At 71.7% G+C, this 57,671-nt stretch carries 50 protein-coding genes and 1 riboswitch (1 of these 51 only partly in view); of the genes, 35 read left to right on the forward strand and 15 right to left on the reverse strand.

The genetic code is table 11. The features are described 5' to 3' along the window. The first annotated feature begins 72 nt into the window (after positions 1-72). The 3 genes from ACWC91_RS11410 (at position 73) to ACWC91_RS11420 (ending at position 5,311) form a co-directional block, all read left to right on the forward strand. Complete coding sequence (locus ACWC91_RS11410; protein ID WP_225074345.1) at positions 73-1,293, forward strand: sensor histidine kinase; 1,221 nt, start codon at positions 73-75, stop codon at positions 1,291-1,293. Next, positions 1,290-1,973, forward strand: coding sequence for a response regulator (locus ACWC91_RS11415; RefSeq protein WP_141361590.1), 684 nt, complete (start codon positions 1,290-1,292; stop codon positions 1,971-1,973). Before ACWC91_RS11410 ends, ACWC91_RS11415 begins: the two co-directional genes overlap by 4 nt. A gap of 212 nt (positions 1,974-2,185) precedes the next feature. Then, positions 2,186-5,311, forward strand: coding sequence for an efflux RND transporter permease subunit (locus tag ACWC91_RS11420; protein WP_450640111.1), 3,126 nt, complete (start codon positions 2,186-2,188; stop codon positions 5,309-5,311). Between the two features lie 87 nt (positions 5,312-5,398). On the opposite strand, the gene nadA is transcribed toward ACWC91_RS11420, so the two are convergent. Next, positions 5,399-6,583, reverse strand: a complete 1,185-nt coding sequence (nadA, locus tag ACWC91_RS11425; protein WP_225074343.1) for a quinolinate synthase NadA — start codon at positions 6,581-6,583, stop codon at positions 5,399-5,401. A 403-nt stretch (positions 6,584-6,986) separates the two neighbouring features. Here nadA and ACWC91_RS11430 point away from each other — a divergent pair, with 403 nt between their 5' ends. Beyond that, the gene (locus ACWC91_RS11430) at positions 6,987-7,343 is read left to right on the forward strand and encodes a HesB/IscA family protein (RefSeq protein WP_006135694.1); all 357 of its coding nucleotides are present in this window, start codon (positions 6,987-6,989) and stop codon (positions 7,341-7,343) included. 98 nt (positions 7,344-7,441) lie between these two features. Here the strand turns inward: ACWC91_RS11430 and ACWC91_RS11435 are convergent, their stop codons facing one another. Continuing rightward, on the reverse strand, positions 7,442-9,652 hold the full coding sequence (locus tag ACWC91_RS11435; protein WP_450640109.1) for a hypothetical protein: 2,211 nt from the start codon (positions 9,650-9,652) through the stop codon (positions 7,442-7,444). Positions 9,653-10,119: 467 nt separating this feature from the next. Between ACWC91_RS11435 and ACWC91_RS11440 the strand changes: the two genes are divergently transcribed. Further along, positions 10,120-11,094 carry a carbohydrate kinase family protein gene (locus ACWC91_RS11440; RefSeq protein WP_141361600.1) on the forward strand — a complete coding sequence of 325 codons (975 nt, stop codon included), beginning with the start codon at positions 10,120-10,122 and terminating at the stop codon, positions 11,092-11,094. A gap of 65 nt (positions 11,095-11,159) precedes the next feature. Here the strand turns inward: ACWC91_RS11440 and ACWC91_RS11445 are convergent, their stop codons facing one another. Then, positions 11,160-12,542: a cysteine desulfurase/sulfurtransferase TusA family protein gene (locus ACWC91_RS11445; RefSeq protein ID WP_225074342.1), complete on the reverse strand. Its 1,383-nt coding sequence runs from the start codon at positions 12,540-12,542 to the stop codon at positions 11,160-11,162. A 342-nt stretch (positions 12,543-12,884) separates the two neighbouring features. Between ACWC91_RS11445 and ctaC the strand changes: the two genes are divergently transcribed. The 4 genes from ctaC to ACWC91_RS11465 all read left to right on the forward strand — a co-directional run bounded on the left by ctaC (position 12,885) and on the right by ACWC91_RS11465 (position 17,383). Beyond that, positions 12,885-13,847 carry an aa3-type cytochrome oxidase subunit II gene (ctaC, locus tag ACWC91_RS11450; protein ID WP_225074341.1) on the forward strand — a complete coding sequence of 321 codons (963 nt, stop codon included), beginning with the start codon at positions 12,885-12,887 and terminating at the stop codon, positions 13,845-13,847. Next, a complete protein-coding gene (ctaD, locus tag ACWC91_RS11455) occupies positions 13,844-15,580 on the forward strand; it encodes an aa3-type cytochrome oxidase subunit I (RefSeq protein WP_225074340.1) in 1,737 nt (578 codons plus the stop codon). Before ctaC ends, ctaD begins: the two co-directional genes overlap by 4 nt. After that, positions 15,577-15,975: a cytochrome c oxidase subunit 4 gene (locus tag ACWC91_RS11460; RefSeq protein ID WP_141361606.1), complete on the forward strand. Its 399-nt coding sequence runs from the start codon at positions 15,577-15,579 to the stop codon at positions 15,973-15,975. Before ctaD ends, ACWC91_RS11460 begins: the two co-directional genes overlap by 4 nt. A gap of 151 nt (positions 15,976-16,126) precedes the next feature. After that, positions 16,127-17,383 (forward strand): L,D-transpeptidase, encoded by a 1,257-nt coding sequence (locus ACWC91_RS11465; RefSeq protein WP_225074339.1) that lies wholly within the window; start codon positions 16,127-16,129, stop codon positions 17,381-17,383. Between the two features lie 87 nt (positions 17,384-17,470). Here the strand turns inward: ACWC91_RS11465 and ACWC91_RS11470 are convergent, their stop codons facing one another. After that, a complete protein-coding gene (locus tag ACWC91_RS11470) occupies positions 17,471-17,872 on the reverse strand; it encodes a response regulator (protein ID WP_225074338.1) in 402 nt (133 codons plus the stop codon). Between the two features lie 211 nt (positions 17,873-18,083). On the opposite strand from ACWC91_RS11470, the gene ctaE reads away from it, so the two are divergent. The 6 genes from ctaE (at position 18,084) to ACWC91_RS11500 (ending at position 25,213) form a co-directional block, all read left to right on the forward strand. Further along, on the forward strand, positions 18,084-18,695 hold the full coding sequence (gene ctaE / locus ACWC91_RS11475; protein WP_100572299.1) for an aa3-type cytochrome oxidase subunit III: 612 nt from the start codon (positions 18,084-18,086) through the stop codon (positions 18,693-18,695). A gap of 62 nt (positions 18,696-18,757) precedes the next feature. After that, positions 18,758-19,567 (forward strand): cytochrome bc1 complex diheme cytochrome c subunit, encoded by an 810-nt coding sequence (gene qcrC / locus ACWC91_RS11480; protein WP_225074337.1) that lies wholly within the window; start codon positions 18,758-18,760, stop codon positions 19,565-19,567. Next, entirely contained in the window at positions 19,564-20,631 is a 1,068-nt protein-coding gene (gene qcrA, locus ACWC91_RS11485) for a cytochrome bc1 complex Rieske iron-sulfur subunit (protein ID WP_225074336.1), read from the forward strand. The genes qcrC and qcrA overlap by 4 nt, the downstream gene beginning before the upstream one ends. Then, entirely contained in the window at positions 20,628-22,265 is a 1,638-nt protein-coding gene (qcrB, locus tag ACWC91_RS11490; RefSeq protein WP_225074335.1) for a cytochrome bc1 complex cytochrome b subunit, read from the forward strand. Before qcrA ends, qcrB begins: the two co-directional genes overlap by 4 nt. Before the next feature lie 146 nt (positions 22,266-22,411). Continuing rightward, entirely contained in the window at positions 22,412-23,476 is a 1,065-nt protein-coding gene (gene trpD / locus ACWC91_RS11495) for an anthranilate phosphoribosyltransferase (RefSeq protein WP_450640106.1), read from the forward strand. 85 nt (positions 23,477-23,561) lie between these two features. Continuing rightward, a riboswitch (SAM riboswitch) is annotated at positions 23,562-23,678 on the forward strand. A 164-nt stretch (positions 23,679-23,842) separates the two neighbouring features. Beyond that, positions 23,843-25,213: an aminotransferase class V-fold PLP-dependent enzyme gene (locus ACWC91_RS11500; protein ID WP_225074333.1), complete on the forward strand. Its 1,371-nt coding sequence runs from the start codon at positions 23,843-23,845 to the stop codon at positions 25,211-25,213. A 26-nt stretch (positions 25,214-25,239) separates the two neighbouring features. Here ACWC91_RS11500 and ACWC91_RS11505 read toward each other — a convergent pair whose 3' ends face one another. Both ACWC91_RS11505 and ACWC91_RS11510 read right to left on the reverse strand, forming a co-directional pair. Further along, a complete protein-coding gene (locus ACWC91_RS11505; RefSeq protein ID WP_100572304.1) occupies positions 25,240-25,521 on the reverse strand; it encodes an Lrp/AsnC family transcriptional regulator in 282 nt (93 codons plus the stop codon). Further along, a complete protein-coding gene (locus tag ACWC91_RS11510; RefSeq protein ID WP_225074332.1) occupies positions 25,518-26,270 on the reverse strand; it encodes a rhomboid family intramembrane serine protease in 753 nt (250 codons plus the stop codon). The genes ACWC91_RS11505 and ACWC91_RS11510 overlap by 4 nt, the downstream gene beginning before the upstream one ends. 154 nt (positions 26,271-26,424) lie before the next feature. Here ACWC91_RS11510 and ACWC91_RS11515 point away from each other — a divergent pair, with 154 nt between their 5' ends. The 5 genes from ACWC91_RS11515 (at position 26,425) to ACWC91_RS11535 (ending at position 31,843) form a co-directional block, all read left to right on the forward strand. Then, positions 26,425-26,664, forward strand: a complete 240-nt coding sequence (locus ACWC91_RS11515) for a hypothetical protein (protein WP_100572306.1) — start codon at positions 26,425-26,427, stop codon at positions 26,662-26,664. 66 nt (positions 26,665-26,730) lie between these two features. Next, complete coding sequence (locus tag ACWC91_RS11520) at positions 26,731-28,080, forward strand: NYN domain-containing protein (protein WP_225074331.1); 1,350 nt, start codon at positions 26,731-26,733, stop codon at positions 28,078-28,080. Between the two features lie 238 nt (positions 28,081-28,318). Then, complete coding sequence (locus ACWC91_RS11525; RefSeq protein WP_225074330.1) at positions 28,319-29,353, forward strand: C40 family peptidase; 1,035 nt, start codon at positions 28,319-28,321, stop codon at positions 29,351-29,353. 244 nt (positions 29,354-29,597) lie between these two features. Then, positions 29,598-30,620: an NlpC/P60 family protein gene (locus ACWC91_RS11530; RefSeq protein WP_450640103.1), complete on the forward strand. Its 1,023-nt coding sequence runs from the start codon at positions 29,598-29,600 to the stop codon at positions 30,618-30,620. Between the two features lie 32 nt (positions 30,621-30,652). After that, positions 30,653-31,843 carry a hypothetical protein gene (locus ACWC91_RS11535; protein ID WP_450640102.1) on the forward strand — a complete coding sequence of 397 codons (1,191 nt, stop codon included), beginning with the start codon at positions 30,653-30,655 and terminating at the stop codon, positions 31,841-31,843. Here ACWC91_RS11535 and ACWC91_RS11540 read toward each other — a convergent pair. Continuing rightward, positions 31,831-33,081: a glycosyltransferase 87 family protein gene (locus ACWC91_RS11540; protein WP_450640101.1), complete on the reverse strand. Its 1,251-nt coding sequence runs from the start codon at positions 33,079-33,081 to the stop codon at positions 31,831-31,833. The genes ACWC91_RS11535 and ACWC91_RS11540 overlap by 13 nt on opposite strands. 181 nt (positions 33,082-33,262) lie before the next feature. Between ACWC91_RS11540 and ACWC91_RS11545 the strand changes: the two genes are divergently transcribed. Further along, positions 33,263-34,405 (forward strand): glycosyltransferase family 4 protein, encoded by a 1,143-nt coding sequence (locus ACWC91_RS11545; RefSeq protein WP_225074326.1) that lies wholly within the window; start codon positions 33,263-33,265, stop codon positions 34,403-34,405. Between the two features lie 12 nt (positions 34,406-34,417). On the opposite strand, the gene ACWC91_RS11550 is transcribed toward ACWC91_RS11545, so the two are convergent. After that, entirely contained in the window at positions 34,418-36,214 is a 1,797-nt protein-coding gene (locus ACWC91_RS11550; protein ID WP_450640099.1) for an AMP-dependent synthetase/ligase, read from the reverse strand. A 241-nt stretch (positions 36,215-36,455) separates the two neighbouring features. Between ACWC91_RS11550 and ACWC91_RS11555 the strand changes: the two genes are divergently transcribed. From ACWC91_RS11555 to ACWC91_RS11580, 6 genes are all read left to right on the forward strand, one after another. Beyond that, positions 36,456-37,253: a metallophosphoesterase family protein gene (locus tag ACWC91_RS11555; RefSeq protein WP_225074324.1), complete on the forward strand. Its 798-nt coding sequence runs from the start codon at positions 36,456-36,458 to the stop codon at positions 37,251-37,253. 145 nt (positions 37,254-37,398) lie between these two features. After that, positions 37,399-37,842, forward strand: a complete 444-nt coding sequence (locus ACWC91_RS11560) for an SRPBCC family protein (RefSeq protein ID WP_225074323.1) — start codon at positions 37,399-37,401, stop codon at positions 37,840-37,842. Between the two features lie 162 nt (positions 37,843-38,004). Beyond that, on the forward strand, positions 38,005-39,174 hold the full coding sequence (locus tag ACWC91_RS11565; RefSeq protein WP_450640097.1) for an ArsA family ATPase: 1,170 nt from the start codon (positions 38,005-38,007) through the stop codon (positions 39,172-39,174). Between the two features lie 57 nt (positions 39,175-39,231). Continuing rightward, the gene (locus ACWC91_RS11570; protein WP_450640096.1) at positions 39,232-39,813 is read left to right on the forward strand and encodes a DUF5304 domain-containing protein; all 582 of its coding nucleotides are present in this window, start codon (positions 39,232-39,234) and stop codon (positions 39,811-39,813) included. Positions 39,814-39,914: 101 nt separating this feature from the next. After that, on the forward strand, positions 39,915-40,868 hold the full coding sequence (locus ACWC91_RS11575; protein ID WP_225074320.1) for an ROK family glucokinase: 954 nt from the start codon (positions 39,915-39,917) through the stop codon (positions 40,866-40,868). Positions 40,869-40,955: 87 nt separating this feature from the next. Beyond that, positions 40,956-41,714, forward strand: coding sequence for an endonuclease/exonuclease/phosphatase family protein (locus ACWC91_RS11580; protein WP_374113879.1), 759 nt, complete (start codon positions 40,956-40,958; stop codon positions 41,712-41,714). A 63-nt stretch (positions 41,715-41,777) separates the two neighbouring features. On the opposite strand, the gene ACWC91_RS11585 is transcribed toward ACWC91_RS11580, so the two are convergent. Together ACWC91_RS11585 and ACWC91_RS11590 are read right to left on the reverse strand one after the other, a co-directional pair. Beyond that, a complete protein-coding gene (locus tag ACWC91_RS11585; RefSeq protein ID WP_450640093.1) occupies positions 41,778-42,539 on the reverse strand; it encodes a hypothetical protein in 762 nt (253 codons plus the stop codon). Next, positions 42,532-43,311: an alpha/beta hydrolase gene (locus ACWC91_RS11590; protein WP_225074317.1), complete on the reverse strand. Its 780-nt coding sequence runs from the start codon at positions 43,309-43,311 to the stop codon at positions 42,532-42,534. Before ACWC91_RS11590 ends, ACWC91_RS11585 begins: the two co-directional genes overlap by 8 nt. A gap of 146 nt (positions 43,312-43,457) precedes the next feature. Here ACWC91_RS11590 and ACWC91_RS11595 point away from each other — a divergent pair, with 146 nt between their 5' ends. From ACWC91_RS11595 to ACWC91_RS11610, 4 genes are all read left to right on the forward strand, one after another. Further along, a complete protein-coding gene (locus tag ACWC91_RS11595; RefSeq protein WP_225074468.1) occupies positions 43,458-44,252 on the forward strand; it encodes a lysophospholipid acyltransferase family protein in 795 nt (264 codons plus the stop codon). Positions 44,253-44,274: 22 nt separating this feature from the next. Continuing rightward, entirely contained in the window at positions 44,275-45,564 is a 1,290-nt protein-coding gene (macS, locus tag ACWC91_RS11600) for a MacS family sensor histidine kinase (protein WP_450640091.1), read from the forward strand. Then, positions 45,561-46,238: a response regulator gene (locus ACWC91_RS11605; protein WP_376501890.1), complete on the forward strand. Its 678-nt coding sequence runs from the start codon at positions 45,561-45,563 to the stop codon at positions 46,236-46,238. Before macS ends, ACWC91_RS11605 begins: the two co-directional genes overlap by 4 nt. A gap of 154 nt (positions 46,239-46,392) precedes the next feature. Continuing rightward, positions 46,393-47,421, forward strand: a complete 1,029-nt coding sequence (locus ACWC91_RS11610; RefSeq protein WP_376501892.1) for a 6-phosphofructokinase — start codon at positions 46,393-46,395, stop codon at positions 47,419-47,421. Between the two features lie 79 nt (positions 47,422-47,500). Here ACWC91_RS11610 and ACWC91_RS11615 read toward each other — a convergent pair whose 3' ends face one another. After that, the gene (locus ACWC91_RS11615) at positions 47,501-49,423 is read right to left on the reverse strand and encodes an anthranilate synthase family protein (protein ID WP_450725883.1); all 1,923 of its coding nucleotides are present in this window, start codon (positions 49,421-49,423) and stop codon (positions 47,501-47,503) included. A 467-nt stretch (positions 49,424-49,890) separates the two neighbouring features. Here ACWC91_RS11615 and ACWC91_RS11620 point away from each other — a divergent pair, with 467 nt between their 5' ends. The 3 genes from ACWC91_RS11620 (at position 49,891) to ACWC91_RS11630 (ending at position 52,932) form a co-directional block, all read left to right on the forward strand. Beyond that, positions 49,891-51,057, forward strand: coding sequence for a glycoside hydrolase domain-containing protein (locus ACWC91_RS11620; protein WP_450643754.1), 1,167 nt, complete (start codon positions 49,891-49,893; stop codon positions 51,055-51,057). 96 nt (positions 51,058-51,153) lie between these two features. Then, positions 51,154-52,506, forward strand: a complete 1,353-nt coding sequence (locus tag ACWC91_RS11625) for a class II 3-deoxy-7-phosphoheptulonate synthase (protein ID WP_225074311.1) — start codon at positions 51,154-51,156, stop codon at positions 52,504-52,506. Positions 52,507-52,671: 165 nt separating this feature from the next. Beyond that, positions 52,672-52,932 (forward strand): (2Fe-2S)-binding protein, encoded by a 261-nt coding sequence (locus ACWC91_RS11630; RefSeq protein ID WP_374113877.1) that lies wholly within the window; start codon positions 52,672-52,674, stop codon positions 52,930-52,932. Between the two features lie 24 nt (positions 52,933-52,956). Here the strand turns inward: ACWC91_RS11630 and bfr are convergent, their stop codons facing one another. Beyond that, positions 52,957-53,475, reverse strand: a complete 519-nt coding sequence (gene bfr / locus ACWC91_RS11635; RefSeq protein WP_225074309.1) for a bacterioferritin — start codon at positions 53,473-53,475, stop codon at positions 52,957-52,959. A gap of 154 nt (positions 53,476-53,629) precedes the next feature. Between bfr and ACWC91_RS11640 the strand changes: the two genes are divergently transcribed. Then, entirely contained in the window at positions 53,630-54,286 is a 657-nt protein-coding gene (locus ACWC91_RS11640) for a sulfite oxidase-like oxidoreductase (protein ID WP_225074308.1), read from the forward strand. Positions 54,287-54,328: 42 nt separating this feature from the next. Here the strand turns inward: ACWC91_RS11640 and ACWC91_RS11645 are convergent, their stop codons facing one another. From ACWC91_RS11645 to ACWC91_RS11655, 3 genes are all read right to left on the reverse strand, one after another. After that, on the reverse strand, positions 54,329-55,219 hold the full coding sequence (locus ACWC91_RS11645; protein ID WP_225074307.1) for a deoxyribonuclease IV: 891 nt from the start codon (positions 55,217-55,219) through the stop codon (positions 54,329-54,331). A 48-nt stretch (positions 55,220-55,267) separates the two neighbouring features. Beyond that, positions 55,268-57,220 (reverse strand): Stk1 family PASTA domain-containing Ser/Thr kinase, encoded by a 1,953-nt coding sequence (gene pknB, locus ACWC91_RS11650; RefSeq protein WP_225074306.1) that lies wholly within the window; start codon positions 57,218-57,220, stop codon positions 55,268-55,270. Positions 57,221-57,328: 108 nt separating this feature from the next. Further along, a protein-coding gene (locus ACWC91_RS11655; RefSeq protein ID WP_225074305.1) for a thiazole synthase crosses the window boundary here: on the reverse strand, positions 57,329-57,671 show its final stretch. 452 nt of this gene lie beyond the right edge of the window; 343 of the gene's 795 nt are visible here — the last part of the coding sequence; the start codon falls outside the window, past its right edge; its stop codon occupies positions 57,329-57,331.

Here is a 57,671-nt window from a genome sequence, read left to right on the forward strand (position 1 = left end):
GACGGGAGCCGTCCCAGGGCCCGCACCCGCCGCCGTCCCCCCGCGGCGCGCGACCCCGTACCGTAGTCAGGCGTGACCACCCTCGACCGCGCCCGATGCCGGCTGAAGGCGCACCCCCTCGCACTGGACGCGGCCCTCGCGGCCGGCGTCCTCGTGTGCATGGTGGTCGGCTCCTTCGTGGGCCCGCGCGGCGACCACGTCGTCAGCTGGGGGGTACGCCGGCCCGAGCTGCTCAGCCTGGTCCTCATGGTCCTCGGCGCCGCCGCCCTCGTCTTCCGCCGCCGCGCCCCCCGCACCGTCCTCGCCGTCACCGGCACCATGTCCGTCATCGAGTTCGTCATCGGGGACCCCCGCGCCCCCGTCGCCATGTCCGCCGTGGTCGCCCTCTTCGCCGTCGCGGCCGCCACCGACCGCCTCACCACCTTGCGCCTGGGCCTGACCACCATGACCGTGCTGACCGGCGCCGCCATGCTCGCCGGGCCGATGCCCTGGTACGCGCAGGAGAACCTGGCGATCTTCGCCTGGACCGGCATGGCCGCCGCCGGCGGCGACGCCGTCCGCAGCCGCCGCGCCTTCGTGCACGCCATCAGGGAACGCGCCGAGCGCGCCGAGCGCACCCGTGAGGAGGAGGCCCGCCGTCGCGTCGCCGAGGAGCGCCTGCGCATCGCCCGCGACCTGCACGACGTCGTCGCCCACCACATCGCCCTGGTCAACGTGCAGGCCGGGGTGGCCGCCCACGTCATGGACAAGCGGCCCGACCAGGCCAAGGAGGCCCTCGGCCACGTCCGGGAGGCCAGCCGCTCCGCGCTCGACGAACTGAGGGCCACCGTGGGCCTGCTCCGGCAGTCCGGCGACCCGGAGGCCCCCACGGAACCGGCCCCCGGCCTGGACCGCCTCGACGACCTCGCCGGCACCTTCCGCAGCGCCGGACTGCACGTCGAGGTCGCCCGCGCCGACCACGGCACCACCCTGCCGGCGGCCGTGGACCTGGCCGCGTTCCGGGTCATCCAGGAGGCCCTCACCAATGTGCAGAAACACGCGGGCACCCAGGCGAAGGCCGAGGTCAGCGTCGTACGCGTAGGACCGCACATCGAGATCACGGTCCTGGACGACGGGGCCGGCGAGGCCGTGGGACCGCAGGCGGGCGGCGGACACGGGCTGCTGGGCATGCGCGAGCGGGTCACCGCCCTGGCCGGCGCCCTCACCACCGGCCCCCGCTACGGCGGCGGCTTCCGCGTCCATGCGATCCTGCCGGTCGAGACCCGTACGCGTGCCCCGGGGGACCCCGCATGACGATCCGTGTCCTGCTCGCCGACGACCAGGCGCTGCTGCGCAGTGCCTTCCGGGTGCTCGTCGACTCCGAGCCCGACATGGAGGTGGTGGGGGAGGCGTCCGACGGTGCGGAGGCGGTACGGCTCGCCAAGGAGCAGCGGGCCGACGTGGTGCTGATGGACATCCGCATGCCCGGCACCGACGGCCTCGCGGCCACCCGCATGATCAGCTCCGACCCCTCCCTCGCCCAGGTGCACGTGGTCATCCTCACCACCTTCGAGGTGGACGACTACGTGGTGCGCTCGCTGCGCGCGGGCGCCAGCGGCTTCCTCGGCAAGGGCAGCGAACCCGAGGAACTGCTGAGCGCCATCCGGATCGCGGCGCAGGGCGACGCGCTGCTGTCCCCGGTGGCCACCAAGGGTCTGATCGCCCGCTTCCTCGCGCAGGGCGGCGCGTCGGACGACGGCCGCGACCAGGCCCGGCCCACCCGGCTGGACGCGCTGACCGTGCGGGAGCGCGAGGTGCTCGTCCAGGTCGCCGGCGGATACTCCAACGACGAGATCGCCGAGCGCCTGGAGGTCAGCCCGCTGACCGTGAAGACCCATGTCAACCGGGCCATGGCCAAGCTCGGCGCCCGCGACCGGGCCCAACTCGTCGTCATCGCCTACGAGTCCGGACTGGTGCGTCCCAGGCCGCAGTGAGCGGCCTGTACCGGCCGCACCCGGCCCGGCACGGCCGGTACGTCCACGGGTGGAGCGCGGTGCACACGCGCGTACTGCGCAGGGAGTAGGAGCCCCCGGCGGAAATGGACCAGGGGGCTACGGATCGCCGTCCGCGCATGCCCGAAGGTGTAGGGGTGGCGCCCCCTGCGCGCCCGTGCCGCCCGCCGCTCACAGAATAGAGACCCTGACCCATGTCCTGGCTGTCCAGATTCAGCCTCGCGCAACGGGCCCTGATCGGGCTGATGTCGATCATCGCGCTCGTCTTCGGGGCGATCGCGATACCCCAGCTCAAGCAGCAGCTGCTGCCCAGCATCGAGCTTCCCGTGGTGTCCGTGCTGGCGCCCTACCAGGGCGCGTCCCCGGACGTCGTGGAGAAGCAGGTCGTCGAGCCGCTCGAGAACAGCCTCAAGGCCGTCGACGGCATCACCGGCGTCACCTCCACGGCCAGCGAGGGCAACGCCGTGATCATGGCGTCCTTCGACTACGGCAACAACACCAAGCAGCTCGTCGCCGACGTCCAGCAGGCCGTCAACCGGGCCCGCGCCCAGCTCCCGAGCGACGTCGACCCGCAGGTGGTGGCCGGCTCCACCGACGACATGCCCACCGTCGTCCTCGCCGTCACCTCCGACAAGGACCAGCAGGCCCTGGCCGACCAGCTCGACAAGTCGGTCGTACCGGAACTGAAGAAGATCGACGGCGTCGGCCAGGTCTCCGTCGACGGCGTACGGGACCTCCAGGTCACCGTCACCCCCGACGACAAGAAGCTCGCCGCGGCCGGCCTCGGCTCCGCCGCTCTGAGCCAGGCGCTCCAGGCGGGCGGCGCCACCCTCCCGGCCGGTTCCTTCGACGAGGACGGCGCCAACCGCACCGTCCAGGTCGGCGGCGGCTTCACCTCGCTGAAGCAGATCCAGGACCTGATGGTCGCCGGCGAGGGCCCGGGTGCCGGTGCGGGCGCCGGCGCGAAGAAGCCGGTCCGGCTCGGCGACGTCGCCACCGTCAAGCAGGAGCCGGCCAAGGCCGACTCCATCACCCGCACCGACGGCAAGCCGAGCCTGTCCGTCGTCGTCACCATGGACCACGACGGCAGCGCGGTCGCCATCTCGAACGCCGTCGAGGACAAGCTGCCCGCCCTGCACGACGCCCTCGGCTCCGGGGCGAAGATCACCGTCGTCAGCGACCAGGGTCCGGCCGTGGCCAAGGCCATCGACGGCCTGACCACCGAGGGCGCGCTCGGCCTGCTCTTCGCGGTCCTGGTCATCCTGGCCTTCCTGGCCTCGGTCCGCTCCACGCTCGTGACGGCGGTGTCGATCCCGCTCTCCGTGGTCCTCGCGCTGATCGTGCTGTGGACCCGCGACCTGTCGCTGAACATGCTGACGCTGGGCGCGCTGACCATCGCCATCGGCCGGGTCGTCGACGACTCGATCGTGGTCCTGGAAAACATCAAGCGACACCTCGGGTACGGCGAGGAGCGCCGCGAGGCCATCCTCACCGCGGTGCGCGAGGTGGCCGGCGCGGTCACGTCCTCCACGCTCACCACGGTCGCCGTGTTCCTGCCGATCGGCCTGGTCGGCGGCATGGTGGGCGAGCTGTTCGGCCCGTTCAGCCTCACCGTCACCGCGGCCCTGCTGGCCTCGCTGCTGGTGTCGCTGACGGTCGTGCCGGTGCTGTCGTACTGGTTCCTGCGCGCGCCGAAGGGCACGCCCGCCCAGGCCGAGGAGGCCCGCCGCCGGGCCGAGGAGAAGGAGGCCGCCAGCCGCCTCCAGCGCCTCTACGTCCCCGTCCTGCGCTTCGCCACCCGGCGCCGCCTGACCAGTGTGCTGATCGCGGTCGTCGTCCTGTTCGTCACCTTCGGCATGACCCCGCTGCTGAAGACGAACTTCTTCGACTCCGGCGACCAGAAGGTCCTCAGCATCAAGCAGCAGCTGAAGCCGGGCACCAGCCTGGCGGCGACGGACGCCGCGGCCCGCAAGGTCGAGCGCGAGCTCGCCGGGGTCGACGGGGCCAAGGACTACCAGGTCACGATCGGCTCCTCCGGCTTCATGGCGGCCTTCGGCGGCGGTACGAACACCAACCAGGCCTCCTACCAGGTGATGATCGAGGACTCCGCGTCCGCCGACGACGTGCGCACCCGCATCGAGGACCGCCTGCACAAGCTGTCCGGCATCGGCACCACCACGATCGCGGCCGGCAGCGGCTTCGGCGACCAGGACCTGAAGGTGGTCGTCAAGGCGGGCGACTCCGACGCGCTGCGCCGGGCCTCCGAGCAGGTCCGCACGGCCGTCGCCGGGCTGCACGACGTCACCGACGTCACCAGCGACCTGTCGCAGAGCGTGCCGCGCATCTCGGTGCGGGCCAACTCCAAGGCGGCGGCGGCCGGGTTCACCGACCAGAGCCTCGGCATGGCCGTCGCCCAGGCGGTCAAGGGCACCACCGCGGCCAAGGCGATGCTGGACGACACCGAGCGCAACGTCGTCATCCGGTCGGCCAAGCCGGCGACGACCCTGGACGAGCTGAAGAACCTGCGGCTCGGCCCGGTGAAGCTCGGTGACGTCGCGACCGTCAAGCTGGTCGACGGGCCGGTGTCGATGACCCGGATCGACGGTCAGCGCGCCGCCACGATCACGGCCAAGCCGACCGGTGACAACACCGGCGCGGTCAGCACGGACCTCCAGTCCAAGATCAGCTCGCTGAAGCTGCCCGCGGGCGCGACGGCCGAGATCGGGGGCGTCACCTCCAACCAGAACGACGCCTTCAAGAACCTGGGCCTGGCCATGCTGGCGGCGATCGCGATCGTCTTCATGCTGCTGGTCGCGACCTTCCGCTCGCTGGCCCAGCCGCTGATCCTGCTGGTCTCCATCCCGTTCGCGGCCACCGGCGCGCTCGGGCTGCTGATCGCCACGGGCACGCCGATGGGCGTCCCCGCGATGATCGGCATGCTGATGCTGATCGGCATCGTGGTGACCAACGCGATCGTGCTGATCGACCTCGTCAACCAGTACCGCGAGCGCGGGTACGGGATCGTCGAGGCCGTGGTGGAAGGCGGCCGTCACCGGCTGCGTCCCATCCTCATGACGGCCCTGGCCACGATCTTCGCGCTGCTCCCGATGGCCCTGGGCGTCACCGGCGAGGGTGGTTTCATCGCCCAGCCGCTGGCCGTGGTCGTGATCGGCGGTCTGATCACCTCCACCCTGCTGACCCTGCTGCTGGTCCCGACGCTCTACGCCATGCTGGAGCTCCGCAAGGAGCGCCGTGCGAAGAAGCGTGAGGCGAAGCGGGCGGCAGGCGAGGAGAAGGTGCTGGAACCCGCCGGGGTGTAGGCACATCGTGTGAGCGAACGCGGAAGGCCCGGTCCACGCTCGTGGGCCGGGCCTTTCCGTACGAACCGTCCGTGCGGGCCGGAGCCGCTACGGCAGTGCCAGCATGCGCTCCAGGGCGAGCTTTGCGTGGCCCTCCGTCTCCTCGTCCACCTGGATGCGGTTGACCAGGTTGCCCTCGGCCAGGGACTCCAGGGCCCAGACCAGGTGGGGCAGGTCGATGCGGTTCATCGTGGAGCAGAAGCAGACCGTCTTGTCGAGGAAGACGATCTCCTTGTCCTCGGAGGCGTAACGGTTCGCCAGCCGGCGCACCAGGTTCAGCTCCGTGCCGATGGCCCACTTGGAGCCGGCCGGCGCGGCGTCGAGCTTGTTGATGATGTACTCGGTCGACCCGACGTAGTCCGCCGCGGCCACGACCTCGTGCCGGCACTCGGGGTGCACCAGCACGTTCACCTCGGGGATCCGCTCCCGGACGTCGTTCACCGAGTCCAGGCTGAAGCGGCCGTGCACCGAGCAGTGGCCCCGCCACAGGATCATCTTCGCCGCCCGCAGTTCCTCGGCGGTCAGTCCGCCGTTCGGCTTGTGCGGGTTGTAGACGACGCAGTCGTCCAGCGACATGCCCATGTCCCGTACGGCCGTGTTCCGGCCGAGGTGCTGGTCGGGCAGGAACAGGATCTTCTCGCCCTGCTGGAAGGCCCACTCCAGCGCCCGCTTGGCGTTCGACGACGTACAGATGGTGCCGCCGTGCTTGCCCGTGAAGGCCTTGATGTCGGCGGAGGAGTTCATGTACGACACCGGGACGACCTGGTCGGCGATCCCGGCCTCGGTGAGCACGTCCCAGCACTCGGCGACCTGCTCGGCGGTGGCCATGTCGGCCATGGAGCAGCCGGCCGCCAGGTCCGGCAGGACGACCTTCTGCTCGTCGGAGGTCAGGATGTCCGCGGACTCGGCCATGAAGTGCACACCGCAGAACACGATGTACTCGGCCTCCGGGCGCGCGGCCGCCTCCCGGGCCAGCTTGAAGGAGTCGCCCGTGACGTCGGCGAACTGGATGACCTCGTCGCGCTGGTAGTGGTGGCCGAGCACGAAGACCTTGCTGCCGAGCTTCTCCTTGGCCGCGCGGGCGCGCGCCACCAGGTCCGGGTCGGACGCGGCGGGCAGGTCACCGGGGCACTCGACGCCGCGCTCGCTCTTCGGGTCGGCCTCACGGCCGAGAAGCAGGAGGGCGAGCGGGGTCGGCTGGACGTCGAGGTCCTGGGTTTGGGCGGTGGTCACGACACGCACCCTTTCTACTTTTCGTCGAACTGACGCTATCTATCATAGCTGCTTCACGTCACTTTGACGATCGTCATAGTGTCCATGTGACGTGAATCCCGGCATCCGGGCTGTCCGCACGGGCCTGAACCCGGGTTGTCCGCACTGGCCCGAACCCGGCCTGCCCCCGGCCTGTCCGGCCGTGAACCCGGTCGGGCCCAGCGCCGGTCCGAGCGGGTCCCGCCCGCACCCCGGCGGCCCCCCGTCCACAGGCCGCTGTCCGCTTTCCCACCCGTGTGCGAGCATGAGGTGGACGAGCCTGGAGAAGAAGAGAAAAAGCACGCGCCCGGCCCGGAATGATTCCGTGGCCTTGCCGGTTGCACTCGTCGGCAAGCAGTCTCCGTACAACCCGGGAGAGATGTAGATGTCCGTATCGGACGAGACCACCACCGTCACCGACGGCATCATCCTGACCGACGCCGCCGCGTCCAAGGTCAAGGCCCTGCTCGACCAGGAAGGCCGTGACGATCTCGCCCTGCGCGTCGCCGTCCAGCCCGGCGGCTGCTCCGGCCTGCGCTACCAGCTCTTCTTCGACGAGCGTTCCCTCGACGGCGACGTGGAGAAGGACTTCGGCGGGGTCAAGGTCGTCACCGACCGCATGAGCGCCCCCTACCTGGGCGGCGCCACCATCGACTTCGTGGACACGATCGAGAAGCAGGGCTTCACGATCGACAACCCGAACGCGACCGGTTCCTGCGCCTGCGGCGACTCCTTCAGCTGATCCGGGCACGGTAGGACACAGAAGGCGGCGGCCCCTCCACGGGTCCGCCGCCTTCCTGTTCTTCCTGTTCCGCTCGTGCCCGCAGGTCCGCGCGGGCGTCAGCGGGCGAGCGAGGGCGACTCCGGCAGCCGTGCCCCCGGCCGCTCCAGGGGGATCTCCCGCCCGTCCGTGCCGACCACCTTCCGGTCGCCGAGCGGCCGGTCCAGGTGCACGGTGCGGTGGTACACCTTGGCGATCAGGATGCAGACCGTGTCAGGCTGCGTGGTCTCGGTCACCGTGACCGTCACCCGGCCGGAGTTCTCCCGCGCCGACGCCCGGTACTCGGCGCACACCCCGCCCTCGAAGCGGACGGTCAGCTCCTCGCCCTCGGTGCTGTAGCCGGTCACCTTCACGTCACGCGTGACCGGGGCGCCGTCCGAGCGCCTCGGCTCCGGACTCGACTGCCCGGACGGCGGCGCCGACGAGGTCAGGTACTCGGGGGCGACGGCCGGACACGTCACCGTGGTGCGGGCGCCCTGCCCGGCCGGCGCCTGTACCTCGAACAGCCAGGACGGGACGAGCATCCGCTGTCCCCCGGAGGAGTGCGCGGCCAGACCGAAGACCGCCTTGCCGATCGTGACGGCGTTCTCCGGGGCGGGGGCCTCCGTGGCGGTGGCGGAGCCCGACGTTCCGCACGGCGCCTCCAGACGGTCCTTGTGCGGTACGGGACTGGCGCAGCCGCCGATGCCCATGCGGTGATCGGCCCGCGGGGCGGTGTTCATCAGGTCCAGCGTCCTGCGCGCGCTCAGCACGGGGTAGGTGTCGCCCTTCACCGGCGCCTTCAGCTGACCGCTGCCGCCGATCACCTCGCCCTGCCGTCCGATGCTCAGGCCGGTCGTCCAGCCGTACGTGGGCAGCCCGCCGACCAGCGGATCGGCGTTGACGACCCGCTGGTCGCCCATGATCTGGGCCGCGTCCACCTTGGCGTCGTCCTGCCCCAGGGCCTTGAGCACCGGGGCCGCCGCCTTCAGCGCCGCCGCCGCGCTCACCGGATGCACGGGCGGGGCCGCCGGGTCGTGCCCGCACAGCGCGCCCTTGCAGTCGTCGGTGCCGGGCGCGTACCGGCTGAACGTCCAGGACCCCGGCGCGGTCCGCTCGACGCGCAGGACCGGCCCGGAACCGTCCTTCCCGGACCCGACCCGCCACGCCTGGGCGTCGGCCACGGGCGTCCCGTCGACGCCGAGTGCCTCGGCGAGCTTGGCCACCTCGTCCCGGGTGACCTCGCCCCGCGCCCGGTACACCGGCGCGGAGCCGGGCCCCTCGGGCAGTGGACCGGTGATCCGGTAGGCCGTGCCGTAGGGGTTGGGCTCACCGGGCGCGATTCCGTTCGTACCGCCGTCACCGGCTCCGGCGCCCGGGGCGGAGTAGCCGTCGAGGACCAGCGGGCGCGGGGTCCCGTGCCCACCGGGCACCGCCGCCCCGTCCGTACGTCCACCGGGATCCGCGGCGAGCACGACCCCGCCGCCACCCACCAGCAACACGGCGGCGGCAACGGAGGCGATCACCACGGGCGACCGTCCCAGGGCCCGCTTCCCGCCGGCCCGGCCACCATGCTCCGGGTCGCCGGTGACATCCGGCACCTCGGAAACTTGCTGATGCTCCGGGGCTTCGGGGATCTGCGGGGTCTCCGGGACTTCGGCCCCCTGCGGGACCTGCGGGACCTGCGGGGGCTTGGGAGCCTCCGGGACTTGCGGCGCATTGTCCGAGCTCACCGACCCCTGCGGGGCTCCCGCGGCAACCGGGAACTGTGGGGTCTCCGAGACCTTCGCGTCATCCGGGCCGTGGCCCTCCTCCGTGCCCTTCGGCGCCTGCGTGACCACGCCCCCGGTCCCGCTCGCCGACTCGGACCCGGCCTCGGCCTCATCTCCGGCCCTGGGACCAGCCCCGGCCTCGGCCCCGGACTTGGCCCCGCGTTCCGTCTCGGCCTCGGGCTGCGACTGGGCTTCGGGTTCGGACCCGGACCTGGCTGCGGGCTCGGACCCCCGTCCGGCCTCGGCCCCGGCCTGGGATCCGGACCGGACCTTGGGCTCGGGCTCGGCCCGGGGCCCGGAGTGCCCCCCGGGCTCGGCCCCGAGCCGGCCCTCCGGCTCGGACCGGGACCCGGACCCGGCCTCCGGTTGGACCCCGGCCCCGGGCTCGGACTGGGCCCCGGAGCCCGACCCGGAGGCTTCCGGCCCCGAAGCCTCCGGTTTCGAGGTCTTCCCCCGGTCCGGGGCTGCCTCGGCGGTGCCCGTGGACTCGTCGTCGTGGTCGGGTCGCTCGGTGTTCACCGCATCGCTCCTTCGGCTGCGCAAGTGCCGCTCCCGTGACCCTGACCGGACCCTGACAAAGATGCGGGCCGGTGGGTCGTATCCCGTATCCCCCGGGAGGGGGACAGCGATGGGACGTGACGGGGGAGCGCGCGGTTCCCTTCCGTACGCCGATCGGGTCCCGGTTTCTGCGCCGGTCGGGCCCCGGTCCGTACACCGCTCGGGTCCCGGGCCGTACGCCGACCGGATCCCGGACGGTGGAACGGTGACCCGGCGGGGTCCCGGGGGTTGAACGGTGGCCCGGTCGTCCCGGACGGTGGGACCGCGGCCCGGTCGTCCCGGACGGTGGGGACCGTGACCCGGTCGGGTGCCGTCCGGCGGGGGAGTTCCGGGCGCGGTTCCGGACCGGCGAGCGGCGGCGTGGGCGCCGGACGCGGGAGCGGGTAGCGTGAACTGTCAATCCCCCTGACTCCAGGAGCATCCACGCCGTGCGCATCGCAGTCACCGGCTCCATCGCCACCGACCACCTCATGACCTTCCCCGGCCGCTTCGCCGACCAGCTCGTCGCGGATCAGCTGCACACGGTCTCGCTCTCCTTCCTGGTCGACCAGCTGGACGTCCGGCGCGGCGGGGTCGGCGCCAACATCGCCTTCGGCATGGGCCAGCTCGGTACCAGGCCGGTCCTGGTGGGCGCAGCCGGACCGGACTTCGGCGAGTACCGGGCCTGGCTGGACCGGCACGGCGTCGACACCTCCTCGGTCCGTATCTCCGAGACCCTGCACACCGCCCGGTTCGTGTGCACCACCGACGCCGACCACAACCAGATCGGCTCCTTCTACACGGGCGCGATGAGCGAGGCCCGCCTCATCGAGCTCAAGACCGTCGCCGACCGCGTCGGCGGTCTCGACCTGGTCCTGATCGGGGCGGACGACCCGGAGGCGATGCTCCGGCACACCGAGGAGTGCCGCTCGCGGGCCATCCCGTTCGCCGCCGACTTCTCCCAGCAGATCGCCCGGATGAACGGCGACGAGATCCGGATACTGCTGGACGGGGCGACGTACCTGTTCTCCAACGAGTACGAGAAGGGCCTCATCGAGTCCAAGACCGGCTGGGACGACGCCGAGATCCTCTCCCGGGTCGGCCACCGCGTCACCACCCTCGGCTCGCGCGGCGTGCGCATCGAGCGGGCCGGCGCGGACCCGGTCGAGGTCGGCTGCCCGGACGAGGAACGCAAGGCCGACCCGACGGGCGTGGGCGACGCCTTCCGCGCCGGGTTCCTCTCCGGCCTCGCCTGGGGCGTCTCCCTGGAGCGTGCCGCCCAGGTCGGCTGCATGCTGGCCACGCTGGTGATCGAGACCGTGGGCACCCAGGAGTACCAGCTGCGCCGGGCCCACTTCATGGAGCGCTTCACCAAGGCCTACGGCGACGACGCGGCCCGCGAGGTCCGCGCCCACCTCGCCTGAGCCTGACGGAGCGTCGGGCGGGCCCCCGCGGAACCTGGAGGAACCGCAGAGGAACCCAGAGGAACCTAGGAGACCCGGCGGACGACGTAGGCCGAACCCTCGTCCGCCGGCTCCTCGCCCACGTACTCCTGCCCGCGCATCTCGCACCACGCCGGGATGTCCAGCCGCGCCGCCTCGTCGTCGGACAGGACGCGCACCGTGCCGCCGACCGGTACGTCCCCGAAGACCTTGGCCAGCTCGATCACCGGGATCGGGCAGCGCCTGCCGAGGGCGTCCACGACCAGCGCGTCCTCCCGCACGGCGGCCGGTGCCGTCCCGGCCGGCGCCCCGAGCTTCTCCCGTACCCCCGCCACCACGCCCGGCAGGACGGCCAGGAACCGCTCGACCTCCTCCTCCGGCGTCCCGGGCGGCAGCGACACCCGCACGTTGCCCTCGCTCAGCACGCCCATCGCGCGGAGGACATGGCTCGGCGTCAGCGTGCTGCTCGTGCAGGACGAACCGGAGGAGACGGAGAAGCCCTCACGGTCCAGCTCGTGCAGCAATGTCTCCCCGTCGACATAGAGACAGGAGAAGGTGACGACCCCCGGCAGCCGGCGGACCGGGTCGCCCACGACCTCCACGTCCGGCACCAGCCGCGGCACCCGCGCCCGGATCCGCTCCGTCAACTCCCGCAGCCGTACCGCCTCCTCGGCCGCCTCCGCCCGTACCGCCCGCAGCGCGGCCGCCGCCGCCACGATCGCCGGGATGTTCTCGAACCCGGCCGCCCGGCCCGACTCCCGCTCGTCGGCCGGCCCGCGTGGCGCGAACCGCACCCCCTTGCGCACGACGAGCAGCCCGGTCCCCGACGGCCCGCCCCACTTGTGGGCGCTCGCGGTCAGCAGCGACCAGTCGCCGCCGACCGGACCCCAGCCCAGCGACTGCGCCGCGTCCACCAGCAGCGGCACGCCCGCCGCCCGGCACACCGCGGCCACCTCGGCGACCGGCTGCTCGGTGCCCACCTCGTGGTTGGCCGACTGGAGACAGGCCAGCGCGGTGTCCTCGCGCAGCGCCGCCCGGTACGAGTCCACGGCCACCGTGCCCTGCCGGTCGACCGGCACCCGCGTGACCGACCCGCCGTCCGCCTCGTGCGCCTCGGCGGAATGGAGGACCGAAGAGTGTTCGACCTCTGACACGATCAGGTGGCGTCCGACGCGGCGGCGGCCCGCCAGCGCCCCCGCGATCCCGCTGTGCACCGCCCGCGTCCCGGACGAGGTGAACGTCAGCTCGTCGGCCCGGCACCCCACCGCCTCCGCGGCCGCCTCCCGGGCCGCGTCCAGCAGCAACCGGGCCCGCCGCCCCTCCCGGTAGAGACGAGCGGGGTCGCCCCACCCCTCGTCGAGGGCGGCCAGCAGAGCCTGCCGGGCGACGGGATGAAGGGGAGCACTGGAAGCAGCGTCGAAGTAGGCCACACGTCAACGCTAAGCGCTCCGAAGGGACACGGGACAGCGCCGAGGTGCGGCTTCGCCGCCCGGGCACGAGAGACCACAACCCGCCCGCAGCCACGACAAAGGGCGCATACATATCTCATCGGGCGCCCCGAACCCCCCTCACAAACCGGCCCACGAAGGGGTATCCCACCCCTTCGGGCTGACCCGCGGCGCGTATGGCACCCTCCCCGCGACCCGCCGGAAGGCGTCCAGTAGGGTTTGGTCCGCATAAACATCCAAACCCCTGCCCGACGCGGGGCCGCGACCGACCAGCGAGAAGGCCGCAGCCGAACAGCGCGGGCGAGACTCTCGGGAAGGCGCTACGTGAGTCCCAACGGCTCCGACCGCTCGCCGCGGCGCCCGATGCGGCGGAAGCTGCTGCAGGCACTGACTGCGGGCCTGGTCCTGGCGACCGCAACCGGTTGCACATACAAGGACTTTCCCCGGCTGGGTATGCCCACCCCGACCACGGAAGAGGCTCCCCGGATCCTCTCGCTGTGGCAGGGGTCCTGGGCGGCCGCGCTCGCCGTCGGCTGCCTGGTGTGGGGTCTGATCCTGTGGAGTGCTTTCTTCCACCGGCGCAGCCGCACCAAGGTAGAGGTTCCTCCGCAGACCCGGTACAACATGCCCATCGAGGCGCTGTACACGGTGGTCCCCCTCGTCATCGTCTCGGTGCTCTTCTACTTCACGGCCCGTGACGAGTCCAAGCTCCTGGACATCACCTCCAAGAAGCCGGACGTCACGGTGAACGTCGTCGGCTACCAGTGGAGCTGGGCCTTCAACTACATCGAGCCCGTCGCGGGTTCGTCGGGCGACGCGAAGACCGACAAGAACCTGAACGCGATTCCGGACCGGTTCAAGGCGGACTTCCCGGCGAACGCCGGCGGTGTCTACGACTACGGCATTCCGGGCACGCGGAACCCGCAGAACGGCAACCCCGGCCCCACCATGTGGCTGCCCAAGGGCAAGACCGTCCGCTTCATCCTCACCTCGCGCGACGTCATCCACTCGTTCTGGGTGCTGCCGTTCCTGATGAAGCAGGACGTCATCCCCGGCCACACCAACTCCTTCCAGGTGACCCCCACCATGGAGGGCACCTTCCGGGGCAAGTGCGCCGAGCTCTGCGGCCAGGACCACTCCCGGATGCTGTTCAACGTGAAGGTCGTCTCGCCCGAGCGCTACGAGCAGCACCTCAAGGACCTCGCCAAGAAGGGGCAGACCGGTTACGTTCCCGCAGGCATCGCGCAGACGAGCCACGAGAAGAACCGGGAGACGAACAAGCTGTGAGCATCCTCAACGAACCTCAGGGTGCCGCGGCAGCTGAGGACTCTTACGAGAGCGAGCTGCCGGTCCGGCGCAAGCAACCGGGCAGTCTCGCGGTGAAGTGGCTGACGACCACCGACCACAAGACGATCGGAACGCTGTACCTGGCGACGTCGTTCGCGTTCTTCTGCATCGGCGGCGTGATGGCGCTCCTCATGCGCGCCGAGCTGGCCCGTCCGGGCCTGCAGATCATGTCGAACGAGCAGTTCAACCAGGCGTTCACGATGCACGGCACGATCATGCTGCTGATGTTCGCGACGCCGCTGTTCGCGGGCTTCACGAACTGGATCATGCCGCTTCAGATCGGCGCCCCGGACGTGGCCTTCCCGCGGCTGAACATGTTCGCCTACTGGCTGTACCTGTTCGGCTCGCTGATCGCGGTGGGCGGTTTCCTCACCCCGCAGGGTGCCGCCGACTTCGGCTGGTTCGGCTACACCCCGCTGTCGGACGCGGTGCACTCGCCGGGCCTCGGCGGCGACCTGTGGATCATGGGTCTGGCCCTGTCCGGCTTCGGCACCATCCTCGGCTCGGTCAACTTCATCACCACGATCATCTGCATGCGCGCGCCCGGCATGACCATGTTCCGCATGCCGATCTTCGTCTGGAACGTGCTGCTGACCGCCGTGCTGGTCCTGCTGGCCTTCCCGGTGCTGGCGGCGGCGCTGCTCGCGCTGGAGGCGGACCGCAAGTTCGGCGCCCAGATCTTCGAGGCGTCCAACGGCGGCGCGCTGCTGTGGCAGCACCTGTTCTGGTTCTTCGGGCACCCCGAGGTGTACATCATCGCGCTGCCGTTCTTCGGCATCGTCAGTGAGATCATCCCGGTCTTCGCCCGCAAGCCGATGTTCGGCTACATGGGTCTGATCGGCGCGACGATCGCCATCGCCGGTCTGTCGGTGACGGTGTGGGCGCACCACATGTACGTCACCGGTGGCGTGCTGCTGCCGTTCTTCTCCTTCATGACCTTCCTGATCGCGGTCCCGACCGGTGTGAAGTTCTTCAACTGGGTCGGCACCATGTGGAAGGGCAGCCTCTCCTTCGAGACGCCGATGCTGTGGGCGACCGGCTTCCTGATCACCTTCGTCTTCGGTGGTCTGACCGGTGTGATCCTGGCCGCGCCGCCGCTGGACTTCCACATCTCGGACTCGTACTTCGTGGTGGCGCACTTCCACTACGTCGTCTTCGGCACCGTGGTGTTCGCGATGTTCGCCGGCTTCCACTTCTGGTGGCCGAAGTTCACCGGCAAGATGCTCGACGAGCGGCTCGGCAAGATCACCTTCTGGCTGCTGTTCATCGGCTTCCACGGCACCTTCCTGGTCCAGCACTGGCTGGGCGTGGAGGGCATGCCGCGCCGGTACGCCGACTACCTGGCGGCTGACGGCTTCACCGCGCTGAACACGCTGTCGACGATCTTCTCGTTCGTGCTCGGCCTGTCGATCCTTCCGTTCTTCTACAACGTCTGGAAGACGGCCAAGTACGGCAAGCCCGTAGGCGTCGACGACCCGTGGGGCTACGGCCGCTCCCTGGAGTGGGCGACCTCCTGCCCGCCGCCGCGGCACAACTTCCTCACCCTGCCGCGGATCCGCAGCGAATCCCCGGCGTTCGACCTGCACCACCCCGAGATCGCCGCGCTCGACCAGCTCGAGAACGCCGGTCACGGGAACGCAGCCCTCGCTGGCAGCAAGGAGGCCGGCAAGTGAAGATCCAGGGCAAGATGTTCATGTGGCTGAGCGTCTTCCTGCTCATCACCGCCATCGTCTACGGCGTGTGGTCGAAGGAAGCGGTCGGCGCGACGGCGCTCTTCATGGCCTTCGGCCTGTCCATCATGATCGGCTTCTACCTGGGCTTCACGGCCCGGCGGGTCGACGTGGGCGCCCAGGACGACAAGGAGGCCGATGTCGCGGACGACGCCGGCGAGCTGGGCTTCTTCAGCCCGCACAGCTGGCAGCCGCTCGGCCTCGGCATCGGTGGCGCGCTGGCCTTCCTCGGCATCGCGGTCGGCTGGTGGCTCGTGTACTTCGCGGCGCCGATCATCATGATCTCCGTATGGGGCTGGGTCTTCGAGTACTACCGCGGCGAGAACCGCACCCAGTAACCAGCGCCGAGCACCGCTGAACACCAGGGAGTCCGGACTCTCCACCTGGAGAGTCCGGACTCCTTCTTTTGGTTGACTTATCCCCTCGAAAATTCCCTCGAACGGGTGAGTCACCGTGCCGGAGGTGACGAAGCTACCTAGCGTGAGGGTCATGAGCACCACTGTGATTTCCCGCGGAGCGGGAGCCGTCCTGCTGGTAGCCGCCCTAGGCACGAGCGCCACCGCCTGCGGTTCGGACGGCAATCCGCTGGCTGCCCACCCGTACGACGCGGCGGACCAGATCTCCTTCAGCGGCCCCACGGAAGCCGGGAAGAAGGCCGACCCGGACAAGCCCCTGGAAGTCACCGCTCAGGGCGAGGACGGGCGCATCACGGACGTCACGGCCGTGGACGCCACGGGGCGTCAGGTCTCCGGCGAGCTGGCTGCCGACGGCAGCCGCTGGCACAGCACCTCACCGCTCGCCGGGGGCGCCCACTACACGGTTCGCGTGAGCACCGAGGACGAGGACGGAAGGCCCGGCCGCAAGGTCCTCACGTTCGACACGAACAAGCCCACGGGCCGGCAGCTCCTGAACGTCAAGTTCGGGCCGGAGGCGGGCACCTACGGCGTCGGCCAGCCCATCACGGCCGAACTCGACCAGCCCATCAAGGACAAGGCCCAGCGGGCCGTCGTCGAGCGCGCCCTCAGGGTCGACTCCCAACCCGCCGTGCAGGGCTCCTGGTACTGGGTGAGCGACAAGGAACTCCACTACCGCCCGCAGGACTACTGGCCCGCCAACGCCACCGTCGAGGCGCACAGCAACCTGGAGAACATCAAGATCAGCGACAAGCTGCGGGGCGGCACGGCCAAGCCGTTGAAGATCACCACGGGTGACCGCATCGTGGCGGTCACGGACGCCGCCAAGCACCTGATGACGGTCTACAGGAACGACGAGAAGATCAAGGAGATCCCCATCACCACCGGCAAGCCCGGCTTCGAGACCCGCAACGGGATCAAGGTCGTGCTGGCCAAGCAGTACTACGTCCAGATGAAGAGCTCCACCGTCGGCATCGCCGCGGGCTCCAGCGATTCGTACGACCTGCCGGTGTACTACGCCACCCGCGTCACCTGGAGCGGCGAGTACGTCCACGCCGCCCCGTGGTCCGTCGGCTCCCAGGGAGCGGCCAACGTCAGCCACGGCTGCACCGGCATGAGCACCCCCAACGCCTCCTGGTTCTTCAACACCATCCACGAGGGCGACCTGGTCCAGGTCGTCAACTCCGCCGGCCACAGCATGGAGCTCTTCGACAACGGCTTCGGCGACTGGAACATGCCCTGGCCGAAGTGGGTCCAGGGCAGTGCCATCGCCGGCGCGGACGGCGCCGCGCCGCAGACGAACAAGGCGCGGCTGACCCCGCAGGGTGTGTGAGACGCGGCGCGGCAGGGCCCGGACGGGGACACGGACGGCCCGCGGCCGCAAAGGGCGGGGCCGTCCGCCGGGCCCCGCCCGAGTGCCTCAGACGCCGCTCAGCGCCTTCTTGCGCAGCAGGGAGGCCAGAGCGGCGGCGAACTCCACCGGTTCCACCGGAAGCGTGACCGCGGCGTCCGCCCGGCTCCACGTGGCCAGCCACGCGTCCTGCGGCCGCCCGATGAGCAGCAGCACCGGAGGGCAGTTGAAGACCTCGTCCTTGATCTGCCGGCACATCCCCATGCCGCCCATGGGCACGGCCTCGCCGTCCAGGACACAGACGTCGATGCCGCCCCGGTCCAGCTCCTTGAGGACCGCGGCGGGCGTGGCGCACTCCAGGAACTCCACCACGGGGGCGTCCGGAGCGGGCCGGCGGCCGCTCGCCAGCCGCACCTGCTCCCGGGTGTTGGCGTCGTCGCTGTAGACCAGCACCGTGGCGGTCGCCTGCATTGTTCCTCCGCGTCGTTGGTCGGGAAAACCCCGTCGGGAACTGTCGGGAACTTCCGGGTACCGATGGCGCGGATGCTACCCCCTTCAACTCGTGGTAGACAGCGGTTGGAACAGCCCTTCGAGGGGCCGTTCGGGCAGGGCACACCCCCGAGACACTCCGAACGGCACCCCCCGGGGTGAGGGCGGGATAAGCGACCGACATAATGTCGGCGTGGCGACAGCAACGACAGTAGAAACCGGGCACGCGCACCCGTCGGTCAATCGACCGAACCTCACCAGCGTCGGAACCATCATCTGGCTGAGTTCCGAGCTGATGTTCTTCGCGGCCCTCTTCGCGATGTACTTCACCCTGCGATCGGTGACGGGTCCGGCGCACTGGAAGGAGATGGCGGGCGCTCTCAACGTCCCCTTCTCGTCGGTGAACACCACGATCCTGGTGCTCTCCTCACTCACCTGCCAGCTCGGCGTCTTCGCCGCCGAGCGCGGTGACGTGAAGAAGCTCCGGGGCTGGTTCATCGTCACCTTCATCATGGGTGCGATCTTCATCGGCGGTCAGATCTTCGAGTACACCGAACTGGTGAAGAAGGACGGCATCTCGCTGTCCTCCGACCCGTACGGCTCGGTGTTCTACCTGACCACCGGCTTCCACGGGCTGCACGTGACGGGCGGTCTCATCGCCTTCCTGCTGGTCCTCGGCCGCACCTACGCGGCCCGGAGGTTCACTCACGAGCAGGCGACCGCGGCCATCGTCGTGTCCTACTACTGGCACTTCGTCGATGTCGTCTGGATCGGACTCTTCGCCACGATCTACCTGATCAAGTAGCCGACGAACCGATCCAAGTCCGCAAAGCATCGACGCAGAAGATCCTGACACCGGGGTAATCCGTGAAAAAGCTCTCCGCACGACGACGCCATCCGCTGGCGGCGGTCGTCGTCCTACTCTTCGCGCTGGCGGCCACTGGGGGGCTGTACACCGCGTTCGCGCCCGCGAGCAAGGCGAAGGCCGAGGACACCGCCCAGTCCCTCACCATCGAGGAGGGCAGGAAGCTCTATCTGGTCGGCTGCGCCAGCTGCCACGGCACCGGTGGGCAGGGCACCACTGACGGTCCCAGCCTGGTGGGCGTGGGCGCGGCGGCGGTCGACTTCCAGGTGGGCACCGGCCGTATGCCGGCCCAGCAGCCGGGCGCGCAGATCCCGCGCAAGAAGGTCATCTACAACCAGGCCGAGATCGACCAGCTCGCCGCGTACATCGCGTCCCTGGGCGCTGGTCCCAACGTGCCGACGAAGAACCAGTACAGCCCCGAGGGCGCGGACGCCGCCAAGGGCGGTGAGCTGTTCCGCACCAACTGCGCCCAGTGCCACAACTTCACCGGCAAGGGCGGTGCGCTGACGCACGGCAAGTACGCCCCGGACCTCACGGGTGTGAGCAACAAGCACATCTACGAGGCCATGCAGACCGGCCCGCAGAACATGCCTGCCTTCCCCGACACGCTGCTGACGGAGAAGAACAAGAAGGAGATCATCGCGTACCTCGACGCGGTCAACGGTGACGAGACCACCACCCCGGGCGGTATGGACCTGGGTGGCCTCGGACCGGTCACCGAGGGTCTGTTCGCCTGGATCTTCGGGCTGGGTGCCCTTGTCGCGGTCGCCGTCTGGGTCGCCGCTCGGACCGCAAAGGCCAAGAAGTCATGAGTAGCCAAGACATTCCTGAAGAGAACCTGCCCGCAGAGCAGGCAGCCCACGAGCACGGGCGCGGCGCGGTCTCCGTGGCGGACGAGCGGGCCCCGTTCGCCGACCCGGGACTGCCGCCCCACGAGCACCGGATCCAGGACATCGACGAGCGGGCCGCCAAGCGCTCCGAGCGAGCCGTCGCCCTGATGTTCACGGTGTCGATGCTGGCCACCATCGGCTTCATCGCCTCGTACGTGACGATCCCGCACGACAAGTCGATCTTCGTCTTCCCGATCGGGCACATCAACGCGCTGAACTTCGCGCTCGGCCTCACGCTGGGCGTGGCGCTGTTCGCGATCGGCGCGGGCGCGGTCCACTGGGCCCGCACCCTGATGTCCGACGTCGAGGTCGCCGACGAGCGTCACCCGATCGCGGCGTCACCCGAGGTCCGTGCGAAGGTCCACGCGGACTTCAAGCAGGGGGCCAAGGAGTCGGCGATCGGCCGTCGCAAGCTGATCCGCAACACGATGCTCGGCGCGCTCACGCTGGTGCCGCTGTCCGGCGTCATGCTGCTGCGCGACCTGGGCCCGCTGCCCGGGACCAGCCTGCGCCACACGCTGTGGGCCAAGGGCAAGCGCCTCGTCAACATGAACACCAACCTGCCGCTGCGTCCCGAGGACGTCTCGGTCGGCTCCCTCACCTTCGCGATGCCGGACGGTCTGAAGGAGACGGACGAGGACTTCGCCAACGAGATCGCCAAGGCCGCCCTGATGATCATCCGGCTCGAGCCGGCCGACATCAAGGACAAGCGCGAACTCGACTGGGGCCACGAGGGCATCGTCGCCTTCTCGAAGATCTGCACCCACGTGGGTTGCCCGATCTCCCTGTACGAGCAGCAGACGCACCACGCCCTGTGCCCGTGCCACCAGTCCACCTTCGACCTCTCCGACGGTGCCCGAGTGATCTTCGGCCCCGCCGGCCACGCTCTGCCGCAGCTGCGCATCGGCGTGGACAGCGAGGGTTACCTCCAGGCGCTCGGCGACTTCGCGGAGCCTGTCGGTCCTGCATTCTGGGAGCGCGGATGAGTACATCAGCAGCCAACGAGTCCCGCTCTCGCGGGCAGGCACCGGCCGGCGAGAGGCTCGCCGACTGGGCCGACGGCAGGCTCGGGATCTACTCCCTGGCCAAGGCCAACATGCGCAAGATCTTCCCCGACCACTGGTCGTTCATGTTGGGCGAGGTCTGCCTCTACAGCTTCATCATCATCATCCTCACGGGTGTGTACCTGACGCTGTTCTTCCACCCCTCGATGAGCGAGGTGGTGTACAACGGCTCGTACGTCCCGCTGCAGGGTCAGCTGGTGTCCGAGGCGTTCAACTCGACCATGCACATCTCCTTCGAGGTGCGCGGTGGTCTGCTCATCCGGCAGATCCACCACTGGGCCGCGCTGATCTTCCTGGCCGGCATGTTCGTGCACATGATGCGCGTGTTCTTCACCGGCGCGTTCCGCAAGCCGCGTGAGATCAACTGGCTGTTCGGCTTCCTGCTGTTCGCCCTGGGCATGTTCACCGGTTTCACCGGTTACTCGCTCCCGGACGACCTGCTCTCCGGCACCGGTGTCCGCTTCACCGAGGGTGCGATCCTGTCCATGCCGATCGTCGGCACGTACATCTCGTACTTCCTCTTCGGCGGCGAGTTCCCCGGTCACGACTTCGTGGCGCGGTTCTACTCGATCCACATCCTGCTGCTGCCCGGCATCATGCTGGGCCTGGTGGTGGCCCACCTGATCCTGGTCTTCTACCACAAGCACACGCAGTTCGCGGGTCCCGGCAAGAGCAACAAGAACGTCGTCGGCATGCCGCTGCTGCCGGTGTACATGGCCAAGGCCGGCGGCTTCTTCTTCCTGGTCTTCGGTGTCCTCGCGATGATCGCGGCGCTCGTGGAGATCAACGCGATCTGGGTGATCGGCCCGTACCGTCCGGACCAGGTGTCCACCGGCGCCCAGCCCGACTGGTACATGGGCTTCGCCGAGGGTCTGGTCCGCTTCATGCCGGGCTGGGAGGTCAACTTCTGGGGCCACACGCTCGTCCTGGGCGTGTTCATCCCGCTGGTCCTCTTCGGCCTGGTCCTGGCGGCGCTGGCGGTCTACCCGTTCATCGAGTCCTGGATCACCGGCGACAAGCGCGAGCACCACATCCTGGACCGTCCGCGCAACGCCCCGACGCGTACCGCGTTCGGTGTCGCCTGGATCACGATGTACATGATCACGCTGGTCGGCGGCGGCAACGACCTGTGGGCCACGCACTTCCACCTGTCGATCAACGCGGTCACCTGGTTCGTCCGGATCGGCTTCTTCGTCGGACCGATCATCGCGTTCGTCGCCACCAAGCGGATCTGCCTCGGCCTTCAGCGCCGCGACAAGGAGAAGGTGCTGCACGGTCGCGAGACCGGCATCATCAAGCGCCTGCCGCACGGTGAGTTCATCGAGGTCCACGAGCCGCTCAGCCAGGAGCAGCTCTACACGCTCACGGCGCACGACCAGTACGAGCCGGCCGAGATCGGCCCGGCGGTCGACGAGAACGGTGTCGAGCGCAAGATCAAGGGCTCGCAGAAGCTGCGCGCCAAGCTCAGCAACGCGTACTACGGCGAGGACAACCAGATCCCGAAGCCGACCGTCGAGGAGTACAGGGAGATCACGAGCGGCCACGGCCACCACTGATCACTGACCGCTGAGCGTCGCCACGCCACGGTCGAAGGGCCCCGTCCGATCCCCGGACGGGGCCCTTCGCCATGCCCGGGGCTGGATAGGGTGGACCTGTTCGAGACACGCGTCCCGCATACGGGACACCGACCCAGGAGCGGCATATGAACGCTGTGACCCCCGCTGGAGGCAACACCGCGGCGGGCCGCTCCTGGCCCGCCCTGCTGAACGGCCTGCTGGACGGCCGGAACCTCACCGCCGACGAGACCGCCTGGGCGATGGACCTGATCATGCGCGGCGAGGCGACCGACGCGCAGATCGCCGGGTTCGTGGTGGCCCTGCGGGCCAAGGGCGAGACGGTGGAGGAGATCACCGGCCTGGTCCGGACGATGTACGAGCACGCCAATGTGATCGAGGTGCCCGGAGAGACCGTCGACATCGTCGGCACCGGCGGCGACGGCGCCAAGACCGTGAACATCTCCACCATGTCCTCGATCGTCGTGGCCGGCACGGGCGCCGGCGTCGTCAAGCACGGCAACCGGGCCGCGTCCTCCGCCTCCGGAGCCTCCGACGTACTGGAGAAGCTCGGCGTCAATCTGGAGCTGACGCCGCGGCGGGTGGCCGAGGTCGCTCAGGAGGCCGGAATCACCTTCTGCTTCGCGATCAAGTTCCATCCGGCGCTGCGCCACGCGGGCGCCGCCCGCGGCCAGTTGGCCATCCGCACGGTCTTCAACGTGCTGGGCCCACTGACCAACCCGGCCAGGGTGCGGGCCCAGGCCGTCGGGGTCGCGGACCCGCGCATGGCACCGGTCGTCGCCGGCGTCTTCGCCGAGCGCGGCCACTCCTCCCTGGTCTTCCGGGGCGACGACGGCCTCGACGAGCTCACCACGACCGCCACCTCCCAGGTCTGGATCGTCCGGGGCGGCAAGGTGACCCAGGAGCGCTTCGACCCGCGGGACGTCGGCATCGAACTGGTGCCCGTGGAGGCGCTGCGGGGCGGTGACGCCTCGTACAACGCCGAGGTGGCCCGCCGCCTGCTGGACGGAGAGCAGGGGCCCGTACGGGACGCCGTCCTGCTGAACTCCGCGGCGGCGCTGGTGGCCCTGCGGCCGGGTCCGGGCACCCTCGCCGAACAGATCCGGGCCGGGATGGACCGCGCGGCGGAGTCGATCGACTCCGGGTCCGCCAAGCGCACGCTGGAGCGCTGGGTGGCCGTCAGCAACGCCTGAGCCCCGAACCTCCCGCCGCAAGGCGCAGTCCACGATCCGGACTGCGCCTTGCGCGTGGAAGATCGTGTGGCAGGATGCTGAAACAGGTCATGAGTGACAGCCATGTGGCCCCGGCCGGCTGTCCGGCAACCCTCCGTCCGTGGCGGGGTGCCCCGGGTGAAGACCAGGCCGTAGGCAGCGAGGCCTACGGCAAGCGCGGACCCCTCGCGTCACCAGGGGTCCTGGTCGTACGAGGGAGCCTCCCGTGAGCAAGCGAATGCGTTAGGGCGTAGAGCCCCGCCTCCGCATCACCCTTTTCACCCTTCTCCACGCTCGAGCCATGCCTGCTCGCGTGGTGATTTCGCCTGCTTTCACGGGAGTTCAGCCATGTCCGTTTCCGCCGTCCCCACCGTCGCCGCCGACCAGTCCGTCTGTGCCCCGCTGCCCGTGCTGGGCCGGGACGTCACCGTTCCGCTCGTCACCGGTGGGGAGGTCACCTACGCGGCGCTCGACTACGCGGCCAGCGCGCCCGCCCTCCAGCGCGTCTGGGACGACGTGGCGGCGTACGCGCCGTACTACGGCAGCGTCCACCGCGGCGCCGGCTACCTCTCCCAGCTCTCCACCGACCTCTTCGAGAACGCCCGGAAGACGGTCGCCGAGTTCCTGGACTGCCGTGCGGAGGACCAGGTGGTCTTCACCCGCTCCACCACGGACTCCCTCAACCTGCTCGCCCGCGCGCTGCCCGCGGACTGCCAGGTCTTCGTCTTCGAGACCGAGCACCACGCCTCGCTGCTTCCGTGGCGGGACGCGCGGGTGACCTGCCTCGACGCCCCGCGCACCGCGGAGCAGGCCGTGGCGACCCTGGAGCGGGCCCTCGCCTGCCGCGACCCCCACGGCCCCGCCCTGGTGTGCGTCACCGGCGCCTCCAACGTCACCGGCGAGCTGTGGCCCGTACGGGAGCTGGCCGCCGCCGCCCACGCGCACGGCGCCCGGATCGTCCTGGACGCCGCCCAGCTCGCCCCGCACCACCCGGTGTCCGTCCGCGACCTCGACGTCGACTGGGTCGCCTTCTCCGGCCACAAGCTGTACGCCCCCTTCGGCTCCGGCGTCCTGGCCGGCCGCGCCGACTGGCTGCGCGAGGCCGAGCCGTACCTCGCGGGCGGCGGCGCGAGCCGCACGGTGGCGCGGCGCGCCGACGGGTCCGTGGACGTGCGGTGGCACGAGTCGGCCGCCCGCCACGAGGCCGGGTCCCCGAACGTCATCGGCGCCTACGCCGTCGCCTCGGCCTGCACGGCGCTGACCGAGGCCGGCTTCGACGACCTCGTCGCGCGTGAGCGGTACCTGATCCGCAAGGTGCGGGCGGGCCTCGCCGAGGTGCCCGAGGTCAGGGTGCTCTCCCTGTTCGGCGACGACGCCCCGCGGGTCGGCGTGATCTCCTTCGTCGTGGCGGGCTGGAACAGCTCCCACTTCGCCGCCGCCCTCTCCGCCGAGTACGGCATCGGCGTCCGGGACGGCCTCTTCTGCGCCCACCCCCTGGTCCGCACCCTGCTGGGCGGCGATCCGCAGAGCCAGGGCGAGTGCGGCGCGCCCGAGGCCGCCCCGGGCGAGAAGTCCCTCAACGCCATCCGCGTGAGCTTCGGCGCGGGCACGCCCGACGAGCACGTGGACCGCTTCGTGGCGGCGGTGCGGGAGCTGGTCAGGGACGGCGCGAAGTGGACGTACCGCACGGAGGACGGACGCTGCGTGCCCGCGGTGTGATCCGCCCGCTCAGGAGCCCGGGGCGGTCAGGAGTCCAGCCCGATGGCGAACGCCGCCTCCAGGTCGTGCTGCGAGTAGGTGCGGAAGGCCACGTGCGTGTCCGTCCCCTCGACGCCCGGGATCTTGCTGATCCGCCCCGGGATGACCTCCGCCAGGTCCTCGTGCTGCCGCACCCGGACCATGGCGATCAGGTCGTACGTGCCGGTGACGGAGAAGACCTCGCTGACCGAGTCCAGTGAGGCGATTTGCTCGGCGATCTCGGGGATCCGGTCCACGCTGGTCTTGATGAGGACGATCGCGGTGATCACGGCTGGTTCTCTCCCTCGGGGGCCGGAGCAGGGGCGGCCTTCACTCTAGTCTTCCGGCCGAAGCCGGCCCACGCGCAGGCGAAGCCCAGGGCGAAGCCCACCACGTGGGCCAGGTAGGCGACCTGCGGTCCCTCGGCGGCGCGCCCGGCGGCCAGCCACTGGAGGGCCGCCCAGAAGGGCAGCACCACCCACGCGGGAAAGCGCAGCGGCAGGAAGAACAGGAACGGGAAGAGACTGGTCACCCGGGCGCTGGGGAACAGGTAGAGAAACGCGCCGAGGACCGCCGAGATCGCGCCCGAGGCCCCCACCAGGCTCTGCCCGGAGGCGGCGTTGGCGACCGCGTAGCCCACCAGGGCCAGGTAGCCGCAGCCGACGTAGAACAGCGTGAACCGGACCCGGCCCATGCGCTCCTCGGTCATCGCCCCGAAGACGTAGAGGAAGAGCATGTTGCCGAGCAGGTGCACCCAGCTGCCGTGCACGAACAGGGCCGTCGCGGGGGTGAGGGCGGCCCGGAACGAGCCGGTGAACAAATCGGCGGGGATCACGCCCCACCGCCGGAAATAGGCCCGCTGGGCGAGCAGCAGCGCGTCCCCCGTGCCGTAGGAGGGATTGAGGCCCGCCGCCGGGCCGGCCACGAAGATCAGACAGCACAGGACGATCAGGACGCACGTCACCGGCGCCTGCATGCTCCGTACCGCCCTGGCCGCCCTGATCGTCCGGGCGGCCACCGTGTACCTGTTGCCGATCATGTGCACAGAGCATGGCGTAACCGGACGCAAGCGCACAGACCGCCTCGCCGCCGTGGACGGACCGGCGCCGAGTCGCCGCCAGGCCGTAGGGTTACGTGCCACACGCCCAGGGAAGCTGGCGCGTCATGGACACAGAAGGAAGCGAACAGTCACGATGACGGTTCCCCTGCCGACGGCCACGACCCGGTGGCGCTGCACCCTGTGCGGCAACCTCACCCGTTTCGACGTGACCCGTTCGTCGAAGGTCGTCGAGTACGTCCACCTCGACCTGGCCGGAGAGCCGCAGGTCGAGGAGCGCGAGGTGGTCAGTGAGACGATCGAGTCGGTGCGTTGCCGCTGGTGCAACGCCGTGGACCAGGTGGAACTCGTGGACAGGCCGGGCGCCGGCTCCTGAGCGGAGCGGGCCCGCACAGGCGACCCCCGCGGGGGTCCGCGAAGCACAGAGGCATTGGGGTGACGGATGGCGGAGACACAAGGCGGGGGGCCGGGCGACGGCGCCGCCGAGGTGCTCGACCGTCCCCTGCCCGACGGAGTGCGCCACCGGGTCGTCCAGATCGTCTCCGACTCCTTCGGCACGCTGACGTTCGCCGAGCTGCCGCCGCAGCTGCGGCAGTACGCCCGGTTCACCCCCAGTCGCCGGGCGAAGTTCGCGGGCAACGCGATGGCGGCCGCGCTGGAGACCGATCCGCTGTTCCGCCAGCGCATCGGCGAGAAGTTCAAAGAGGACCAGCCCGAGCTGTCGGGTGCCCTCGACTCCGGCTCGCCGCCCCCGGCGGCGGACCCGCTCGACGTGGCGGCCGCGGCCTACGTACTGCGCCCGCCGGGCTGGGTGAAGCTGGTCGCCGCCGCGGGCGAGGAGGCCCAGCGGGCGGACGCCGAGCGCGCCGACGAGGAGAGCCGCGCCGAACTGGAGCGGCTGCGCGCCGAGCTGGCGGCGGCCCGCGAGCAGACCCGCGCCGACACCGAGCGGCTGCGGGCCGAGCTGGACGCCGCCAGGAAAGAGGCCGAGTCGCTGCACCGCAAGCTGCGGGCCGCGCACAGCGACGTCAAGCGCGGTGAGGCCGCGCTGCGCAAAGCGCGGGGCGACATCGAGGCCATGCGCGCCGAGGGGCAGGCGCAGGTGTCGTCGGCCGAGAGCGAGGCCCGGCGGCTCAAGGCACGTCTGGGGGAGGCGGAGGCCGCGCTGGAAGCCGCCCGCAGGGCGGCCCGCGAGGGGCGCAGCGTGGAGGACATGCGGGTGCGGCTGCTGCTGGACACCGTCCTCGACGCGGCCCAGGGGCTGCGCCGGGAGCTGGCGCTGCCGCCGGTGTCGGTGCGGCCGGCGGAGACCGTGGACGCGGTCGAGCCGGGCCGGATGACCCCCAAGGACATCGCCGCCCGCGCGCTGTCCGAGCACGACCCGGCGATCCTCGACCAGTTGCTCGCGCTGCCGCAGGCCCATCTGGTCGTCGACGGCTACAACGTCACCAAGACCGGCTATCCGCAGATGCCGCTGGAGAAGCAGCGGCTGAGGCTGCTGGGGCAGCTCTCGCAGCTCGCCGCGCAGACCGGCGCCGAGGTCACCTGTGTCTTCGACGGGGCCGAGCTGGTCGCGCCGGTGCTCCTCGCGCCGCCGCGCGGGGTGCGGGTGCTGTTCTCCAAGCCGGGGGTCACGGCGGACGAGCTGATCCGTCAGCTGGTGCGGGCCGAGCCGCCCGGCCGTCCGGTGATCGTCGCCTCGACCGACCGCGAGGTCGCCGACGGGATCGCGAAGGCGGGGGCGCGGCCGGTGGCCTCGGCGGTGCTGCTGAAGCGGCTCTCACGCGGCTGAAACCGGACGTAGGGCTACGTAAGCCTCAAGCGCAACATACGGGCAGCATTCCCGAATTCACCGGAAGCGTCACGCGACGCAGGGTCAAGTGGTCCTCACTGCCGGTGAGTTATGGGCAAAGAATGAAGTGAGTGGTGGGATTTTCCGCCTCAGGATTTGAATTCATCACGATGAGGTCACTAGGGTCGAGCCTCGAACCTCCGAGCGGGTGATCACTCAGAAGAAGGAGCTCGCTTCCGTGGCGTCCCACCGTCGACCCAAGCAACCCAGCCGTGCGCGCGTGACCGTGCTCACCACCGCGGCGGCAGCGGCAGTAGCCATCAGTGCCCAGGCCGCCAATGCCGCCCCGAGCGCGAAGCCGAGCAAGGACGAAGTCAAGTCCAAGGTCGACGCTCTCTACGAGCAGGCAGAGCAGGCCACCGAGAAGTACAACGGGGCCAAGGAGAAGCAGGAGAAGCTCCAGAAGGAGATCTCCACCATCCAGGACAACGTCGCCCACGGCCAGCAGGAGCTCAACAAGCTCCGCGACGGCCTCGGTTCGATGGCCGCCGGCCAGTACCGCACCGGTGGGATAGACCCCTCGCTCCAGCTCTTCCTGTCGGCCGACCCGGACGACTACCTCGACAAGGCCTCCACGCTCGACCAGTTGAGCGGCCAGCAGGTCGAGGCGCTGAAGAAGATCCAGGACAAGCAGCGCGAGCTCGCGCAGGAGCGGTCCGAGGCCTCCTCGAAGCTCAAGGACCTCGCCGCCACCCGCACCGAGCTGGGCAAGAAGAAGACCGAGGTCCAGGGCAAGCTCGCCGAGGCGCAGCGGCTCCTGAACAGCCTCACCGCAGCGGAGAAGGCCGCGCTCGCCGCCGAGCAGGAGAGGGCCAGCCGGGCCTCCGCCGACCGCGTGCAGCTGGGCAGCTCCGCCCCCGCCACGGGCCGGTCCTCCTCCGCCTACGCCGCCGCCCAGAGCAGGATCGGCTCGCCCTACGTCTACGGCGCCACCGGCCCGTCGTCCTTCGACTGCTCGGGTCTGACCTCCTGGGCGTACGCCCAGGCCGGTGTCAGCATCCCGCGCACCTCCCAGGCGCAGGCCAACGCGGGCACCCGGATCTACTCGCAGAGCCAGCTCCAGGTCGGCGACCTGGTCATCTTCTACGGCGACCTGCACCACGTGGGCTTCTACGCGGGCAACGGCCAGGTGCTGCACGCCCCGCGCACCGGCACCGTCGTGCGCTACGAGTCGATCAACAACATGCCCTTCCAGTTCGGCGTCCGCATCTGACGCCACCCCGGGAGCACGCCTCGTACTCGCCCGAACGGGCGAATCCCGGCACCCCACGGTGACCCCACGCCCCGCCCATGACCTGCGTCAGAGGCGGGGCGCCCGTGTTCGGTACCCCCTCCGCGGCTTTGGTCGCCGTGTGTCCGCGCGGCTACTGTCTGGCGCGTTTCCCACAGGCCGGGCGCTCGGCGCCCCGGTCCCGGGAAGCGGTCAGTGTCCGCCAGTGGAGGGAGTACGGCTTCCCGTGGGGTCTCATCGCCGACCAGCACCGTCCGGGTTCGACCGGGGCGCGGGCGCCGCGTTCTGCGTTCTGTCCGCCGCGGCCGCCGCCCTCGGCGCCGTTCCGGCCACCTCGGCCGTCGCCGCTCCGCACGGCGACGCCCGGTCCGAGGTCGACCGCCTCTACCAGGAGGCCGAGAAGGCGACCGAGGCCTTCGACAAGGCCGGCGAGCGCGCCGACCTCCTGCGCACCCGGGTGCGGGACTTCCAGGACCGCATCGCCCGACGGCAGCAGCGCGTCAACGACCTCAGGGAGTCGCTGGGTTCGCTGGCCGGAGCCCAGTACCGCTCCGGCTTCGACCCGTCGATCGCCCTGCTGTTCTCCCACGACCCGGCCGACTACCTCGACAAGGCCGCCACGCTCGACCGGATCACCGACCACCAGACCGGCGAGCTGAAGGACCTGCGGCGGGCGCTGCGCGAACTCTCCCAGGACCGCGTCGAGGCCACCCGCGCCCTCGCCGAACTGGACAAGAACCGCAAGGCGGTCGCGACCCACAAGCGGACGGTCGAGCAGAAGCTCGCCAGGGCCCGCCAACTCCTCGGCTCCCTGTCCCCGTCGGAGCGCGAGGCCTACGACCGGGCCGCCCGTTCCGGCCGCGAGGACTTCCTCCCCGGCTTCGACGCCGGACCGGCCGCCTCGGTCCGCGCGGCCGCCGCCCTCGCCGCCGCCCGCTCCGCCCTCGGCCGCCCCTACATCTGGGGCGCCAACGGGCCCACGGGATTCGACTGTTCGGGCCTGATGCAGTGGTCGTACGCGCAGGCCGGGGTCCATCTGCCGCGCACCTCGCAGGAGCAGCGCAACGCGGGCCGGCGGATCCCGCTGTCCCAGGCCCGGCCCGGCGACCTGATCGTCTACCGCTCCGACGCCGGCCATGTCGCGATGTACGCGGGCAACGGCCGGGTGATCCACGCGCCCCATCCGGGCGCTCCGGTGCGCTACGACCCGGTGAGCATGATGCCGGTCTCGTCGGTCACCAGGGTCTGACGGTCGTACGGGTGCCGCCGTACGATCGGGAAATGGCTGGTCGTGGGCGAGCGTCGAAATCCTCGGTGACGGTGGTGTGCCTGCTGCTCGCGTCCCTGACGGCCTGCGGCGGGCCGTCCGCGGCCGACACCGCGAAGGCCGGGGTGCAGCGGGTGCTCGACCGGCGGGCGGCGGCGGTCCTGCACCACGATCCGGCGGCGTACGCCGCCACCGGGACCCGGGCCCCGTACGCGCGGCTGCGGGCCGTCCCGCTGACGGACTGGTCCTACCGGCTGAAGAGCCTGCGCCGCAGCGGCGACACCGCGGTCGCGCGGGCCGAACTGCGCTACCGGGTCACCGGGTACGACAAGGCGCCCGTCACCGCGGGCCGCACGCTGACCCTGTCCACCGGCGCCGACGGGAAGTGGTACGTCGACTCCGACCGGCCGGAGAAGAAGTCCGCCGAGCAGTTGTGGGACCAGGGCACGGTCTCGGTGGTGCACGGGCGGAGCAGCCTCGTGCTCGGCGTCGGGCACGGCGACGCGGTCCTGCGCGGCTACGCGGGCCTGGCCGACCGCGCGATACCCGCGGTGTCGGACGCGTGGGGCACGGACTGGAGCCGGCACGTCGTCCTGCTGGTGCCCAGGTCCCTGGAGGGCATGGCCGGACTGCTCGGCTCGCCCGCCTCCGACTACCGCGGGATCGCCGCCGTCACCACGGGCGAGACCGGGGGCGCGGGCCGGGCGCCCGCGGACCGGATCATCGTCAACCCCGCCGCCTACGGCATCCTCGGGTCGCTCGGCAAGCAGGTCGTCCTCACCCACGAGACGACCCATGTCGCCACCCGCGCCCACACCAACGCCGCCACTCCGCTGTGGCTCTCCGAGGGCTACGCCGACTGGGTCGGCTACCGAGGCACCGGCCGCTCCCCGGACCAGGTCGCGCCCGAACTGCGGCGCGCCGTGACCGACGGGGAGGTGCCCGCCGCGCTGCCGTCCGACGAGGACTTCGGCTTCGCCGGCGACCCGGCCCGGCTCGCCCGGGCCTACGAGAGCGGCTGGATGGCCTGCCGCATGATCGCCGACCAGTGGGGCGAGCGGCGCCTCGACGACTTCTACCGCTCCGTCGGCGCGCACGGCACCCGCGAGGGCGCGGTCGAGGACGCCCTGCGGAAGGTCCTCGGCACCACCCTGGACCGGTTCACCGAGCAGTGGCGCGCGTATCTCGGACGTCAGCTGGGCTGATCCAGCCGGGCGGTGGGCCGGGCGGCCCGGTGCGGCGCCCGCGTCCCGGGCCCGGCGGTGACCGTCGAGCGCCACAGGGCCCGGCAGGCCGTCACACCCGCGGCCACCAGCAGGCCGTTGCGCAGCAGCAGGAGGGTGACGCCGAGGCGGTCGCTCGCGACGACGTGCGCGAAGTACACCGGGAACTCCAGGGCCGTCACCGGGGCCGCCGCCAGGACGAGGCCGGCCGGCAGCCGCATGCCGTCGTCCCGGAAGCACAGGCAGACGGCGGCCAGTCCGATCAGCCACACCAGGTACTGGGGGCTGAGGACCCGGCTGGTGACCGTGAACAGCAGTACGGCCGTGAACGCGGCCTGGGCGGCCGTGTGCGGGCGGAAGCGGCGGGCCCGCAGCCGCCACAGCAGCAGCCAGCCGAAGGCGGCCGCGGTCAGGGCCAGGGACGCGGCGCCGACCACGTCGGTGCACGGGCCGGCGAACTCCAGCGAGCCGTAGGTGAGCAGCACCTGCCCGTTCCAGCCGAAGTGCCGGGCCACGTGGAGGACGAGCGCGGCCGGCGACTCCACCTCCACGCCCCGGTCGCGCTGCGCGATCACGAAGGACAGGGCGCCCGGCATCGTGAGTGCGAACAGCGAGGCGAGTGCCGCCGCGGTCAGTGCCGCCGCCGTCCACGCACGGCGCCCGGCAGCACCCCGGAGGCCGGGCAGCAGCAGGACCGGCCACACCTTCAGCAGCGCTCCGAAGCCGGCCAGCGCGCCCATCGCGCGCGGGTGGCGGACGCCCGCGAGCAGCGCGGCCACGGCCACCGCTGTCACCATCACGTCGTAGCGCGCGTACAGGATCGGGCCGAGCAGGGGCGCGCCCGCCGTCCACATCCAGGCACCGCGCAGCGGCCGGCCGGGCCGCCGCCCGGCGCGCAGCAGCAGGCACAGCACCGCCAGGTCGGCCAGCAGGGCCAGCACGTGGAAGGCCGCGGTGTAGCCGAGGAACGGCAGGACGGCGGGGGAGAGGATCGCCAGCGCTGCGGCGGGCGGGTACTGCCACGTGACGTCGTCGGCCGGGAAGCCACCCTGCCGCAGCACCTCGTACCAGCCCCGGTAGATCACCGACACGTCCGCCGTGACGTCCTCCGCCCCCGCGAGGACGAACACCTTGAACACGAGGAGCACCAACACGGCCCGGCTGACACCCCAGACCGCCAGTACCCCGGTGAGCCTGCGCCGGGTACCTGTCCCGTCCACCTCGGTCCTCTCCCGTGAACCCGACCGGTCCGATCGGTCCGACCGGTCCGACCTTTCCGGCCGGTTCGCGTGGTTCGCGCGGTTCGTGGTGCGGGGCACATGATCTCCCGGGGGGCCGGTGCGGGGCGGGTGGCACGGCCGTGGCCGGGTGTCCCGGCCGGGTTCGGTAGGGTCGGCCGGTGTGCGCAAGACCCTCATCGTGACCAACGACTTTCCGCCCCGGCCGGGTGGGATCCAGGCGTTTCTGCACAACATGGCGCTGCGGCTGGACCCGGAACGGCTGGTCGTCTACGCCTCCACCTGGAAGCGGGGCCGGGAGGGCGTCGAGGCGACGGCCGCGTTCGACGCGGAGCAGCCCTTCACCGTCGTACGCGACCGCACGACGATGCTGCTGCCGACGCCGGGCGCGACCCGGCGCGCGGTCGGGCTGCTGCGCGAACACGGGTGCACCGCGGTGTGGTTCGGGGCGGCGGCGCCGCTCGGGCTGATGGCGCCGGCCCTGCGGAGGGCGGGCGCCGGGCGGCTGGTGGCCACCACCCACGGGCACGAGGCGGGGTGGGCGCAACTGCCCGCGGCGCGCGGACTCCTGCGCCGCGTCGGGGAGTCGACGGACACGATCACCTACCTCGGCGAGTACACCCGCTCCCGGATCGCCACCGCGCTGACGCCCGAGGCGGCCGGCCGGATGGTGCAACTGCCTCCGGGCGTGGACGAGAAGACGTTCCACCCCGGCTCGGGCGGTGACGAGGTGCGGGCCCGGCTCGGGCTCACCGACCGGCCGGTCGTCGTATGCGTCTCACGGCTGGTCAGGCGCAAGGGACAGGACACGCTGATCCGGGCCATGCCCCGGATCCTGGCCGCCGAACCGGACACCGTGCTGCTGATCGTCGGCGGTGGCCCGTACGAGAAGGAGCTGCGCGCTCTGGCGGAGCGGACCGGGGTGGCCGGCTCCGTGCGCTTCACGGGCGCGGTCCCCTGGGCCGAGCTGCCCGCGCACTACGGCGCCGGCGACGTCTTCGCCATGCCCTGCCGCACCCGGCGCGGCGGGCTCGACGTCGAGGGGCTCGGCATCGTCTACCTGGAGGCGTCCGCGACCGGGCTGCCCGTCGTCGCCGGGGACTCCGGCGGCGCCCCCGACGCGGTGCTCGACGGCGAGACCGGCTGGGTCGTGCGCGGCGGCTCCCCCGAGGACACCGCCGACCGCGTCGTCACGCTCCTGGGGGACGCCGAGCTGCGCCGCCGCATGGGGGAGCGCGGACGCTCCTGGGTGGAGGAGAAGTGGCGGTGGGACCTGCTGGCCCAGCGGCTCCGGGAACTGCTGTAGGGGAGCGGCGCGCTACTTGGCGTAGAGCGCCTCGATCTCGTCCGCGAAGTCCTGCGCCACCACGTTCCGCTTGAGCTTCAGCGACGGGGTGAGGTGACCCGAGTCCTCCGTGAGCTGGGAGGGCAGGATGCGGAACTTGCGCACCGACTCCGCCTTCGACACCGCGGCGTTGCCGTCGTCGACCGCCGCCTGGATCGCCGCGTTCAGGTCCGGGTCGTCGCGCAGCGCCTCCGCCGTGGAGCCGGCCGGCTTGCCGTGCTCGGCGCACCAGCGGCGCAGGAACTCCTCGTCGAGGGTGACCAGCGCGCCGACGAACGGCCGCCCGTCGCCCACCACCATGCACTCCGCGACCAGCGCGTGCGCCCGGATACGGTCCTCGATCACGGCCGGGGCGACGTTCTTGCCGCCCGCGGTGACGATGATCTCCTTCTTGCGGCCGGTGATCCTGAGGTAGCCGTCCTCGTCGAGAGTGCCGATGTCACCGGTGTGGAACCAGCCGTCGGCCAGCGCCTCCCGGGTCGCGCCGGGGTTGTTCCAGTACTCCTTGAACAGGTGCTCGCCGTGCAGCAGCACCTCCCCGTCGTCCGCGATGCGGATCACCGAGCCGGGCAGCGGCTGGCCGACCGTGCCGATCTTCTGCCGGTCCCAGGGGTTGAAGGCGGTCGCCGCGCAGGACTCGGTCAGGCCGTAGCCCTCCAGGACCGTGAAGCCGATACCGCGGTAGAAGTGCCCGAGGCGCTCGCCGAGCGGGGCGCCGCCGGAGATGGCGTACTCGCCGCGCCCGCCGAGCACCGCGCGCAGCTTGCCGTAGACCAGCTTGTCGAACACCTTGTGCTTGATCCGCAGTCCGAGCGAGGGGCCCGAGGGGCTGTCCAGCTCCTTGCTGTAGGCGATCGCCGTGGCGGCCGCCCTGTCGAAGATCCGGCCCTTGCCGTCCCCCTGCGCCTTGGCGCGCGCCCCGTTGTAGACCTTCTCGAAGACCCGCGGGACGCCGAGGATCAGCGTGGGGCGGAACGCGGCCAGCTCGTCGGTGAGGTTCTTGATGTCCGGGACGCAGCCCAGCTTGATCGGCGCCATCATCGGGGCGACCTGGACCAGCCGGCCGAAGACGTGCGCCAGCGGCAGGAAGAGCAGCACCGAGCACTCGCCGGTGCGGAACAGCGGGCGCAGCCGCTCCACGACGTTGCCGCACTCGGCGAAGAAGGCGCGGTGGGTGAGCACGCAGCCCTTGGGCCGGCCGGTGGTGCCGCTGGTGTACACGATGGTCGCCGGGTCGTCGGCCTTCGCCAGCGAGCCGCGCTCCTCCACCATGGCGTCGCTGATGTCCCGCCCGGCCCGGCCGAGCACCTCGATCGCGCCGTCCTCGATCTGCCAGACGTTCTTCAGCGCGGGCAGCGTGTCGCGCACCGCGTCGACGGCGGCGGCGTGCTGGTCCAGCTCCACGACGCAGGCGGTCGCGCCCGAGTCGCCGAGGATCCACCGCACCTGCTCCGGCGAACTGGTCTCGTACACCGGCACGGTGATCGCGCCCGCGCTCCAGATCGCGAAGTCCAGCAGCGTCCACTCGTAGCGCGTACGGGACATCAGGCCCACCCGGTCGCCGGGCTGGATGCCGGAGGCGATCAGCCCCTTGGCGGCGGCGTGCACCTCGGCGAGGAAGGCCCGTGCCGTGACGTCCCGCCAGACGCCGTCCACCTTGCGCGCGATGACGGCGACGTCGGGATGCTGCGCGGCGTTTCTGCGGACGATGTCGGTCAGATTCCCGTCCGCAGGGACCTCGTACAGAGCCGGAAGGCTGAACTCGCGCAAGACTGCTGCTCCTCATAGGGCGCCGGCGCCACGACGTTGTTGAAATCCAGAAACGACTGGACGGGCCGGACGTTACCCGCCGGTATGCTTCTTCGACAGGGGGACCCGGCGAGATGTTCGCTGCGTCACACGGATCGATGTTCCCCTGCGCACAGTAGTCGACCCGCCGAATGACCGGCCAGTAACGCCGTTTCCGGCCGCCACTGTTCACGTATGCCACGCCCGCCTACGCTTGATCGTCATGGCACCCACACCGGCCCGTCACGGCAGAACGCGCATCCATGTGGTCAGCGACGTGCACGGCAACGCGCGCGACCTGGCCCGAGCCGGAGAGGGCGCCGACGCCCTGGTGTGCCTCGGCGACCTGATCCTCTTCCTCGACTACTCCGACCACTCGCGCGGCATCTTCCCCGACCTGTTCGGCGTGGAGAACGCCGACCGCATCGTCGCGCTGCGCACCGCCCGCCGCTTCACGGAGGCGCGCGAGTTCGGCGCCCGGCTGTGGGCGGGCATCGACGGCGACCGGGCCACGGTGATGGAACAGGCGGTGCGCAAGCAGTACGCGGAACTCTTCGCCGCCTTCCCCAGCCCGACGTACGCCACCTACGGCAACGTCGACATGCCGGCCCTGTGGCAGGAGTACGCCCGCGAGGGCACCACCGTGCTCGACGGGCAGCGGGTGGAGATCGGCGGCCGTGTCTTCGGCTTCGTCGGCGGCGGCCTGCGCACGCCCATGCGCACCCCGTTCGAGATCGGCGACGAGGAGTACGCGGCGAAGATCGAGGCGGTCGGCGAGGTCGACGTGCTGTGCACGCACATCCCGCCCGAGGTGCCGGAACTCGTCTACGACACCGTCGCGCGCCGCTTCGAACGGGGAAGCCGGGCCCTGCTGGAGGCCATCCGCCGCACCCGGCCCCGGTACGCCCTCTTCGGCCATGTCCACCAGCCGCTGGTACGCCGGATGAGGATCGGCGCGACCGAATGCGTGAACGTGGGGCACTTCGCCGGGAGCGGCCGTCCATGGGTGCTCGAATGGTGAGCATTCCGGCCGATCGCGCAGGTGGGGGTGGAGTCCGGCGGTCGGGCGCGCGGTAGCCTTCACGCTGCACACACATGCGCACGAGGAGCGCATCCCCGGCCTCACCCGGCCGCACTACCGGCCCGCATCTGGAGGAGCCACGGCGATGGCGGAACACACCAGCTCGAGCATCACGATCGAGGCGCCACCGGCCGAGGTCATGGGGGTGATCGCCGACTTCGCCCGCTACCCCGACTGGACCGGCGAGGTGAAGGAGGCCGAGGTCCTCAAGACCGACGGCCAGGGCCGTGCCCATCAGGTCCGCCTCGTCATGGACGCGGGCGCCATCAAGGACGACCAGACCCTCGCGTACACCTGGACCGGTGACCACGAGGTCTCCTGGACCCTGGTGAAGTCCCAGATGCTGCGCTCCCTGGACGGCTCCTACGTCCTCAGGCCCGCGGGCGTGTACGCCACCGAGGTGACCTACCGCCTCACCGTCGACGTCAAGATCCCCATGCTCGGCATGATCAAGCGCAAGGCCGAGAAGGTCATCATCGACCGCGCCCTCGCGGGCCTGAAGAAGCGTGTGGAGTCGGGCGAGAAGTAAGGGCCGCCCGGCCCGCGGGCGGTCCCGGACCGACGGCGCGGGCCCACCCGCGACACGCGTCGCCGGGCGCCGGCCGCGACTCGGCCGGAGGGCGCGCCGCCGACACCGGCGCAGGGCGCCCGTGGGCGACCGGGACGTCAAAGCCAGCTACCGTTCAACGTCATGCGCACCCTCCTGATCACGGGTCCGGGCGGCAGCGGCCGTACGACCGTTTCCGCCGCCACCGCCCTGACCGCCGCCCGTGACGGCGTCGACACCCTCGTGCTCAGCGCCGACCGCACGGACTCCCTCGGCGCGGCGCTCGGGGTGCCGACGGGTGCTGAGCCGGTGCCCGTCGCGCCGCGGCTGACCGCCTGGCGCCCCGACGCGGCGGCCGGCTTCCGGGCCGACCTCACCGCCTTCCAGGACCGCGCGGGCAACGTACTGGACCTCCTCGGGGCCTCCCGCCTGGACGCCGAGGAGGTCACGCCGCTGCCGGGCGCCGAGGAACTCGCCCTGCTGCGCGCACTGCGCGACGCGGCCCTGTCGGAGCGGTTCGAACTGCTGGTCGTCGACCTGCCCCCGGCGCCGCAGGCACTCGCCCTGCTCGCGCTGCCCGAGGAACTGCGCCGCTATCTGCGCCGGCTGCTCCCGCCCGAGCGGCAGGCGGCCCGCGCCCTGCGGCCGGTGCTCGGCCGCCTCGCCGGCGTCCCCATGCCGGCCGAGTGGCTGTACGAGACGGCGGCACGCTGGGACGTCGAACTCGCCGCCGTGGCCGCGGTCCTCGCCGACCGCGCCACCCGCGTACGCCTGGTCGCCGAGCCCGGCCCGGCCGGCGCCGACGCCGTCCGCAGCGCCGCCCTGGGCCTGGCCGTGCGCGGACTGGCCGTGGAGTGCCTGGTCGCCGGCCGGGTCCTGCCGGAGACCGCCGCGGACTCCTGGCTGGCCGGCCCGGTCGCACAGCAGCGCAAGACCCTCGACGAGTGGCGGGAGACGTACGCCGTCCACCCCGCCGCCCACCTGGGCCGGGACCCGCGCGGCCTGGACGATCTCGCCGCCCTCGCCGTGCCCGGCGCGAGCCCGGCGAGCGCGCCGGTCGAGTGGCCCGTGACCGACCGGCTCACCGAGGACGGGGTCCTCGTGTGGCACATCCCGCTGCCCGGCGCCATACGCGAGGAACTGGACCTCATCCGGCTCGGCGACGAACTCGCGGTCACCGCCGGGCCGTTCCGCCGTGTCGTAGCGCTGCCCTCGGCCCTGCGCCGGTGCACCGTCGACGGGGCCGCCCTGCGCGACGGCGAGCTGCGGATCCGGTTCGCGCCGGACCCCGCGCTGTGGCCCCGCGAGAGATGAACCGCGTACCCCCGTTCGGGTAACGTCGTAGGGACGAACCGCAGTCAGGAGTCCGCCATGAGCGAAGAGCGCCCACCGTCCGACGCCGCTCGGGACGACGCCGCTCAGGAGGAGCCCGGCGGCCGTGGGGACACCCCCCGTTCGAGCGAAGCCGGGAAGCCGGGGGAGCGGCGCGCCACGGACGCCGACGCCTGGTCCACGGCCTGTGCCGAGGACCTCGCCGCGGAGCAGGCCCGCCGCCGCGAGCGGTACGGCCCGCCGCCGGGCTCGGCCGCCGAGGAACTGCGCAAGTTCGTCGACACCGTCGCCGACAGGCTGTCGTCGCTCCAGGCGCCGCTGCTGGGCGCCCTCGCCGGACCCGCTGCCGAGCAGGTGGTGCGGCAGATGGTCCAGCAGGCCAAGGCGGCCGTCGAGCCCGTCGTGGAGCGCAACCCCGAGGTCTTCGAACACCTGGCGGCGGCCGGCGGTGAACTCCTCGCCGCGTACCGCTCGGCCGTCGAGTCCCAGGAGCGCCGCTGGACGTCGCCCGGCACGGGCGGGTCCCCGCGGGACGAACCCGGCGAGCCGGACAACCGCTCCGACGACCGCCGCGACCCCGGTGAGGGCACCGGCGGCGGCGAGCGCATCGACTTGGACTGACCGGCCGGACGACTTGGACCAGCGTCCGGACGACGCGAATCCGACGGCAGGGCCTCGGGTACGGTTGGCCGTAGCGGGGCTCGACCGGAACTGAGGGATTCATGGGACTCACCATCGGCGTCGACATCGGCGGCACGAAGATCGCGGCCGGCGTGGTCGACGAGGAAGGCAACATCCTCTCGACCTTCAAGGTGCCGACCCCCAGTACGCCCGAGGCCATCGTGGACGCCATCGCCTCGGCGGTGGAGGGCGCACGCGCGGGGCACGAGATCGTCGGTGTGGGCATCGGCGCCGCCGGGTACGTCAACCGGCAGCGCTCCACGGTCTACTTCGCGCCCAACATCGACTGGCGCAACGAGCCGCTGAAGGAGGAGGTCGAGGCGCGCGTCGGCCTGCCGGTCGTCGTGGAGAACGACGCCAACGCCGCGGCCTGGGGCGAGTACAAGTTCGGGGCCGGCAAGGGCCACCGCAACGTCATCTGCATCACGCTCGGCACCGGCCTGGGCGGCGGCATCGTCATCGGCAACAAGCTGCGCCGCGGCCACTTCGGCGTGGCCGCCGAGTTCGGCCACATCCGGATGGTCCCGGACGGCCTGCTGTGCGGCTGCGGCTCGCAGGGCTGCTGGGAGCAGTACGCCTCCGGACGCGCCCTGGTGCGGTACGCAAAGCAGCGCGCCAACGCCGCCCCCGAGAGCGCGGAGGTGCTGCTCGCCCTCGGCGACGGCACCCCGGACGGCATCGAGGGCAAGCACATCTCCATGGCCGCCCGCCAGGGCTGCCCGGTGGCCGTCGACTCCTACCGTGAGCTGGCCCGCTGGGTGGGCGCCGGTCTGGCCGACCTGGCCTCGCTGTTCGACCCGTCCGCGTTCATCGTCGGCGGCGGTCTCTCCGACGAGGGCGAGCTGGTCCTGGAGCCGATCCGCAAGTCCTACAAGCGCTGGCTGGTCGGCGGCAACTGGCGTCCGGTCGCCGACGTCCTCGCCGCCCAGCTCGGCAACGAGGCAGGTCTGGTGGGCGCCGCGGACCTCGCCCGGGAGCCCGACCCGATCATGTAGCGCCGGTCGCACCCCGAGCGCGCCCACCGTCCCCGTCCGGCGGGACCGGTGGGCGTCGCCGTACCCGCTCCGACCCGGCCGCGGCGTATGTTGATCGTCATGCTGCTGCCCAACTCCCGCACGGAGCCCGATGGTTCCGCCGTCATCCGCGTCCTGAGCCACAACATCCGGTCGATGCGGGACGACACCGAGGCGCTGGCCCGGGTGATCCGCGCCTGTGCGCCCGATCTCGTCCTCGTCCAGGAGGCGCCGCGCTTCTTCCGCTGGCGCAAGAAGCTGGCCCGGCTCGCGGCGGCCTGCGACCTGGTGATCCTCACCGGCGGGGCGACGGCCGCGGGCCCGGCGATCCTCTGCTCGCTCCGGGCCGTCGTGGAGCGCACCGAGGACGTACTGCTGCCGCTCACCCCCGGACTGCACCGGCGGGGCCTCGCGACGGCGGTCGTCCGGTTCGGGGGCGCCCGGCTCGGCGTCGTCAGCTGCCACCTCTCGCTCGACGCGGACGAGCGGTACGAGCAGGCCGGTGTGCTCCTGGACCGGCTGGCCGGGATGGGTGTGGAGCACGCGGTGGCGGGCGGCGACCTCAACGAGCGGCCGGACGGGCCGGCGTTCCGGCGGCTGGCCGGCTCGCTCCAGGACGGCTGGGCCACCGCCCCCTGGGGCGCGGAGGACACCTGGACGTCCGCCGATCCGCACCGGCGCATCGACGCGGTCTTCGCCACCCGCGGCGTCGAGGTCCTCGGCTGCGGGGTGCCCCTCGGCCGGTCCGGCGTGACGGAGGCGGACCTGAGGGCGGCCACGGACCACCTGCCGGTGCTGGCCGCCCTCAGGGTCCCGGCGGTTGCCTAGGACCGGGAGCCGGTTCCAGGACCGGGGCCGGTGCGCGGGGCCGACGGCCGGTCGGCCCCGGGCTCAGACCACCGCCCCGCGGCCCGGGTCGTCCTCGTCGTCGTCGCCCGGCTTCATACGCATCACCAGCGTCGCGAAGCCGCCGAGGAAGCCGCCGATGCCGAGTATGGTGAGCCACCACGTCATGTCCCAGCCGAACAGGACGGCCAGCAGGAGCAGGACGGGCCCGCCGATCACCGCGAGCCAGGCGAACTTCGCGGTCGGGTCGGCGGACGGCAGCGGTGGCGGCTCCGGCGGGACGAAATGGCCCTCGTCGCCCTCGCCGAAGTCTTCGTCGGACGGTTCGGCGAGCGAGTAGTCGCGCGGCCCCGCTGCGGGCTTGCCGACACCGGGGGCGAAGGAGACCGAGCTGCCGAGCCGGCCGGACGGGCCCTCCGTGCTCCCCCCGCCCTCGCCGTCCTCGCCGCACTCGTCGTTCGTGCCGCCCTTCGCGTCCTCGGCCCTGCCGTCCTTCCTCTCCTTCCACAGCTTCTCGTCGGGCGTCCCGGGGTCCGGCGGCAGCGCCAGGTCCTCGATCGGCCGGAACGGCCTGGAGCCCGGCGGGTCCGGCGGCTCCGCGCCGTACCCGGCGACGATCGCCGCCCACGCGGCCGCCTCGTCGAAGGCGACGCCTTCCGTCCCGGCGGGCACACCGGGATCGGCGCGCTGCTCGGCCGGACCGACGGGGTCGGCCGGACCGACGGGGCCGGCCGGCGTGACCGGTTCGGCCGGTTCCACCGGCTCGCGGCCGTCGAGGTCCTCGCGGTCGGAGTCGTGCTCAGCCACCTGCGGTCGTCCCTTCCTTGCCGACACTGGGTGCGAGCCGGCCGATGAAGGCGTAGCTCTCATCGAAGATCCGGTCCGCGTCGTGGTCCAACGTCGCGACGTGGTAGCTGTGTTCCAGCAGGACCTCCGTGACGTCCGTGGAGGAGACCCGGCCGAGGATCCGGGCCGAGTCGACCGGTGGCACCACGTGGTCCTGGGGGCTGCGCAGAAGCAGCAGCGGCTGGGTGACCTGCGGCAGCTCGCCGTCGACCATCCGGAAGAAGTTCCTGAGCGAGTGCGCGGCGTGCAGCGGCACCCGGTCGTACCCCAGCTCGGCGGCGCCCTCCAGCGCGATGTCGCTCGCGATGCCCTTCGTGGTCCGTACGACATGGCGGGCCACCGGCAGGGCGTACGCGGACAGTCCGTGCACCTTGTTGGCCGGGTTGACGACCACGACGCCCGCGACCGCGTCCCCGTGCCGGGCGGCCAGCCGCAGCGCCAGCGCGCCGCCCATGGACAGTCCGGCCACGAACACCCGCGCGCAGGACTCGCGCAGGACACGCAGCTCGCGGTCCACCTCCGCGTACCAGTCCGGCCAGCCGGTGAGCTGCATGTCCTCCCAGCGCGTGCCGTGCCCGGGCAGCAGTGGGAGCGAGACGGTCAGACCGCGCTCGGCGAGGTACCGCCCCCAGGGGCGCAGGGACTGGGGGGAACCGGTGAAGCCGTGGCAGAGGAGGACGCCGACCTCCCCGCCCTCGTGGCGGAACGGCTCGGCTCCGGGGAGCACCGGCACGTTGCTCTCCTGTGGTCGTCGATTGCAGGTACTTCACCGTACGCGACCGTACTGACACCGACCAGGGCCGTCGGTCCCACGGGCCGTACCCGGCGGTATCGTCTGATCGACACACACAGGAAGGCACTCGGTTGTTCTACGGCACGATGAAGGTCGCCATCGGGGGGCCGCTGAAGCTCGCCTTCCGGCCCTGGGTGGAAGGCATGGAGAACATCCCGGCCGAGGGCCCCGCCATACTGGCGAGCAATCACCTGTCCTTCTCGGACTCCTTCTTCCTGCCTTCGGTGCTCCACCGCAAGGTCACCTTCATCGCCAAGGCCGAGTACTTCACCACGCCCGGTGTGAAGGGCCGGCTGACGGCCGCGTTCTTCAAGGGCGTGGGCCAGCTCCCCGTGGACCGCTCCGGGTCGCGCGGCGCGGGCGAGGCGGCGGTGAAGAGCGGCATAGAGGTGCTGGAGCGCGGCGAGCTGTTCGGCATCTACCCGGAGGGCACCCGTTCGCCCGACGGCCGCCTCTACCGCGGCAAGCCGGGCGGCCTGGCCCGCGTCGCCCTGGCCACCGGAGCGCCCGTCATCCCGGTCGCCATGATCGACACGGAGAAGATCCAGCCTCCCGGGAAGGTCCTACCCAAGCTGATGCGCCCGGGCATACGCATCGGCAAGCCGCTGGACTTCAGCCGCTACCGGGGCCTCGCGCACGACCGTTTCGTGCTGCGGGCGGTGACGGACGAGGTCATGTACGAGATCATGAACCTTTCTGGCCAGGAGTACGTCGACATCTACGCGACCGCGGCCAAGCGGCAGATCGCGGAGGCGGCCAAGGCCGGGAAGGAAGCGGGGAAGGCGGCCGGAAAGGCGGCCGACGAGGCCCGGAAGGCGGCGAAGGCGTCGCCCGGGCCGGCCGGGACGGAAGAGGCCGAGAAGGAGAAGCAGGCGGAGTAGGGCGAACCGCCAAGGGGGGGACATGCCGAAGCGGCAACGCGTGATGAGGATGTCGGTCGAGCAGCCGCTGTGGCGCGCGCTCGCCGGATACCGGGTGCTGACCATGCTCTACGCGGTCGGCCTGTTCACCACCGGCTACGGCCGGTTCCCGCGCCCCTGGGTCGCCATCGCCTACTACTGCGTGCTGTCCGTGTGGACCCTGGCCACGCTGCCCAAGGTCGCGAACGCCGTGAGCTGCACCAAGCGCTTCCTGGCCGCCGACCTCGCCCTGGCGCTGACCGGCATCCTCCTCACCCCCGTCGCCGACACCCAGGCGCGGATCGCGGACGGCGGCCCGACCCTGCCGTCGATCTGGACCGCCGGCTCCGTCCTCGCCTTCGCCGTCAAGGGCGGCTGGCGCTGGGCCGCCGTCGCCTCCACCGCGGTCGCCCTCGCCAACCTGGTCGAGCGCGGCTCCCCGGCCCGCGACACCGTGCACAACGTGATCCTGGTCTGGGTCGCCTCCATCGCCATCGGCTACGTCGTCGAGGTCGCCCGCGCCTCCGAGCGCACCCTCGCCCGCGCCCTGGAGATCGAGGCGGCCACCCGTGAGCGGGAGCGCCTGGCCCGGGACATCCACGACGGCGTGCTCCAGGTGCTGGCCATGGTGCAGCGGCGCGGCGCGGTCATCGGGGGCGAGGCCGCCGAACTGGGCCGGCTGGCGGGCGAGCAGGAGGTGGCGCTGCGCACCCTGGTCTCCGGCGCGCTGGTCCCGCTCCCCGGGGCGTCGAGGAACATGCCCGGAGATACGGCCGGGGGCGCGGTCGTCCGGACCGGCGACGAGGACACCGACGACGACGCCGACGGGCCCGTGGATCTGCGCGCGCTGCTCGCCCCGTACGCCGGCGCCCGGATCAGCCTCGCCGAACCGGGCGCCCCGGTGCTGCTGCGGCCCGCCGCCGCCCACGAGGTGGCCGCCGCCGTCGGGGCCGCCCTGGACAACGTCCGCCGGCACGCGGGCGAGGACGCGCGGGCCTGGATCCTGGTCGAGGACGAGCCGGAGTCGGTGATCGTGACCGTGCGGGACGACGGTCCCGGCATCCCCGAGGGGCGGCTCGCCCAGGCCGAGGGCGAGGGCCGGCTCGGTGTGGCCCTGTCGATCCGGGGCCGGCTGCGCGACATCGGCGGCACCGCCGAGCTGATCTCGGTGCCCGGCCAGGGCACGGAGGTCGAACTGAACGTGCCCAAGAACACGAACACCACGAACGACAGCGAGAACACGAAGAGCGCGAAGGGCGCGCCGTGGACACGGGGGAAGGCGGAGAGCCGATGAGCGCGGAGCAGGGCCCGATCAGGGTGATGGTGGTCGACGACCACCCGATGTGGCGCGACGCCGTGGCCCGCGACCTGGCCGAGTCCGGCTTCGAGGTGGTAGCCACCGCGGGCGACGGCGAGCAGGCGGTGCGCCGCGCCCGGGCAGCCGCGCCCGACGTGCTCGTGCTCGACCTGAACCTGCCCGCGAAGGCCGGGGTCCAGGTCTGCAAGGAACTCGTCGGCGCCAACCCGGCGTTGCGCGTGCTGGTGCTGTCCGCGAGCGGTGAGCACGCCGATGTGCTGGAGGCCGTGAAGTCGGGCGCGACGGGCTACCTGCTGAAGTCGGCCTCGACCGGGGAACTGCTGGACGCGGTGCGCCGCACGGCCGTGGGCGACCCGGTGTTCACACCCGGGCTCGCGGGCCTGGTGCTCGGCGAGTACCGGCGGCTGGCCGCCGAGCCCGCGCCCGCCGCGGACGCCGGCGAGCCGAAGGCGCCCCGGCTCACCGACCGCGAGACCGAGGTGCTGCGCCTGGTCGCCAAGGGGTTGAGCTACAAGCAGATCGCCGAGCGCCTGGTGATCTCCCACCGCACGGTCCAGAACCACGTTCAGAACACCCTGGGCAAGCTCCAGTTGCACAACCGGGTGGAGCTGGTGCGGTACGCCATCGAGCGCGGGCTCGACGGCGAGTAAAGCCGCGTACGCGCGGCAACCACCCTTTCGAGTGGATTCGCCTTGATCAACTACCCGACAATTCAGTGGAATTGACCCTCCGCCCCATGCCGAAGTGACGTGCGTCACCATTAGCGTGACCTTCACCAGGCAACCGCGGCGAAGGGACTTTTCCATGCGGGTCGGAGTACTGACCGGAGGCGGCGACTGCCCCGGGCTCAACGCCGTCATCCGGGGCATCGTCCGCAAGGGCGTGCAGGAGTACGGCTATGACTTCGTCGGCTTCCGGGACGGCTGGCGGGGTCCACTCGAGAACGACGCCATCCGTCTCGACATCCCCGCGGTGCGCGGCATCCTGCCCCGCGGCGGCACGATCCTCGGCTCCTCGCGGACCAACCCCCTCAAGCAGGAGGGCGGCATCCGGCGGATCAAGGAAAATCTCGCCAAGCAGGAGGTCGAGGCGCTCGTCGCGATCGGCGGCGAGGACACCCTCGGCGTGGCCGCGCGGCTGAGCGACGAGTACGGCGTGCCCTGCGTGGGCGTGCCCAAGACCATCGACAACGACCTGTCGGCCACCGACTACACCTTCGGCTTCGACACCGCGGTCGGCATCGCCACCGAGGCGATCGACCGGCTGCACACCACCGCCGAGTCCCATATGCGGGTCCTGGTCTGCGAGGTGATGGGCCGTCACGCCGGCTGGATCGCCCTGCACTCCGGCCTCGCCGGCGGCGCGAACGTCATCCTCATCCCCGAGCAGCGTTTCGACGTCGACCAGGTGTGCGCCTGGATCACCTCCCGCTTCAAGGCGTCGTACGCCCCGATCGTCGTCGTCGCCGAGGGCGCCATGCCCAAGGACGGCGACATGGTCCTGAAGGACGCCTCGCTCGACTCCTTCGGGCACGTGCGGCTGTCCGGGGTCGGCGAGTGGCTGGCCAAGGAGATCGAGGCACGTACCGGCAAGGAGGCCCGGACCACCGTCCTCGGGCACATCCAGCGCGGCGGCACGCCCAGCGCCTTCGACCGCTGGCTGGCCACCCGGTTCGGGCTGCACGCCATCGACTGCGTGCGCGACGGCGACTTCGGCAAGATGGTCGCCCTGCGCGGCACCGACATCGTCCGCGTCCCGATCGCGGAGGCCACCGTCAAGCTGAAGACGGTCGACCCGAAGCTGTACGAGGAGGTCGGGGTCTTCTTCGGCTGACCCGCCACCGGCCTCCCGCGGACCGCGCCGAGGGCTCCGTCGACCTGACCGGCGGCGCCCTCGGCGCGCTCGTACCCGGTTACCGGACGGGCCGCGGCTCGGAGTGCGTGCCGGCGCCGCGCAACTGCTCGGCCAGCAGCGCGCGGACGATCGCCTGGCCGTTCAGCGTCAGCACGGACTCGGGGTGGAACTGCACCGACGCGAACCGCGCGGAGCGCAACGCGTGCACCTCACCGGACGCGCTCCGGCTGACCTCGATCCCGTGCGCGGACAGCTCGGCGTGCGTCTCGTCGTCGCAGCGCGCCACGTAGCTGTTGTAGAAGCCCACGGTCTCGGTCCGGCCGAACAGGTCGATCCCGGTCTGGGCGCCCTGGTGGGGCACCTCCTTGCGGACGATGTCCAGGCCGAGTTCGGCCGCGATCAGCTCGTGTCCGAGGCAGACCCCGAGAACGCCGTGCCGGTGCCCGGTGAGCACCTCCGCGGTCAGCGCGCGCAGCAGCCGCATCTTCGGGTCGTCCGGATCGCACGGGTCGCCGGGACCCGGGCCGAGGACGACCGGCCCCTGGTGCGCGAGCACGGCCGCGCGCAGTCCGGGCTCGTCGTAGCGGCGCACGGTGACGGTCAGCCCCGACGACCGCAGCACGTGCGCGAGCATCGCGGTGAAGGTGTCCTCGCCGTCCACGACCAGGGTGTGCCCGGTGACTCCCGGCACGCTTCCCCCGGCCTCCGACTGCGCCCGTGCGGCGGCGCCCCCGTTCTGCATCCGCAGCCAGAACGGCGCGAGCATTGCGCGCCGCCCGTCCAGTGCCGCCCGCACCCGGGGGTCGTCGGCGAGCCGGGGCCGCGACCGCTCAGCGCGCGGCCGTACGGGCCGTACGCCCAGCGCCGCCAGCACGCCCGCCGCCTTCGCGTGCGTCTCGGCGACCTCGCCCGCCGGGTCCGAGCCGCGGACGAGGGTGGCGCCGACCGGTACGCGCAGCCGGCCGCCGGCGTCGATGTCGGCGGTGCGGATGAGGATGGGGGAGTCCAGGGTCTGGGCGCCGCCGGAGTCGCGGCCGAGGAGGGCGAGGGCGCCGGCGTAGTAGCCGCGCCCGCCGGTCTCGTGGCGTTCGATGACCCGGCACGCGTTCTGCACCGGCGACCCGGTGACGGTCGCGGCGAACATGGTCTCCCTGAGCACCTCGCGCACGTCCAGGGAGGACCGGCCGCGCAGCTCGTACTCGGTGTGCGCGAGGTGCGCCATCTCCTTCAGACGCGGTCCGACGACCACCCCGCCCATGTCGCCGACGGTGCACATCATCTTGAGCTCCTCGTCGACGACCATCGACAGCTCCTCGATCTCCTTGCCGTCGGCGAGGAAACCCAGCAGGTGCTCGGGCGTCGGCCCCTCGGCCGGGTAGCGGTACGTCCCGCTGATCGGGTTCATCACGACCGTCCCGCCGGACATGCGCACGTGCACCTCGGGGCTGGCGCCGACCAGCGTCCGGTCCCCGGTGTGCACGACGAACGTCCAGTACGCCCCCCGCTCGCCCTCCAGCAGCCGCCGGAACAGCGCCAGCGCGTCGGCCCGCCCGAAGCCCGGGACCTCCCCCTCGTACGTCCTTCGGATCACGAAGTTCGCGCCCTCGCCCGCGCCGATCTCCTCGCGCAGCACCCGCCCGACGATCTCCGCGTACTCCTCGTCGCCGACGTCGAAGCCGCCGCCCTCGACGCGCACCTGGTGCGCGGGCAGCTGCGCCAGGGCCTCGGTGAGCGGGACCGTGCCCGTCTCCTCGGGCGTCAGCACCAGCAGCGGGGTCCCGTCGTCGCGGACGTCGAAGCCGCGCTCGCGGATCTGCCGGAACGGTACGAGCGCCAGGCCCTCGTCGGGCAGGTCGGCCAGGCGGTCGCGGGCGGTCACCGGGCCGAGCAGCACCTCGACCAGGTCCTGGTCGTGCCCCGGGGTACGGCGGCGCAGCAGGGCGAACGGGCGGGGGTCGTGCAGCAGCCGTGCCAGGTCCATGGGTTCCTCTTCCGTCGATGCCGGTCGATGCCGGTCGGTGCCGGTCGGTGCCGGTCGGTGCCGGTTGATATCGGTCGATGTCGGTGAGGAACGGCCAAGGCGCCGGAAACGCCGAAGGCCGCCCCTCGGGCGGCCTTCGCGAAGTGTGGGATACGCGCAGTCAGCGGGCCGCCGGAGGAGCGGTCCACCACCAGTTCTGGTTCTGGGTCGAGTGCGCGAACATGCCCGGCACCCTACCGCATCGGTCCGCCGCACGGCCCCGTCCGGCTCTCGGCGGCCGTGTCGCCCGTACGCAGCACAGGCCGGTTTCCGGCGGCCGCGCGGGGTGGAAAGAGGGTCCGCGTCGACCGTGTGCCGCTCGGGCCCCGGCGTTCGCCGCGCGCTCGTGCCCGACCCAGGAGTACGCCATTCCCGCACCACGATCGCCCCACCCGGCACGGCCCCTCCGTACGAGGCGTGCGCTGAGCGTGCTGAGCGCCTGCGCGGTGCTCGCCGCCGCCGCGCCGGCCGCCGCCCGGCCGGCGGCCGACGACGCCACGAAGACCGTCAGCTACCGCGGTCACACGTTCACCGTCCCGGCCGGCTGGCCCGTCGTCGACCTCGACCAGGAGCCGACCGCCTGCGTCCGCTTCGACCGGCACGCCGTCTACCTCGGCACCCCCGGCGAGCAGCAGGACTGCCCGGCCCGTGCCGTCGGGCGCACCGAGGTCCTCTGGGTGCAGCCCGCGGTGGCGACGAAGGCCTCGGTGACCGAGGACCGCACGTCCCGCGTCTACCGGGCGACCGCCACCAACGAGGGAATCTTCGTCACGGCCCCGTACGGCGAGGACCGCGCGGAGATCCAGCGGGTGCTGCGCAGCGCCGGACTGCCCGTCGCCACCGCACGCGCCGGGGAGCCCGCCCGGGCACCGGCCGCGGGCGCCGTGCCCGCCGACGCGACCGCGTACCAGGGCAGGGGCTTCGACACCTGCACCGCCCCGAGCCAGACGGCCATGAACGCCTGGAGGACCCGCTCGCCGTACGGGGCCGTCGGCGTCTACATCGGCGGGGTCAACCGCGCCTGCGCCCAGGCCAGGCTGACCTCCGAGTGGGTGCGCACGCAGTACGCGAACGGGTGGCGCTTCTTCCCGCTCTACGTCGGCCCGCAGCCCTCCTCCGGCGCGGGCAGCTGCCAGAACTCCTGCGCGTCGATCACCGATCCGGTGCCGCAGGGAAAGGCGGCCGCGGAGGACGCGGCCGCCCAGGCGGTGGCGCTCGGCTTCGCCAAGGGGGCGGTGCTCTACAACGACCTGGAGCAGTACGCGACGGGCGGCACCCTCACCAGGCGCGTACTCGGCTATCTGGAGGCCTGGACCGAGCGGCTGCACGAGCTGGGCTACCGGTCCGGCGCGTACGGCAGCGTGTCGTCCCTGGTCGCCGACCTGGTCGGCAACGCCGGGAAGGTCACCATGCCCGACGTGATCCACTTCGCGCACTGGAACGACGAGAACACCACTCTCCACACCGCCATCCCGGCCCACCTGTGGGCCGGTCACCAGCGCATCCACCAGTACGCGGGCAACAGGACCGAGACGTACGGCGCAGTGACCATCAACATCGACCGGGACCAGCTGGACGTCGGCACCGGCGACTGAGCGGCGCCGGGCGGGACGTCCCGCGACCGGGCGCCGTCCGTCTCATTGGATGAACGGAGGAAGGGACCCGCCGGTCGACCCCGTAATCTTGGTGGGGTGACCGTGAACGCTAAGACCAGCGCGAGCGCTGGCAACACCTGGCGAGACCTGCCCGCGGCGCAGCAGCCCGAGTACCCCGACACCGAGGCTCTGCGCGCAGTGATCGCGGACCTCGAGTCGTATCCGCCGCTCGTCTTCGCGGGCGAGTGCGACCAGCTGCGCGCCCGGATGGCGGCCGTCGCCAAGGGAGAGGCGTTCCTCCTCCAGGGCGGCGACTGCGCCGAGGCGTTCGACGCGGTGTCCGCCGACCACATCCGCAACAAGCTCAAGACCCTGCTCCAGATGGGCGCCGTGCTGACGTACGCCGCCTCGGTGCCGGTGGTCAAGGTCGGCCGGATCGCCGGCCAGTACTCCAAGCCGCGGTCCAAGCCGACCGAGACCCGCGACGGCGTGACCCTGCCGACCTACCGCGGCGACTCCGTCAACGGCTTCGACTTCACCGAGGCCGCCCGAGTCCCGGACCCCGAGCGGCTGAAGCGGATGTACCACGCGTCCGCCTCCACGCTGAACCTGGTGCGCGCCTTCACCACCGGCGGCTACGCCGACCTGCGCCAGGTGCACGCCTGGAACCAGGACTTCGTGAAGTCCTCCCCGTCCGGCCAGCGCTACGAGCAGCTCGCGCGTGAGATCGACAACGCGCTGAACTTCATGCGGGCCTGCGGCACGGACCCGGAGGAGTTCAAGACCGTCGAGTTCTTCTCCTCGCACGAGGCGCTGCTGCTCGACTACGAGTCGGCGCTGACCCGCGTCGACTCGCGCACCGGTCACCTGTACGACGTCTCCGGGCACATGGTGTGGATCGGCGAGCGCACCCGGCAGCTGGACCACGCGCACATCGAGTTCGCCTCGCGCATCCGCAACCCGATCGGCGTCAAGCTGGGCCCGACGACCACGCCCGAGGAGGCGCTGCGGTACATCGACCGCCTCGACCCCGAGCGGGAGCCGGGCCGGCTGACGTTCATCGTCCGCATGGGCGCCGACAAGATCCGCGACCGGCTCCCCGAGCTGGTGGAGAAGGTCACGGCCTCGGGCGCGGTGGTGGCCTGGGTGACCGACCCGATGCACGGCAACACCTTCGAGGCGGCCTCCGGTCACAAGACCCGCCGCTTCGACGACGTGCTCGACGAGGTCAAGGGCTTCTTCGAGGTGCACAAGGGGCTCGGCACGCACCCCGGCGGCATCCATGTGGAGCTGACCGGCGACGACGTCACCGAGTGCGTCGGCGGCGGCGACGAGATCTTCGTCGACGATCTGCACCAGCGCTACGAGACGGCCTGCGACCCGCGTCTGAACCGCAGCCAGTCCCTGGACCTGGCGTTCCTGGTCGCGGAGATGTACCGGGACCAGTGAGGCGCGCGCCCCTCGCGGGAGCGTGAACGTGAAGTGGGGCGCGGATCACATGGGATCCGCGCCCCATCCCCTTTTCGGGCATTCGTGCGGTGAGTAAGGTTAGGTTTGCCTCACCGAGAAGTCGGGACGGCACCATGGAACCGATCCCGGCGGGAGGTGAACCGCGTGTACGTGTGCAGTTGCTTCGGTGTCACCGAGCAGCAGGTCAAGCAGCACGCGGACAACGGCGCCTGTACGCCCCGCAAGATCGCCTCCGCCTGCAAGGCGGGCACGGACTGCGGCGGGTGCGTACGCCGCATCCAGGCGCTGCTCGGCCGCGGCACCTGCCCGCGGCGCGAGCTGATCGACCAGGGCGGCCCGGCGCTCGCGCCGCTCACGGGCGGGGCTTCCGGCGCGCGCCCGAAGGAGCTGGGCGACGCCGCCTAGGCGTGAAGGCCGCCGCCGGCCGCCTCAGTGGCTGGAGAAGCCGTGCGTTCCGGGGCCCGACGGGTCCGGCTGGCTCTGCTCGACCACGGTCGAGAGGTAGAGCGCCTCACCCAGCTTGTCGACCAGCTCCAGCTGGGTGTCCAGGTAGTCGATGTGGTGCTCCTCGTCGGCGAGGATCGCCTCGAAGATGTTCGCCGACGTGATGTCGTCCTTGTCGCGCATCAGCTCCACGCCCCGGCGCAGCCGGTCGATGGCCTCGACCTCGATCTGCCGGTCGGCCCGGAACATCTCGGCCACCGTCTGCCCGACCTGGACGTGGAAGAGGCGCTGATAGTTCGGCAGGCCGTCCAGCAGCAGGATCCGGTCGGTCAGGAGTTCCGCGTGCCGCATCTCGTCGAACGACTCGTCGCGGGTGTACTTGGCGAGCTTCGTCCAGCCCTTGTGGTCCTGGATCTTGGAGTGCAGGAAGTACTGGTTGATCGCGGTGAGCTCGGCGGTCAGCTGCTCGTTGAGCAGTTCGATCACCTCTGGGTCGCCTTGCATGGCGGCGGGGCTCCTTCCGGACGTCTCTGGGCCGATCCCGCGCATGATTGCACCGGCGCACACGGCCGTCCAGTAAGTGCATGCTTACTGCGAGTTGCCCGAATCGCCCCCCGGTTGGTCATGTGCACCCTCTCCGGTCTGTCAGGATGGAGTCATGGGTCAGCCGGTGGAACGCGCGTCAGGGGACGCGTCTGGAGCAGTGCCGACGGGGGCGGCGCAGCCGGAACTTCCGCCGGGACAGCGGCTCCAGCGCGGCTGGCCGGTCACGCACTACGGGCCGGTGCCCAAGTTCCGGCCCGAGCGCTGGGACTTCCGGGTCTTCGGCGCCACCGCCGACGGCGAGAAGCACTGCTGGACCCACGAGGAGTTCACGGCCCTGCCGTACACCACCGTGGTGGCCGACCTGCACTGCGTCACGAAGTACAGCATGGTCGGCGCCGAGTGGGGCGGCATCCCCGCGCGCACCGTCCTGGACATCGCCCCGCCCGCGGCGAACGTCACCCATGTGATGGTGTGGGCGGAGTACGGGTTCAGCTCCAACCTGCGCCTGTCCGACTTCACCTCGGAGCGCACCCTCTTCGCCACCCACAAGGACGGCGAACTGCTCACCGCCGAGCACGGCTTCCCGCTCCGCCTGATCGTCCCCCACCTGTACGCCTGGAAGGGCCCCAAGTGGGTCCGCGGCGTGGAGTACATGACCGCCGACCGCCGCGGCTTCTGGGAGGAGCGCGGCTACCACAACCTCGGCGACCCCTGGAAGGAACAGCGCTACTCCTACCAGGAGGAACCGGGAGACGGGCCGGAACTCTGACGCGCGACCCGGCGGCCGTCCCGGTGCCTGATCACACCTCCGTCACCCGTCCCTGAGCCGCTTCAGGCGCTCCACGTCCGCCGTGTGCCCCTCCTTGCCGCCGGGGGTCTCGATGATCAGCGGGACGCCCTCGGTGGCGGGGTGGGTCATCAGGGCGCGGAAGGGGTCCTCGCCGATGTGGCCGGCGCCGATGTTCTCGTGCCGGTCCTTGTGCGCGCCGGCCACGTCCTTGGAGTCGTTGGCGTGGATCAGCCGCAGCCGGCCCTCGCCGACCGTCTCCACCAGCAGGTCCAGCGTCCGGTGCATGCCGTCGGGGCCGGTCAGGTCGTGCCCGGCCGCGAAGATGTGGCAGGTGTCCAGGCACACGCCCAGCCTCGGGTGGGCGTCCAGTGCCTCGAAGTACGGCCCGAAGTCCCAGGTGCGCGAGCACAGCGAGGCACCCTGGCCGGCGGTGGACTCCAGGAGCAGATACGGGTCGTCGTCGTGGGTCAGTTCGTCGAGCACCGGCAGCATGTGCTCCCGTACCTGCTTCAGCGCGACGGACCGGTCCCGGCCGCCGGTCGCGCTCCCGGTGTGCACGACGACGCCCAGCGCGCCGATCTCCCGGCCGCGCCGCAGCGAGTGCCGCAGCGACTCCACCGACCGCTCCACGGTCGCCTCGGTGTGCGAGCCGAAGTTGATCAGGTACGGGGCGTGGACGTACGCCGGAACCGACTGCTCCGCGCAGGCCGCGCGGAACTGCTCGTCCTGCCGCGGGTTGCCCGCGGGCGTGGCCCAGCCGCGCGGATTGGCGACGAAGACCTGCACGGACTCGGCCCCGAGGTCACGGGCGTAGGACAGGCCCACGGAGTGCAGCCCGCCGGCGACGGGCACATGGCCGCCGATCGGGTTGCGGGAGGGGCCGGGGAGGGGGCGGGGCCGCTGACTGCTCACCCGTTCAGGGTGTCACGTGCCCGGCGGCCGGTGGCCGCCGGGCGGCCGTCACCGGATGGTGATCGTTATCGTCGAGCCCTTCGGCGCCCGGTCTCCGCCCTTCACCGACTGCTTCTTGACGGTGTCACCGAACAGCCCGAGCAGCCCGCGGTCCTCCTGCACCTGGAAGCCGGCCTTCTGGAGGGTGTTCTTCGCGTCGCCGACGCTGTTGCCGGTCACGTCCGGCACCTCGACCATCTCGGGACCCTTGGACAACGTCAGCGTGACCGTGTCGCCCTGGGCGGCCTGGCTGTCGCCCTCCGGGCTCTGCCGGGCGACCCGGCCCTTGTCGTAATCGGAGTTGACCTGCTCCGAGGAGATCCGCACCTTCAGACCGGCGTCCTGAAGCTGGGACCGCGCCTCGTCCAGGTCGTCTCCGGTGACGTCCGGCACGTCCACCGCGCGGCCGTTGCTGACGGTGAGCGCGATCGCCGAGCCGGCCCGCCGCTCGGTGCCCGCCTCGGGGTCCGTGCCGATCACGGCGTCGCGGGGGACGTCGTCGCTGAACTCCCGGCTCACCATGCCCGGCTCCAGGCCCTCCTTCTTCAGCAGGGTCCGGGCCTCGCCCAGCCGGTGGCCCTTCAGGTCGGGCACCCGAACGGTCTCGGGCCCGTCGGAGACCGTGAGCGTCACCGAGTCGTGGCTGCGGATCCGCGTGCCCGCCTGCGGGTCGGTGCTGATGACCGTGCCGCGCCCGACCGTGTCGCTGTAGGCGTGCTCGACCCGGTCGACGCCGAGACCGGCCTCCTTGAGCCGCTCCCTGGCCTGCGCCTCGGTCTTCGCCAGCAGCGGCGGGACCTTCGTGAACTGGCCGGAGTTGATGTACCACACGCCCCCGCCGGCCCCGAGGACCAGCAGGACGGCGACGACCACCGTGAGCAGTGTGCGCCGGGGCCGCCCGGGACGCGCCGCGCCGGCCGGCGACTGCGGGGGCGGGGGAGCCTGAAGACGGCTGGTGCGGTTGAGGGCGGCCTCGGACCGCGCGCCGTCCCCACCGGTCCCGGCGTCCCCGCCGCGGATCCGCGTCGTCAGCGCGCGCGGGATGACGCTCGTACGGTCCTCCGCGTTGTCGTGCTCCGCGGTGAGGGCCCGCGGCGGCAGTGCGTCCAGCTGGTCCTGGCCGAGCGCGGACCGCGCCTCGCGGACCCGCGCGAGCAGCGCGACCGCGTCGTGCGGCCGGATGTCCGGGGTGCGCGCGGTGGCCTCCGCGACCAGTTCGTCCAGCTCGAGGGCGAGTCCGGGCACGGCGGCCGACGGGGCCGGCACGTCCTCGTGGAGGTGCTGGTACAGCACCTGGGCGGGGGACTCCCCCTGGTGGGGCTTGCCGCCGGTCAGCATCTCGTACAGCACGACCCCGCACGCGTACACGTCGACCCGGGGATCGGCGGTGCCGCGCTCGATCTGCTCCGGCGCCAGGTAGGAGACGGTGCCGAGGACGGCACCGGTGGTGTTCGTCACCGTGTCCACGGAGCGGACCAACCCGAAGTCGGCGACCTTGACCCGGCCGTCGTCCCCTATCAGGACGTTCTCCGGCTTCATGTCGCGGTGCACGAACCCGGCCCGGTGCGCGGCCCCCAGCGCGGCGAGCACCGGCTCCAGGATGTCCAGCGCCGCGCGCGGCTGGAGCGCCCCGCGCTCGCGCAGCACGTCGCGCAGGGTGCAGCCGGCCACGTACTCCATGGCGAGGTACACGTACGACCCGTCCGTGCCCTGGTCGAAGACCTGCACGACGTTCGGGTGGGCCAGCCGTGCGACCGACTTGGCCTCCCGGATGAACCGCTCCACGAACGAGCCGTCGGCCGCGAGCGCGGGGTGCATCACCTTGAGCGCGAGGACCCGGTCCAGGCGGGTGTCCAGGGCCCGGTAGACCGTGGCCATCCCGCCGACGGCGATCCGCGCGTCGACGCGATAACGGCCGTCGAGCACCTGCCCGACGAGAGGGTCCTGAAGGGTCGTATCCACGCAGGCGAGTCTACGAGCCGCCACGGACACACACCGATCGCGGACGCTGTCGCGGCGGGACTGCAGCCGACCTGTGACGCGGCCCACGCACCGGTGGGAGGCGGCGGCCTAGAAGGCCGGCCGCTCAGGGTCCAGTCTGGCCAGGCCCTCCGCCGGGGACGACGCCTGAGCGAAGTGCCGCTTGGGGATCCGCCCGGCCAGCCGGGCCAGCCGCCCCGCCTCCACGGCGTACCGCATCGCCGCGGCCATCAGCACCGGCTCCTGCGCCCGAGTCACCGCCGAGGCGAGCATCACCCCGGCACACCCCAGCTCCATGGCCAGCGCCACGTCCGAGGCCGTACCGGCCCCGGCGTCCAGGATCACCGGCACGCGCGCGTGCTCCACGATCAGCTGGAAGTTGTGCGGGTTGCGGATGCCGAGCCCGGATCCGATGGGCGAGCCCAGGGGCATG

Source organism: Streptomyces sp. NPDC001204 (assembly GCF_053598035.1).

Coding starts and splice junctions, on each gene's coding strand:
- ACWC91_RS11415 (WP_141361590.1), top strand. CDS start 1,290: ATGACGATCCGTGTCCTGCTCGCCGACGACCAGGCGCTGCTGCGCAGT.
- ACWC91_RS11420 (WP_450640111.1), top strand. CDS start 2,186: ATGTCCTGGCTGTCCAGATTCAGCCTCGCGCAACGGGCCCTGATCGGG.
- ACWC91_RS11430 (WP_006135694.1), top strand. CDS start 6,987: ATGTCCGTATCGGACGAGACCACCACCGTCACCGACGGCATCATCCTG.
- ACWC91_RS11465 (WP_225074339.1), top strand. CDS start 16,127: ATGAGCACCACTGTGATTTCCCGCGGAGCGGGAGCCGTCCTGCTGGTA.
- ACWC91_RS11470 (WP_225074338.1), bottom strand. CDS start 17,872: ATGCAGGCGACCGCCACGGTGCTGGTCTACAGCGACGACGCCAACACC.
- qcrA (WP_225074336.1), top strand. CDS start 19,564: ATGAGTAGCCAAGACATTCCTGAAGAGAACCTGCCCGCAGAGCAGGCA.
- qcrB (WP_225074335.1), top strand. CDS start 20,628: ATGAGTACATCAGCAGCCAACGAGTCCCGCTCTCGCGGGCAGGCACCG.
- trpD (WP_450640106.1), top strand. CDS start 22,412: ATGAACGCTGTGACCCCCGCTGGAGGCAACACCGCGGCGGGCCGCTCC.
- ACWC91_RS11500 (WP_225074333.1), top strand. CDS start 23,843: ATGTCCGTTTCCGCCGTCCCCACCGTCGCCGCCGACCAGTCCGTCTGT.
- ACWC91_RS11510 (WP_225074332.1), bottom strand. CDS start 26,270: ATGATCGGCAACAGGTACACGGTGGCCGCCCGGACGATCAGGGCGGCC.
- ACWC91_RS11515 (WP_100572306.1), top strand. CDS start 26,425: ATGACGGTTCCCCTGCCGACGGCCACGACCCGGTGGCGCTGCACCCTG.
- ACWC91_RS11520 (WP_225074331.1), top strand. CDS start 26,731: ATGGCGGAGACACAAGGCGGGGGGCCGGGCGACGGCGCCGCCGAGGTG.
- ACWC91_RS11535 (WP_450640102.1), top strand. CDS start 30,653: ATGGCTGGTCGTGGGCGAGCGTCGAAATCCTCGGTGACGGTGGTGTGC.
- ACWC91_RS11555 (WP_225074324.1), top strand. CDS start 36,456: ATGGCACCCACACCGGCCCGTCACGGCAGAACGCGCATCCATGTGGTC.
- ACWC91_RS11560 (WP_225074323.1), top strand. CDS start 37,399: ATGGCGGAACACACCAGCTCGAGCATCACGATCGAGGCGCCACCGGCC.
- ACWC91_RS11565 (WP_450640097.1), top strand. CDS start 38,005: ATGCGCACCCTCCTGATCACGGGTCCGGGCGGCAGCGGCCGTACGACC.
- ACWC91_RS11570 (WP_450640096.1), top strand. CDS start 39,232: ATGAGCGAAGAGCGCCCACCGTCCGACGCCGCTCGGGACGACGCCGCT.
- ACWC91_RS11575 (WP_225074320.1), top strand. CDS start 39,915: ATGGGACTCACCATCGGCGTCGACATCGGCGGCACGAAGATCGCGGCC.
- ACWC91_RS11580 (WP_374113879.1), top strand. CDS start 40,956: ATGTTGATCGTCATGCTGCTGCCCAACTCCCGCACGGAGCCCGATGGT.
- ACWC91_RS11595 (WP_225074468.1), top strand. CDS start 43,458: ATGAAGGTCGCCATCGGGGGGCCGCTGAAGCTCGCCTTCCGGCCCTGG.
- macS (WP_450640091.1), top strand. CDS start 44,275: ATGCCGAAGCGGCAACGCGTGATGAGGATGTCGGTCGAGCAGCCGCTG.
- ACWC91_RS11605 (WP_376501890.1), top strand. CDS start 45,561: ATGAGCGCGGAGCAGGGCCCGATCAGGGTGATGGTGGTCGACGACCAC.
- ACWC91_RS11610 (WP_376501892.1), top strand. CDS start 46,393: ATGCGGGTCGGAGTACTGACCGGAGGCGGCGACTGCCCCGGGCTCAAC.
- ACWC91_RS11615 (WP_450725883.1), bottom strand. CDS start 49,423: ATGGACCTGGCACGGCTGCTGCACGACCCCCGCCCGTTCGCCCTGCTG.
- bfr (WP_225074309.1), bottom strand. CDS start 53,475: ATGCAAGGCGACCCAGAGGTGATCGAACTGCTCAACGAGCAGCTGACC.
- ACWC91_RS11640 (WP_225074308.1), top strand. CDS start 53,630: ATGGGTCAGCCGGTGGAACGCGCGTCAGGGGACGCGTCTGGAGCAGTG.